Origin of the sequence: Bacillus sp. G16 (genome assembly GCF_021282335.1) — a bacterium.
GTDB lineage: Bacteria > Bacillota > Bacilli > Bacillales > Bacillaceae > Bacillus > Bacillus inaquosorum.
This window is the reverse complement of sequence record NZ_JAJSOZ010000011.1, coordinates 1-57,671: the sequence shown is the minus strand read 5'-3', so window position 1 is coordinate 57,671 and position 57,671 is coordinate 1. Positions and strand designations below refer to the sequence as shown.

58 protein-coding genes, 4 pseudogenes and 3 other annotated features are annotated in these 57,671 nt (G+C 45.5%); of the genes and pseudogenes, 50 read left to right on the top strand and 12 right to left on the bottom strand.

What is annotated here, in order from left to right; translation table 11 throughout:
* Positions 1–448: 448 nt before the first annotated feature.
* Both LWH95_RS14930 and sacT read left to right on the top strand, forming a co-directional pair.
* Positions 449–751: a hypothetical protein gene (locus LWH95_RS14930; protein WP_232919891.1), complete on the top strand. Its 303-nt coding sequence runs from the start codon at positions 449–451 to the stop codon at positions 749–751.
* A 39-nt stretch (positions 752–790) separates the two neighbouring features.
* Entirely contained in the window at positions 791–1,621 is an 831-nt protein-coding gene (gene sacT / locus LWH95_RS14925; protein WP_003236015.1) for a sac operon transcriptional antiterminator SacT, read from the top strand.
* A gap of 39 nt (positions 1,622–1,660) precedes the next feature.
* On the opposite strand, the gene LWH95_RS14920 is transcribed toward sacT, so the two are convergent.
* Positions 1,661–2,431: a formate/nitrite transporter family protein gene (locus LWH95_RS14920; protein WP_060399771.1), complete on the bottom strand. Its 771-nt coding sequence runs from the start codon at positions 2,429–2,431 to the stop codon at positions 1,661–1,663.
* A gap of 298 nt (positions 2,432–2,729) precedes the next feature.
* Between LWH95_RS14920 and scrA the strand changes: the two genes are divergently transcribed.
* The 3 genes from scrA to LWH95_RS14905 all read left to right on the top strand — a co-directional run bounded on the left by scrA (position 2,730) and on the right by LWH95_RS14905 (position 5,893).
* Positions 2,730–4,115 carry a PTS system sucrose transporter subunit IIBC gene (gene scrA / locus LWH95_RS14915; RefSeq protein WP_232919890.1) on the top strand — a complete coding sequence of 462 codons (1,386 nt, stop codon included), beginning with the start codon at positions 2,730–2,732 and terminating at the stop codon, positions 4,113–4,115.
* Positions 4,112–5,551, top strand: a complete 1,440-nt coding sequence (gene sacA, locus LWH95_RS14910) for a sucrose-6-phosphate hydrolase (RefSeq protein ID WP_232919889.1) — start codon at positions 4,112–4,114, stop codon at positions 5,549–5,551. The genes scrA and sacA overlap by 4 nt, the downstream gene beginning before the upstream one ends.
* A 93-nt stretch (positions 5,552–5,644) precedes the next feature.
* The gene (locus tag LWH95_RS14905) at positions 5,645–5,893 is read left to right on the top strand and encodes a hypothetical protein (protein WP_003236006.1); all 249 of its coding nucleotides are present in this window, start codon (positions 5,645–5,647) and stop codon (positions 5,891–5,893) included.
* Between the two features lie 90 nt (positions 5,894–5,983).
* Here LWH95_RS14905 and LWH95_RS14900 read toward each other — a convergent pair whose 3' ends face one another.
* Complete coding sequence (locus LWH95_RS14900) at positions 5,984–6,799, bottom strand: bifunctional hydroxymethylpyrimidine kinase/phosphomethylpyrimidine kinase (protein ID WP_003222141.1); 816 nt, start codon at positions 6,797–6,799, stop codon at positions 5,984–5,986.
* Between the two features lie 191 nt (positions 6,800–6,990).
* Between LWH95_RS14900 and LWH95_RS14895 the strand changes: the two genes are divergently transcribed.
* Together LWH95_RS14895 and LWH95_RS14890 are read left to right on the top strand one after the other, a co-directional pair.
* On the top strand, positions 6,991–7,797 hold the full coding sequence (locus tag LWH95_RS14895; RefSeq protein ID WP_148982380.1) for a glycosyltransferase family 2 protein: 807 nt from the start codon (positions 6,991–6,993) through the stop codon (positions 7,795–7,797).
* Between the two features lie 14 nt (positions 7,798–7,811).
* Positions 7,812–8,489: a uracil-DNA glycosylase gene (locus tag LWH95_RS14890; RefSeq protein ID WP_003235999.1), complete on the top strand. Its 678-nt coding sequence runs from the start codon at positions 7,812–7,814 to the stop codon at positions 8,487–8,489.
* 23 nt (positions 8,490–8,512) lie between these two features.
* Here LWH95_RS14890 and LWH95_RS14885 read toward each other — a convergent pair whose 3' ends face one another.
* Positions 8,513–9,883, bottom strand: a complete 1,371-nt coding sequence (locus LWH95_RS14885) for an aldehyde dehydrogenase (RefSeq protein ID WP_232919888.1) — start codon at positions 9,881–9,883, stop codon at positions 8,513–8,515.
* 166 nt (positions 9,884–10,049) lie between these two features.
* Between LWH95_RS14885 and LWH95_RS14880 the strand changes: the two genes are divergently transcribed.
* From LWH95_RS14880 to LWH95_RS14870, 3 genes are all read left to right on the top strand, one after another.
* Positions 10,050–10,367, top strand: a complete 318-nt coding sequence (locus tag LWH95_RS14880) for a YwdI family protein (protein WP_029316930.1) — start codon at positions 10,050–10,052, stop codon at positions 10,365–10,367.
* Between the two features lie 19 nt (positions 10,368–10,386).
* Positions 10,387–11,709: a purine/pyrimidine permease gene (locus LWH95_RS14875; protein WP_232919887.1), complete on the top strand. Its 1,323-nt coding sequence runs from the start codon at positions 10,387–10,389 to the stop codon at positions 11,707–11,709.
* 61 nt (positions 11,710–11,770) lie between these two features.
* Complete coding sequence (locus LWH95_RS14870) at positions 11,771–12,142, top strand: DUF423 domain-containing protein (RefSeq protein WP_003227446.1); 372 nt, start codon at positions 11,771–11,773, stop codon at positions 12,140–12,142.
* A 43-nt stretch (positions 12,143–12,185) separates the two neighbouring features.
* On the opposite strand, the gene gerQ is transcribed toward LWH95_RS14870, so the two are convergent.
* Positions 12,186–12,713, bottom strand: coding sequence for a spore coat protein GerQ (gene gerQ, locus LWH95_RS14865; RefSeq protein WP_003235990.1), 528 nt, complete (start codon positions 12,711–12,713; stop codon positions 12,186–12,188).
* Between the two features lie 318 nt (positions 12,714–13,031).
* On the opposite strand from gerQ, the gene spsA reads away from it, so the two are divergent.
* From spsA to bacF, 23 genes and pseudogenes are all read left to right on the top strand, one after another.
* The gene (gene spsA / locus LWH95_RS14860) at positions 13,032–13,802 is read left to right on the top strand and encodes a spore coat dTDP-glycosyltransferase SpsA (protein ID WP_232919886.1); all 771 of its coding nucleotides are present in this window, start codon (positions 13,032–13,034) and stop codon (positions 13,800–13,802) included.
* Positions 13,803–13,806: 4 nt separating this feature from the next.
* Entirely contained in the window at positions 13,807–15,231 is a 1,425-nt protein-coding gene (locus LWH95_RS14855) for a CDP-glycerol glycerophosphotransferase family protein (RefSeq protein WP_225514300.1), read from the top strand.
* A 1-nt stretch (position 15,232) separates the two neighbouring features.
* Positions 15,233–15,343: pseudogene (locus tag LWH95_RS21635) on the top strand (DegT/DnrJ/EryC1/StrS family aminotransferase); the annotation flags it as partial.
* Positions 15,344–15,346: 3 nt separating this feature from the next.
* Positions 15,347–15,604: pseudogene (locus LWH95_RS14845) on the top strand (DegT/DnrJ/EryC1/StrS family aminotransferase); the annotation flags it as partial.
* Positions 15,592–16,461 (top strand): GNAT family N-acetyltransferase, encoded by an 870-nt coding sequence (locus tag LWH95_RS14840; protein WP_232919885.1) that lies wholly within the window; start codon positions 15,592–15,594, stop codon positions 16,459–16,461. The pseudogene LWH95_RS14845 and the gene LWH95_RS14840, both read left to right, overlap by 13 nt.
* Positions 16,461–16,560 (top strand): annotated as a pseudogene (locus LWH95_RS21830) (hypothetical protein); the annotation flags it as partial. The gene LWH95_RS14840 and the pseudogene LWH95_RS21830, both read left to right, overlap by 1 nt.
* Positions 16,550–16,750 (top strand): annotated as a pseudogene (locus LWH95_RS14835) (PseG/SpsG family protein); the annotation flags it as partial. The pseudogenes LWH95_RS21830 and LWH95_RS14835, both read left to right, overlap by 11 nt.
* Positions 16,751–16,894: 144 nt before the next feature.
* Complete coding sequence (locus LWH95_RS14830) at positions 16,895–17,635, top strand: sugar phosphate nucleotidyltransferase (RefSeq protein ID WP_003235973.1); 741 nt, start codon at positions 16,895–16,897, stop codon at positions 17,633–17,635.
* Positions 17,635–18,582 carry a dTDP-glucose 4,6-dehydratase gene (gene rfbB, locus LWH95_RS14825; protein WP_232919884.1) on the top strand — a complete coding sequence of 316 codons (948 nt, stop codon included), beginning with the start codon at positions 17,635–17,637 and terminating at the stop codon, positions 18,580–18,582. Before LWH95_RS14830 ends, rfbB begins: the two co-directional genes overlap by 1 nt.
* A gap of 13 nt (positions 18,583–18,595) precedes the next feature.
* Positions 18,596–19,447 carry a dTDP-4-dehydrorhamnose reductase gene (rfbD, locus tag LWH95_RS14820; protein WP_133486284.1) on the top strand — a complete coding sequence of 284 codons (852 nt, stop codon included), beginning with the start codon at positions 18,596–18,598 and terminating at the stop codon, positions 19,445–19,447.
* Positions 19,440–19,895, top strand: coding sequence for a dTDP-4-dehydrorhamnose 3,5-epimerase family protein (locus LWH95_RS14815; protein WP_119914434.1), 456 nt, complete (start codon positions 19,440–19,442; stop codon positions 19,893–19,895). The genes rfbD and LWH95_RS14815 overlap by 8 nt, the downstream gene beginning before the upstream one ends.
* 323 nt (positions 19,896–20,218) lie before the next feature.
* Positions 20,219–20,683 carry a biofilm surface layer hydrophobin BslB gene (gene bslB, locus LWH95_RS14810; protein ID WP_133485579.1) on the top strand — a complete coding sequence of 155 codons (465 nt, stop codon included), beginning with the start codon at positions 20,219–20,221 and terminating at the stop codon, positions 20,681–20,683.
* A 176-nt stretch (positions 20,684–20,859) separates the two neighbouring features.
* Entirely contained in the window at positions 20,860–22,134 is a 1,275-nt protein-coding gene (gene rocG / locus LWH95_RS14805) for a glutamate dehydrogenase (RefSeq protein WP_084993949.1), read from the top strand.
* A gap of 239 nt (positions 22,135–22,373) precedes the next feature.
* Complete coding sequence (gene pruA, locus LWH95_RS14800) at positions 22,374–23,921, top strand: L-glutamate gamma-semialdehyde dehydrogenase (protein WP_232919883.1); 1,548 nt, start codon at positions 22,374–22,376, stop codon at positions 23,919–23,921.
* Positions 23,922–23,994: 73 nt separating this feature from the next.
* Entirely contained in the window at positions 23,995–25,695 is a 1,701-nt protein-coding gene (locus LWH95_RS14795; RefSeq protein ID WP_232919882.1) for a M20 family metallopeptidase, read from the top strand.
* Entirely contained in the window at positions 25,695–27,107 is a 1,413-nt protein-coding gene (locus LWH95_RS14790) for an amino acid permease (RefSeq protein WP_232919918.1), read from the top strand. Before LWH95_RS14795 ends, LWH95_RS14790 begins: the two co-directional genes overlap by 1 nt.
* A 206-nt stretch (positions 27,108–27,313) precedes the next feature.
* Positions 27,314–28,552, top strand: a complete 1,239-nt coding sequence (locus LWH95_RS14785; protein ID WP_133485588.1) for an MFS transporter — start codon at positions 27,314–27,316, stop codon at positions 28,550–28,552.
* Between the two features lie 151 nt (positions 28,553–28,703).
* The gene (gene bacA, locus LWH95_RS14780) at positions 28,704–29,318 is read left to right on the top strand and encodes a prephenate decarboxylase (protein ID WP_060399752.1); all 615 of its coding nucleotides are present in this window, start codon (positions 28,704–28,706) and stop codon (positions 29,316–29,318) included.
* Positions 29,308–30,015, top strand: coding sequence for a 3-((4R)-4-hydroxycyclohexa-1,5-dien-1-yl)-2-oxopropanoate isomerase (gene bacB / locus LWH95_RS14775; protein ID WP_060399751.1), 708 nt, complete (start codon positions 29,308–29,310; stop codon positions 30,013–30,015). The genes bacA and bacB overlap by 11 nt, the downstream gene beginning before the upstream one ends.
* A gap of 2 nt (positions 30,016–30,017) precedes the next feature.
* Entirely contained in the window at positions 30,018–30,779 is a 762-nt protein-coding gene (gene bacC / locus LWH95_RS14770; protein WP_232919881.1) for a dihydroanticapsin 7-dehydrogenase, read from the top strand.
* 18 nt (positions 30,780–30,797) lie between these two features.
* A complete protein-coding gene (gene bacD, locus LWH95_RS14765; RefSeq protein ID WP_232919880.1) occupies positions 30,798–32,216 on the top strand; it encodes an alanine--anticapsin ligase in 1,419 nt (472 codons plus the stop codon).
* Positions 32,213–33,397 carry a bacilysin exporter BacE gene (gene bacE, locus LWH95_RS14760; RefSeq protein ID WP_084993934.1) on the top strand — a complete coding sequence of 395 codons (1,185 nt, stop codon included), beginning with the start codon at positions 32,213–32,215 and terminating at the stop codon, positions 33,395–33,397. Before bacD ends, bacE begins: the two co-directional genes overlap by 4 nt.
* On the top strand, positions 33,398–34,597 hold the full coding sequence (gene bacF, locus LWH95_RS14755) for a transaminase BacF (RefSeq protein ID WP_232919879.1): 1,200 nt from the start codon (positions 33,398–33,400) through the stop codon (positions 34,595–34,597).
* A gap of 14 nt (positions 34,598–34,611) precedes the next feature.
* Here the strand turns inward: bacF and bacG are convergent, their stop codons facing one another.
* Both bacG and hemQ read right to left on the bottom strand, forming a co-directional pair.
* On the bottom strand, positions 34,612–35,391 hold the full coding sequence (gene bacG / locus LWH95_RS14750) for an NADPH-dependent reductase BacG (RefSeq protein WP_119914425.1): 780 nt from the start codon (positions 35,389–35,391) through the stop codon (positions 34,612–34,614).
* A 131-nt stretch (positions 35,392–35,522) separates the two neighbouring features.
* On the bottom strand, positions 35,523–36,287 hold the full coding sequence (gene hemQ, locus LWH95_RS14745; protein WP_003235942.1) for a hydrogen peroxide-dependent heme synthase: 765 nt from the start codon (positions 36,285–36,287) through the stop codon (positions 35,523–35,525).
* Between the two features lie 272 nt (positions 36,288–36,559).
* Here hemQ and pta point away from each other — a divergent pair, with 272 nt between their 5' ends.
* The 4 genes from pta to LWH95_RS14725 all read left to right on the top strand — a co-directional run bounded on the left by pta (position 36,560) and on the right by LWH95_RS14725 (position 40,528).
* Entirely contained in the window at positions 36,560–37,531 is a 972-nt protein-coding gene (gene pta / locus LWH95_RS14740) for a phosphate acetyltransferase (RefSeq protein ID WP_003235941.1), read from the top strand.
* A gap of 144 nt (positions 37,532–37,675) precedes the next feature.
* On the top strand, positions 37,676–38,575 hold the full coding sequence (cysL, locus tag LWH95_RS14735; RefSeq protein WP_232919878.1) for a cysJI operon transcriptional regulator CysL: 900 nt from the start codon (positions 37,676–37,678) through the stop codon (positions 38,573–38,575).
* Positions 38,576–38,622: 47 nt separating this feature from the next.
* Complete coding sequence (ywfL, locus tag LWH95_RS14730; RefSeq protein WP_003235940.1) at positions 38,623–39,468, top strand: octanoyl-[GcvH]:protein N-octanoyltransferase; 846 nt, start codon at positions 38,623–38,625, stop codon at positions 39,466–39,468.
* 169 nt (positions 39,469–39,637) lie between these two features.
* Positions 39,638–40,528 carry a carboxylate/amino acid/amine transporter gene (locus LWH95_RS14725; RefSeq protein ID WP_232919877.1) on the top strand — a complete coding sequence of 297 codons (891 nt, stop codon included), beginning with the start codon at positions 39,638–39,640 and terminating at the stop codon, positions 40,526–40,528.
* Between the two features lie 142 nt (positions 40,529–40,670).
* Here LWH95_RS14725 and rsfA read toward each other — a convergent pair whose 3' ends face one another.
* Positions 40,671–41,450 carry a prespore-specific transcription regulator RsfA gene (rsfA, locus tag LWH95_RS14720; RefSeq protein WP_003235937.1) on the bottom strand — a complete coding sequence of 260 codons (780 nt, stop codon included), beginning with the start codon at positions 41,448–41,450 and terminating at the stop codon, positions 40,671–40,673.
* A 213-nt stretch (positions 41,451–41,663) separates the two neighbouring features.
* On the opposite strand from rsfA, the gene LWH95_RS14715 reads away from it, so the two are divergent.
* The 7 genes from LWH95_RS14715 (at position 41,664) to LWH95_RS14680 (ending at position 49,167) form a co-directional block, all read left to right on the top strand.
* A complete protein-coding gene (locus LWH95_RS14715) occupies positions 41,664–41,888 on the top strand; it encodes a DUF1450 domain-containing protein (protein WP_003222050.1) in 225 nt (74 codons plus the stop codon).
* A 160-nt stretch (positions 41,889–42,048) separates the two neighbouring features.
* Positions 42,049–43,350, top strand: coding sequence for an HD domain-containing protein (locus tag LWH95_RS14710; protein ID WP_003235936.1), 1,302 nt, complete (start codon positions 42,049–42,051; stop codon positions 43,348–43,350).
* A 35-nt stretch (positions 43,351–43,385) separates the two neighbouring features.
* Positions 43,386–43,886, top strand: a complete 501-nt coding sequence (locus tag LWH95_RS14705; RefSeq protein ID WP_003222046.1) for a YwgA family protein — start codon at positions 43,386–43,388, stop codon at positions 43,884–43,886.
* 111 nt (positions 43,887–43,997) lie between these two features.
* The gene (locus tag LWH95_RS14700) at positions 43,998–44,471 is read left to right on the top strand and encodes an Rrf2 family transcriptional regulator (protein WP_032731692.1); all 474 of its coding nucleotides are present in this window, start codon (positions 43,998–44,000) and stop codon (positions 44,469–44,471) included.
* On the top strand, positions 44,468–45,874 hold the full coding sequence (locus LWH95_RS14695) for an MFS transporter (RefSeq protein WP_232919876.1): 1,407 nt from the start codon (positions 44,468–44,470) through the stop codon (positions 45,872–45,874). The genes LWH95_RS14700 and LWH95_RS14695 overlap by 4 nt, the downstream gene beginning before the upstream one ends.
* 46 nt (positions 45,875–45,920) lie before the next feature.
* Positions 45,921–46,149, top strand: a binding site (T-box leader).
* 33 nt (positions 46,150–46,182) lie between these two features.
* Positions 46,183–46,405: a binding site (T-box leader), on the top strand.
* Between the two features lie 31 nt (positions 46,406–46,436).
* Positions 46,437–46,659, top strand: a binding site (T-box leader).
* A gap of 52 nt (positions 46,660–46,711) precedes the next feature.
* A complete protein-coding gene (gene thrS / locus LWH95_RS14685) occupies positions 46,712–48,628 on the top strand; it encodes a threonine--tRNA ligase (RefSeq protein WP_232919875.1) in 1,917 nt (638 codons plus the stop codon).
* A 119-nt stretch (positions 48,629–48,747) separates the two neighbouring features.
* Entirely contained in the window at positions 48,748–49,167 is a 420-nt protein-coding gene (locus tag LWH95_RS14680) for a MarR family transcriptional regulator (protein ID WP_060399745.1), read from the top strand.
* 42 nt (positions 49,168–49,209) lie between these two features.
* Here the strand turns inward: LWH95_RS14680 and LWH95_RS14675 are convergent, their stop codons facing one another.
* Complete coding sequence (locus tag LWH95_RS14675; protein WP_040081512.1) at positions 49,210–49,398, bottom strand: 2-hydroxymuconate tautomerase; 189 nt, start codon at positions 49,396–49,398, stop codon at positions 49,210–49,212.
* A gap of 108 nt (positions 49,399–49,506) precedes the next feature.
* Between LWH95_RS14675 and LWH95_RS14670 the strand changes: the two genes are divergently transcribed.
* The 3 genes from LWH95_RS14670 (at position 49,507) to LWH95_RS14660 (ending at position 51,271) form a co-directional block, all read left to right on the top strand.
* Positions 49,507–50,166, top strand: coding sequence for a site-2 protease family protein (locus LWH95_RS14670; protein WP_003235922.1), 660 nt, complete (start codon positions 49,507–49,509; stop codon positions 50,164–50,166).
* A 12-nt stretch (positions 50,167–50,178) separates the two neighbouring features.
* A complete protein-coding gene (locus tag LWH95_RS14665) occupies positions 50,179–50,697 on the top strand; it encodes a YwhD family protein (RefSeq protein WP_232919874.1) in 519 nt (172 codons plus the stop codon).
* A gap of 136 nt (positions 50,698–50,833) precedes the next feature.
* Entirely contained in the window at positions 50,834–51,271 is a 438-nt protein-coding gene (locus tag LWH95_RS14660) for a hypothetical protein (protein WP_232919873.1), read from the top strand.
* A gap of 27 nt (positions 51,272–51,298) precedes the next feature.
* On the opposite strand, the gene LWH95_RS14655 is transcribed toward LWH95_RS14660, so the two are convergent.
* Positions 51,299–53,377, bottom strand: a complete 2,079-nt coding sequence (locus tag LWH95_RS14655) for a transglycosylase domain-containing protein (RefSeq protein WP_232919872.1) — start codon at positions 53,375–53,377, stop codon at positions 51,299–51,301.
* A gap of 201 nt (positions 53,378–53,578) precedes the next feature.
* Here LWH95_RS14655 and speE point away from each other — a divergent pair, with 201 nt between their 5' ends.
* The 3 genes from speE to LWH95_RS14640 all read left to right on the top strand — a co-directional run bounded on the left by speE (position 53,579) and on the right by LWH95_RS14640 (position 55,731).
* Positions 53,579–54,409: a spermidine synthase gene (gene speE / locus LWH95_RS14650; protein WP_003235914.1), complete on the top strand. Its 831-nt coding sequence runs from the start codon at positions 53,579–53,581 to the stop codon at positions 54,407–54,409.
* 60 nt (positions 54,410–54,469) lie between these two features.
* A complete protein-coding gene (gene speB, locus LWH95_RS14645) occupies positions 54,470–55,342 on the top strand; it encodes an agmatinase (protein ID WP_003235913.1) in 873 nt (290 codons plus the stop codon).
* A gap of 170 nt (positions 55,343–55,512) precedes the next feature.
* Complete coding sequence (locus tag LWH95_RS14640) at positions 55,513–55,731, top strand: helix-turn-helix transcriptional regulator (protein ID WP_232919871.1); 219 nt, start codon at positions 55,513–55,515, stop codon at positions 55,729–55,731.
* 735 nt (positions 55,732–56,466) lie between these two features.
* Here the strand turns inward: LWH95_RS14640 and LWH95_RS14635 are convergent.
* The 3 genes from LWH95_RS14635 to LWH95_RS14625 all read right to left on the bottom strand — a co-directional run.
* Positions 56,467–56,979 (bottom strand): stage II sporulation protein M, encoded by a 513-nt coding sequence (locus LWH95_RS14635; RefSeq protein ID WP_232919870.1) that lies wholly within the window; start codon positions 56,977–56,979, stop codon positions 56,467–56,469.
* Positions 56,980–57,022: 43 nt separating this feature from the next.
* Positions 57,023–57,304, bottom strand: coding sequence for a hypothetical protein (locus LWH95_RS14630; protein ID WP_039075164.1), 282 nt, complete (start codon positions 57,302–57,304; stop codon positions 57,023–57,025).
* A 187-nt stretch (positions 57,305–57,491) separates the two neighbouring features.
* Positions 57,492–57,671, bottom strand: a 180-nt coding sequence (locus LWH95_RS14625; RefSeq protein WP_232919869.1) for a DUF4177 domain-containing protein, incomplete at its 5' end; no start/stop codon positions are given.

Genomic DNA, 57,671 nt, shown 5'->3' with positions numbered 1-57,671 from the left:
TTGGACCATTTATTGGATTTCGTTTGTGTATAAGGAAGGAGTTATACACAGAACCCTGTGTATAAGTGAATAAATCTGTGTATATATATAGTTAGGAATATATGTTCTTATACAAAATATTGATAGGGTTTGTGGACATGTGGATATCTCTTGTGATTAAGTTGTTCTTATCTTTGGGATAACTTGTGTATAAAGTTTTTAATGCGGTTCCCCAAATTTCATTTCATTTCTTTCAGCTTTCAACAAAACTTCTAAAAACTAGTTGGTTTTTTCACTCATATTGTGACAAAGAATTCTTTTTCCACGGTCTATTATAGAGTCATGAGTTTTGCTAGAGCCGCTAGTTTGCGAGAAAAGAAATCGGCCGTCTTTTCACGCGGGCTGCGGCTGAGAAAACGGGCTGCTAAAAAAGGCTGCCTGCCAAAAAGAAGCGGAGGGATGTTTTTCTATGAAACGTTTGCTTGTATCTTTACGGGTGTGGATGGTCTTTTTGATGAACTGGGTGACGCCGGACAGAAAAACTGCGGCTGCCGCGGTCTATTCGGCTCAGCGTACATACCAAAGAAAAACGGCGGTGAAGGCCGCAGGACTTGTTTCGTTTTATGAATGGCGGATGGCTGTGAATGAGGAAGAAAAGCAGAAAGCGAAAGCCGCTGCGCTTTATAAAAGAAGATGTCTGCAAGCCTTCAAGGAATCGCCAAAGCAGGAGAGAGCTGGCCCGCATCTTTACATGGCGGTCAAAAGGAGGTAAAATCCCAGTCAAAAGCAAATTGGCGGGAGAGATAGCCTCTTGAAAATCTATAAAGTATTAAACAACAATGCGGCTTTAATAAAAGAGGACGATCAGGAAAAAATTGTGATGGGACCGGGAATCGCTTTTCAAAAAAAGAAAAATGATCTCATCCCTATGAATAAAGTGGAAAAGATCTTTGTCGTGCACGACGAGAATGAAAAATTTAAACAAATCCTGCAAACGCTGCCGGAGGAGCATATAGAAATAGCTGAGGATATCATCAGTTATGCGGAAGGAGAGCTCGCGTCGCCGCTGAGCGACCACATTCATATCGCGCTTTCTGACCATTTGTCCTTTGCGATCGAAAGGATTCAAAATGGGCTGCTTGTGCAGAATAAATTGCTGCATGAGATAAAAGCGCTCTATAAAAAAGAATATGAGATCGGCCTGTGGGCGATCGGACACGTAAAAGAGACATTGGGCGTGTCTCTGCCTGAAGATGAAGCGGGTTATATTGCCCTTCACATTCATACGGCGAAGATGGATGCGGAGAGCATGTATTCAGCGCTGAAGCATACAACCATGATCAAAGAAATGATAGAGAAAATAGAAAACTACTTTAATCGAAAGGTGGATGAAAACAGCATTTCCTATCAACGCCTTGTCACGCATTTGCGATACGCGGTCAGCCGGTTGGAATCAAATGAAGCGCTCCATCGTATGGACGAGGAGATGCTTTATTTCATCCAAAAAAAGTATTCATTTGCCTATCAATGTGCGCTGGAGCTGGCGGAGTTTTTGAAAAATGAATATCAATTACATTTGCCGGAGTCCGAGGCCGGCTATATCACGCTGCATGTCCAGCGTCTTCAAGATCTCTCGGAATAACCGCTTTGACTTGCAGGGAGTGATCTCTGGAAGTTTTTTTTATTTATCGGGATTGAGCGTATAGTACATCCAGCCCATCATTACAATTCCTGCGGCCAGATTGCCGAGCGTAACAGGAATTAAGTTTCTGACTGCTCCCATCAGTGTCACCGTATCAGGGTGCTCGATCAAAAGTGAGATGGCGAATGTGCACATATTGGCAATGCTGTGCTCAAAACCGGAAATAAAGAAGCAGAAAACGAAAAGCATCATGGCAAACAGCTTGGCTCCTTCTCCTTTGAGAGACATCGGAATGAAAAAGGCGAGGCACACAAGCCAATTGCACAGCATTCCTCTGAAAAACAGTTCGGAAGCGGGCGGTTCCATTTTGTGCTCTGCCAGATGAATCAAAAAGGAATGAACAGAAGCCTCCTCAAAAAGTCCTGTCGCGCTGATCAGGATGGCAAATAAAATGGCGCCAATCAAATTGCCAGCATAGCTTGACATCCACAGGTACAGAGTGTCGCGCCAGCGGATTTTTTTTCGGAGTGCGGTATAGGTGAAATAAAAGGTATTGCCGGTAAATAAATCCCCGCCGCCGTAAGCAATCAGCAGAATAGCGGCCCCGAAAGTGACAGCGGCTGCCGGAAATGCAAATGGAGAGTCAGCCATATAGAAATAGCTGCCTGTTTTGCTTGCGGCTGTAATACCGAAACCGATAAACATGCTGGCCAAAATGGATCGGAGCAAATATCGGATTTTGCTTGAAACAAATATATTTTGTTTTCTCAAAGCGTACTGTTCAACCTTTTGCAATGCTTGAGTTTCCATTGTCTTTTCCTGCTTTCTTTGATTTGAGCATAGTATAGCATGATATTGTGAAATGTTTCACAATTAATTTTTACGAATTTTTGTCTAAATGTTTTATGAAACTTTTTAACTAAAAAACAGTTGACGAAAACGCTGTCATCAATTATGATGAAAGCGTATTCTCAATCTGAATAAGCGGGATTGTGACTGGTAAAGCAGGCAAGACCTAAAATTTGCGTAAATGAAAAAGGATCGCTGTGTCCTTTCTTCGTTGGCGAATTTTAGGTCTTTTTTGTTTAAATAAAAGGGGGAGAAAAAGATGGATTACAAAGAGACTGCAAAACGCCTCATTGAGCTTCTCGGGGGGAAAGAAAACATGATCAGCGCGGCTCATTGTGCAACAAGACTGCGTTTAGTGATTAAAGATGAATCAAAGATAGATCAAGCACAAGTAGAAGAGCTTGATGGCGTCAAAGGCGCTTTCAGCAGCTCTGGCCAGTACCAGATCATTTTTGGAACAGGCCTTGTCAATAAGGTATACGATGCTTTTTCAAAGGAAGCCGATATTGAGCGTGAAGAACACGTAAATCACCAGGATGCGGCAAAAGAAAAAATGAATCCCGCTGCGAGATTTGCGAAAACGCTTTCTAATATTTTTGTTCCAATCATCCCGGCTATTGTGGCCAGCGGCCTATTAATGGGATTACTGGGTATGGTCAATGCGTTTCATTGGATGAGCAAGGATTCTGCGCTGCTGCAGCTGCTTGATATGTTTTCAAGTGCCGCATTTATTTTCTTGCCGATTCTAATCGGGGTAAGCGCTTCAAAAGAATTTGGCAGCAATCCGTACTTGGGAGCGGTTATCGGTGGAATCATGATTCATCCGACTCTTTTGAATCCATGGGGATTGGCGGAAGCGACACCTGATTATATGAATCTTTTCGGATTCGATATCGCGCTTCTCGGCTACCAGGGAACTGTTATCCCTGTCCTGCTAGCGGTTTATGTGATGAGCAAGGTAGAGAAATGGACGAGAAAAGTGGTCCCTCATGCGGTAGATTTGCTTGTTACACCTTTTGTCACAGTGATTGTCACCGGGTTTGTCGCTTTTATCGCGATTGGTCCTCTGGGCAGAGCGCTTGGCTCCGGCATTACGGTTGCTTTAACTTATGTATATGACCATGCAGGTTTTGTTGCGGGTCTGATTTTCGGTGGCACGTATTCACTTATCGTGCTGACAGGCGTTCATCACAGCTTCCATGCGATTGAGGCAGGGCTTATTGCAGATATCGGCAAAAACTACTTGCTGCCAATCTGGTCAATGGCGAATGTCGCACAGGGCGGCGCCGGGCTTGCCGTCTTCTTTATGGCGAAAAAGGCAAAGACAAAAGAAATCGCGCTTCCGGCTGCATTTTCCGCTTTTCTTGGCATTACTGAGCCCGTCATCTTCGGAGTCAACCTTCGCTACCGAAAACCGTTTATCGCCGCGATGATTGGAGGCGCATTGGGCGGTGCATATGTCGTCTTTACACATGTTGCTGCAAACGCTTACGGGTTAACGGGTATTCCGATGATCGCCATTGCTGCGCCGTTTGGCATGGGCAACTTGATCAACTATCTGATTGGGATGGCCATTGCGGGAGTATCAGCGTTCATTGCAGCGTTTATCATGAAGATTAATGAGGATGAGGAGAGGAAAAAATGACAGTACATGATCAGGAGCTTCGTCGCCGGGCTTATGAAGAAGTGGAGAAAAAAGAGCCTATCGCGAACAGCGATCCGCACCGCCAGCATTTTCACATTATGCCGCCGGTTGGGCTGCTGAATGACCCGAATGGCGTGATTTATTGGAAGGGCAGCTATCATGTGTTTTTTCAGTGGCAGCCATTTCAAACGGGGCACGGCGCTAAATTTTGGGGGCATTATACGACACAGGATGTTGTGAATTGGAAGCGGGAAGAGATTGCGCTGGCGCCGAGTGATTGGTTTGATAAAAACGGCTGCTACTCGGGCAGCGCTGTCACGAAAGACGATCGGCTCTATCTATTTTACACAGGAAATGTCAGGGATCAGGATGGGAATCGGGAAACGTATCAATGCCTTGCTGTATCTGACGACGGACTGTCCTTTGAGAAAAAGGGTGTCGTCGCCCGCCTCCCTGAAGGATACACGCCGCATTTTCGCGATCCGAAGGTATGGGAGCATGAAGGAACATGGTATATGGTGGTCGGTGCGCAAACGGAGAATATGCAAGGACACGCTGTTTTGTTTGCTTCTGATAACCTGACAGAGTGGAGATTTCTCGGCCCGATAACTGGCGCGGGCCTCAACGGGCTTGACGCTTTTGGGTACATGTGGGAGTGCCCTGACTTGTTTTCCCTTCAGGGGTCCGACGTGCTGATTGTCTCGCCACAAGGGCTTGAGACTGACGGTTTTCGTTATCAGAACGTGTATCAATCGGGTTATTTTGTCGGGCGTCTCGATTATAACAAGCCTGAATTGAAGCATGGCGATTTTACGGAGCTTGATCAAGGTTTTGATTTTTACGCTCCGCAAACACTTGAAGACGATCAGGGAAGGCGAATTTTGTTTGCATGGATGGCTGTGCCTGATCAGGATGAAGGGGCTCATCCGACGATTGACTATCACTGGATTCACTGTATGACGCTGCCGAGACAGCTGACGCTATCTGGGCAGAAGCTGATTCAGCAGCCGCTGCCTGAGCTGAAAGCCATGCGCAGGAATGAGAAAAAAGTGCAAATCAACATGCATGGATCATCTGGTACGCTTCCAGTTGAAAACCCTGAAAGAGCTGAGATCTTGATTGAAGACATTGATACGGAGTCTGGCTTTTCAATCAGTATCCGCGGTACGGCTGTGTTTTCCTTTCATAAGGACGAGGGGATTGTTACGCTGGAGCGGACGAGCTTCGACGGAAAAAGAACAGAAGCGAGACATTGCTGCATCAAGGAGTTGCATACCGTGCACATGTTTATCGACGCTTCATCTGTGGAAATCTTTGTAAATAACGGAGAAGAGGTCTTCAGTGCGAGATATTTTCCTTTCCCGGGAAATCATGAAGTGACAGCCAGTTCGACAGGAAAATCTGAAATGAATGTCGGGATTTGGATCCTTATGTAGAAAATCCTTCTATTTTCTTATGTGAAATCTGTGCCATCTGTGCTATTCTTCAACGATAACCTACTATTTTTTTCTGTAAAAGGAGTTGTTTTCTTGAATATACATGAACAGAAGATAACACCGGAATGTTTGGAAAAGGCTGCGGACCAAGTTGAAGATAAGCGGGAAGAATATAAGGATGTGCTGCTTCAGCTGAAAAAAATGCTTGGCGGGACAACGCCGCACAGTGAAACGGCGGAAATTCTTTCGCGAGCATATGAGCAAATGAAGGAATATGCACTTTTTGTTCAGTCGATAGAAACATTTTTGAGGAAATCTGCGAACCATTTAAAAATCAAATAAACAGGCTGCCGATGGGATCGGCAGTTTTTTCTGTGAAAAGTCTTCGGTCATATAAAAAAAGCTGCCTCTCTGTAAGGCAGCCTTTTTTGTTTATGATTGTTTATTCAGGCGCAGCGCAGAATGCTTCGTTGGCCCGACATATTGGTTGAGCGGGAAGGATTCTTTAATGGCAGCGGTAATAAATTCTTTCGCTGCGTAAATGGCTTCTTTGACTTCCGCACCTTTGGCGAGCTCCGCTGTCACGGCTGCTGAGAACGTACAGCCTGCGCCATGTGTATAAGGCGTATCGATCATTTCGCTTTCAAGGACTTCCGCTGTTTCTCCGTCATAGAGAACATCAACCGCTTTTTCGTGTTTGAGTTTGCCTCCGCCTGTAATGACGACATATTGAGCGCCGAGCGCATGAATTTTTTTCGCAGCTTCGATCATATCGTCAACTGTCTTTAATTCATCCATGCCGCTGAGCTGGCTGGCTTCAAACAGATTCGGCGTAATGACAGTGGCTAGCGGTGCTAATTGTTCACGCAGGGCTTGGGCGTGCTCCGGATACAGGACTTCATTTGCTCCTTTGCAAACCATGACTGGGTCAATTACCACATTTTTTAATTGTTTTTCTTTGATCGTTTTTGCTGCAAGCTCGATAATGTCAACGGTTGGCAGCATTCCTGTTTTCATGGCGTCCACTCCGATGCCGTCCGTAATCGTTGCAAGCTGGGCGCGGATTGTATCAGTATCGATCGGGAAGACTTGGTGGTCCCAGCTGTTGTTCGGGTCCATCGCAACGATCACCGTTAAGGCGGTCATCCCGTATACGTTTTTTTCTTGAAATGTTTTTAAATCAGCTTGAATCCCAGCACCGCCGCTGGAATCTGAGCCGGCAATGGTGAGTGCTTTATGCATAGACATGTCTTGAACCTCCATCGTGTTTTGTCTTTCATTATAGTTAGATTTTCTCTGTATCACAATATAGAAGGTTTAGCAATTCATCTAGTATTCTCATCGTCACCTTTCCTGTTTCAGTAGGATATTCCCACTGATCTCCCGTCCAATATATGTTTTAATAGTACATGACTAAGAAAAATGAGAAGGAGAGCATCATGAAGATTTCTATCGTAATTGTGACCTATAATCGGATTCCGGCTTTGTGTGAGCTTCTGGAGTCGATTTCGCAACAGACCATGAAGCCGTATGAAATCATTATTGTGAATGATGCCGGGGAATCGGTCGTGCCGGTCAAAGCACTGTATCCGGAGCTGCCGATTGCTGTCATCAATTTAGAAAAGAACTCGGGGCATGTGGCTGCGAGAAATGCCGGTGTAAAAGAGGCGTCTGGCGATTGCATTATGCTTTGTGATGACGATGATTTCTTTACGCCGGGACATGTGGAGAGAATGGCGAAGGAAATCGAGACGGCAGATTTCGTTCATTCTGATGCGGAAATTGTTTCGTTTGAAGAGAAAAACGGAACAAGATATCCAGTTTCGCGAAAGCTGTTTGCTTATACCGCTGACTATGAGGATATGAGAGTGTTCTCTACATACGTGCCGTCGGGCAGCATGTACAGACGTTTTCTGCATGATGAAATCGGGTATTTCGATGCTGATGTGCACAATTATTGGGACTGGGATTTTTATTTGCGCGCGGCGAAGGAGTACCGGGTGAAGCGTGTCCCTTGCGCCAGTGTGATTTATGCCTTCAGTGACGCGGGAGACAATCAGTCCGCGGACCTTGGCGCCAAGCGGAAACAATATTTGGACCGTTTAAGTGAAAAGCACGGACTCGGGGAACTGCCGACGAAAAACTTTGCCGTCCTGCTTGAAGAGCCTGATATGAAAAGACGGGAAGCACAAAGTGAAATCGTTTGGGATGGCAAGCCTGTCTATTCCAGGCTTCATCGTTCGTAAGGGAGGCCTGAATCTTGAAACAGCTTTTACAGGACAGCTGGTGGAACCAGCTGAAGGAAGAGTTTGAGAAACCGTATTATCAAGAGCTCAGAGAAATGCTGAAGCGGGAATACGCGGAGCAAACGATATATCCGGACAGCCGGGATATTTTTAATGCGCTGCATTATACCTCATACGATGATGTCAAGGTGGTGATACTCGGCCAAGATCCGTATCACGGGCCTGGACAGGCTCAAGGTTTGAGCTTCTCCGTAAAGCCGGGTGTGAAGCAGCCGCCTTCATTAAAAAATATCTTTCTTGAGCTGCAGCAGGACATCGGGTGCAGCATCCCAAATCACGGGTCGCTTGTCAGCTGGGCGGAGCAAGGAGTTCTTTTGCTGAATACTGTGCTGACAGTAAGGCGCGGACAGGCGAATTCTCATAAAGGAAAAGGCTGGGAGCGTCTGACGGACCGAATGATTGACGTGCTGAATGAAAGGGAGCGGCCGGTGATCTTTATTTTGTGGGGCCGGCATGCCCAAATGAAAAAAGAACGGATCGACACGTCCAAGCATTTTATCATTGAATCGACGCACCCCAGCCCGTTTTCGGCAAGGAACGGATTTTTCGGAAGCAGACCGTTTTCCCGGGCGAATGCGTTCTTGGAGAAAATGGGAGAGGCACCGATTGATTGGTGTATAAAGGATTTGTAAAAGCGCAGATACTCTGCGCTTTTTTATTTAAGTATCTTCCGAATCATTCGCAGGCCGTTTTTGGAGGAAGGGTACCGGAAAGCGAAGTCGAAGCGGTTCGTTTGTTTGACGACGCTTTTTTTGTGCGTAAATGTGTTAAAGCTGTCAAATCCGTGATAGCTGCCGATGCCGCTTTCTCCGACGCCTCCGAATGGCAAATACGGTGTCGCGACGTGCATTAACGTATCATTGACACAGCCGCCGCCAAATGACAGATTCTTTAAAACAGCCCGCTCGATTTCTGGGTTTGTAGTGAAGACATACAAGGCGAGCGGCTTTGGGCGCGACTGGATTTTCTCGATGACTTCGCCGATATCGCTGTATGTAAACAGCGGAAGAATCGGCCCGAAAATCTCCTCCTGCATCACAGGAGAGTCATCTTTCACTTGATCAAGAATTGTCGGCGCTATTTTGTGGTGATCAGGATCAGATTGTCCGCCTGTGAGCGGGACGCCATCATTCAGAAAGCTGAGCAGCCGCTGATAGTGGCGCTCACTGACGATTTTGCCGTATTGCGGATTCTGTTCGGGCTGAGGGCCGTAAAATTCACTGATCGCACGCTTCATTTCTTTTGTGAGCTTCGTTTTGATGTCTTCGTGGACAAATAAATAATCCGGTGCGATGCAGGTTTGTCCCGCATTTGTGAATTTCCCGAAGACAATGCGTTTGGCAGCAAGTTGTATGTCTGCATCCTTATGGACAATGCAGGGGCTTTTGCCGCCGAGCTCCAAGGTGACGGGAACTAATTGTTTGGCGGCGGCCTCCATAACGATTTTTCCGACGGCAACGCTGCCGGTGAAGAAAATATAGTCAAAGGGCTGCTGTAATAATGCTGTGCTGATGTCGGGCCCGCCTTCCGCCATAGCGACATAATCACTCGGAAAAACGCTGCTGATGAGTTTGGAAAGAACAGCGGAAACAGCCGGCGTATATTCAGACGGCTTGAGAACGACAGTGTTCCCGGCCGCAATGGCACCAATCATTGGAGATAGCGCCAGCTGCAAGGGATAATTCCAAGGCGCAATCACCAAAACGGTTCCATAAGGCTCAGGGATGATGATGCTTTTGGAGCCTAGATGGGTCAACGGTGTTTTGACCCGTTTCGGCTTGGCCCATTTTCTCAGCCGTTTCATCACAAAGTTGATTTCCTCCAGCACGATTCCGATTTCTGTTGTGTATGCCTCCTGTTCGGATTTGTGGAGATCCTGATAGAGAGCGGCTGTTAAATCGGCTTCATGCATTTTGATGGCTTGTTTCAGCTTCTGCAACATGTCCAGCCTCGATTCGAGCGGTCTCGTATGCCCCGCCGCAAAATAGGCTTTGTGCTTGCTGACGATAGAGGGGATGCTGTTCATTCCGTTTCTCCTTTTTTGTAAGGTATGGTGATTTATTATGTGAAAAATCTCTTCTGCTTGTCAAATGCACAAGGTTTGTCAGAAAAAATAACAAACTCATATCTGCGTTTACGGCAGGAATTTGATAAAATGCAGGAAGACGAATTTATTTTTTGGAGGGTTCTTGATGAACATTCACATATCTGCTTTGATTCAAAAGATGGAAGAGGAGCTGAAAAAAGCAAAGACGGCTGAACGTGATGAGGAGCTGAAGCGTTACGTAGCGGTTGTCCGTTCTTTGTGTGACGTCGTGCTGGATCAGCCGGAGACCGCGAGCGCGCCCCCCATACAGCCGAGCATCACGCCGAGTCCTGCCGCGCCGCCATCGACAGACCAGCTGATGATGGAAAAAATGATGGGAAGCGCGGGATTAAACAAATATCGAAAGCAGGAAAAAGAGAAGAAGGAAGAGGATGGAAACGGAGAGTCTTTATTTGATTTTTAATAAGAAAGGTTGAGCTCACGTGAAATTGGTTCTTGGCGCTCTGCAATGGACAGCGTTTATCATTGCTGCGGCGATTGTTGTTCCGGTGGCGGTTGCCCAGTCGTTTCATCTGGATCACTCCGATTCTGCGAGATTGATCCAAAGCACCTTTTTTGTACTGGGAATTGCCGCCGTCATTCAGTGTTTGAAAGGCCACAGACTGCCGATCAACGAGAGCCCCGCCGGTTTGTGGTGGGGAGTGTACACGATCTACGGCGGGCTGACGGGAACTGTATTTGCGACATATGGGGATACATTGCGCGGTTTGCAGGGAGCTCTTCTTGTAAGCGCTGTATGTTTCTTTTTGTTAAGTGTCTTCAAGGTCATTGACCGGCTTGCCGCCTTGTTTACCCCGGTTGTGACCGGCGTCTATTTATTGCTGCTTGTGATGCAGCTGAGTCAGCCGATTATAAAAGGAATTCTTGGAATCGGCTATCGAAAAGACAGTGTGGACGGTCTTGTATTTGTCCTGGCGCTTGTTGTTGTCGCCGCCGCCTTTATGATGACAAATTCGAACATCATGTTTTTGAAGCAATATTCTATTTTATTGGCCCTGTTCGGCGGGTGGGTGCTGTTTGCGGCTGCCGGAGCGGCAAAGCCGATTGAAATGCCGGATCGGCTGTTTCAGCTGCCTTCCCTGTTTCCTTTTGGGACCCCGTTATTTAACAGCGGCCTGATCATCACCTCAATTTTTATTACCATCTTGCTGATTGTGAATATGCTGGCGAGCATGAAGGTTGTGGACATCGCTGTGAAAAAATTCGGCAAAAAGCCTGATGAACAGCATCACGAACGCCAAGCCGGTTTTGCCGCCTCATTCAGCCATCTGCTGAGCGGTTTGACGGGAGCCGTTGCACCGGTTCCGATTTCGGGAGCTGCGGGTTTTATTGAGACGACCAAAATGCCTTCTAAAAAACCGTTTATGATCGGCAGTATTCTGGTTGTCGCGATCAGTGTGATCCCGTTTTTTATGAATGCGTTTGCGAGCCTGCCGTCACCTGTTGGGTTTGCGGTGAACTTTGTTGTGTTCTCCGCAATGGGCGGCTTGGCCTTTGCAGAATTTGATTCATATGAGAAAGCAGAACTGAAAAGGGTGCGGTCTGTGATCGGCATCTCGCTGCTGACAGGGGTCGGTATCATGTTTGTTCCTGAAACTGCATTAAAGGGTTTGCATCCGGTATTTATTTCTCTATTAAGCAACGGGCTTGTATTAGGAACGCTTGCTGCAATAGCGGCAGACCAGTTTCAGCTTTGGCGCAGGAGAAAATCCGACAATCTCGTGTCATCGGAGAACAAACATTGAATTTTGGTACAGGTGCGTTAAGATAAATGATATGAGTTTAACGAAAAGGCGGGAGAGATAGATGAAAGTTTTTATCATATTAGGGGCCATTAACGCCCTGCTTGCCGTGGGACTCGGGGCATTTGGCGCTCACGGATTAGAAGGGAAAATTCCTGATAAATATCTTCAGGTTTGGCACACAGGTGTGCAGTATCATATGTATCACGCTCTTGGACTTTTCGTTGTCGCGTTTCTGGCCGATAAATTATCCGGCATCGGCAGTGTCACGACAGCGGGCTGGCTGATGTTTGCGGGAATTGTACTGTTTTCCGGAAGCTTATATATTCTCAGTGTAACGCAAATCTCCATCCTCGGGGCCATTACCCCGCTCGGCGGTGTGGCATTTATTATTTCTTGGATTATGATCGTTGTCGCAGCCGTCAAATATCTATAAACAAAAAAGCCAATCCTCATCAAATGAGCGATTGGCTTTTTCTTTATCTTGGCGAATAGGACGCCATGGAATATGGATACGTATACGCAATCTCTTCATCAAATGTAATGTAATCGAGGTAGATTGTCAGGAGCAGGTAGCGTGTTCCTGATTTCGGATCGCTGAGGATAATGTGATCCCGGCCCGCAGCCTCGATGACGCCGCGAAAGATCTTCGAGCCCCATTCCTTGCTGTTTTCAAAAGTCATATAGATGGTCGCCGTTTTTCCTCTGTTCAGGCGCAAAATGTTCTCAATGTATGATTCCTCAACAGGCAGCATACCGGGAACGCTTTGGCCCGGCGCTGACGGTGTCGGCCCCGATGGAATTTGAAACCCGCCGCCCTGCTGCTGGCCGGGGAATCCGAAGCCTTGCTGTCCCTGCTGCATCGGCATCGTTTGCTGCATCCCCATCGTCTGCATTTGTGGGCCTTGACCTTGCTGCGGGTACGGATTGGCGCCGTACTGAGGCTGATAAACCTGCATATTATCATATGCCTGCATTTGCTGATATTGATTTTTTTTCGGTTTCATATCGTTCCTCCTTTTTATGAAAACCCTTCAGGACATGTTCCGGATGTATAGATGAACGCTCCGCGATGACTCACCTCCGATGGAAACGATCTTAGTCGCTGGTGCAATTTTTATCTCTTTCACCTTATGAGGCTGATGCTTGGAATATGCGGAAAAAGAACAGTGGACAGCACAGATTTTGACCCGGGCAGCCGCTGTTTTTTATAGACATACACAAACTTTTCGCATATTGGTTTGTATTCCTAGCGCAACTTGCGAATAAGCAACATAAGATAACGTTAGTTTCAGGTGTGAAGTTTCAAGAAGGAGGTGTAGGATTTGCCGAAAGTGTCAGTCATTATGACAAGCTATAATAAAAGCGATTATGTGGCAAAGTCCATTTCTAGCATACTCTCACAAACCTTTTCAGATTTTGAATTGTTTATTATGGATGACAACTCCAATGAAGAGACGCTGAATGTAATCCGTCCTTTTTTGAATGATAACCGAGTGCGTTTTTATCAAAGCGATGTATCTGGAGTGAAGGAAAGAACGGAAAAAACGAGATACGCGGCGCTGATCAATCAGGCGCTTGAGATGGCGGAGGGTGAATATATCACTTATGCGACGGATGATAACATCTATATGCCGGACCGCCTCCTGAAAATGGTGGGGGAGCTCGATGCTCATCCTGAAAAGGCTGTGATTTACTCAGCCTCCAAAACCTATCATTTAAACGAGCATCGCGACATTGTAAAAGAAACTGTCAGGCCTGCTGCTCAAGTGACGTGGAACGCGCCGTGCGCCATCGATCATTGCTCGGTGATGCACAGATATTCGGTGCTTGAGAAGGTGAAGGAGAGGTTTGGCTCCTATTGGGATGAAAGCCCGGCATTTTATCGGATCGGTGATGCCCGCTTCTTTTGGAGAGTCAATCATTTTTATCCATTTTACCCGCTGGCCGAGGAGCTGGATCTGAATTATATTACCGACCAATCGATTCACTTTCAGCTGTTTGAATCAGAAAAAAATGAATTCGTCCGGAACCTTCCTCCGCAGCGCAATTGCCGCGAACTGCGTGAATCATTAAAAAAGCTTGGAATGGGGTGAGAGCTTGTCGGCCTATTTAAGCAATTATTGGGTGCTGTACAGGAAGTATGTGGAGCTTTTTGACGGACTTCGCTACAAGGGGATTCCTCTTGGGCTTATCAGTAATTTTTATCAATACATCAGCCCTGAGCTGCGAGTGATGATGGAAGAAGAACCGGAGTTATTCGGATCGGTGGATCAGTATGTCGATGAAGGACAAATTCAGCCGTTTTTTAAAGAAAAAATACAAAGTATGGTCAAAACAAATGACGAACCTGTTAAGGGGAAAGTCATTTTGCATTTTGATTACCTGCGTTTTTCAAACGAAAATTACTATCAATTTGATCCTGAAAAAACAGCTGTTTTGGCCAGATGGAGTTTGCCGGATTATTGTGATCTGCCTGTCATTAGCAAGCGTGAACTTGCGGAATCATGCCAAAAAGGCGATCCGAAGCCGTATCTCGAAACAGCCGTTTCGATTCTTGCCGCTTTTGATGACCACCCGGCATTCGGTGATCAAGCATTTCGCGACAGGCTTTTCAAAGATATTCCTTTATTTATGGAGGCCATTGATGCGGTTGATGCGCTGTTTGAACAGGAGAAGATTTCGGCCGTTGTCGTCGGAACGGCAGAAGACATTTACAGCAGGGTGCTCGCGCTCATGTGTGAAAGGAGAGGGGCCGTTAGCATTTGTCTTCAGCATGGCGCGTTGATGGGAGATGAAGCCTTCATTCCTGTTTTTACAACCTATCAAGCCGTTTTTGGTGCGTATGAAGCGGAGTGGTATATACGAAAAGGCTGTAAACCCGAGCAGATTCTCATAACGGGACATCCCCGCTTCGATCAGATTTTTAACAGAACCCCTATGGACATGTCCACATTCTATCGAAAACTCGCTTTTCATCCGTCTAAAAAAATCGTGCTCATTGCGACCCAGCCCTTTTCAGATGATTTTTATTCCGGTGTGCTAGAAGGGCTTTCTGATCAGAAACAGTTGCAAATTATCATCAAACCCCATCCTTGGGAAATCGGAAAAAACAAGCTTGATCTGTATTACGCCGCGGCGAAAAAACATAAAGCATGCAGAGTCATCAAAAAGGAGCTTGATCTGTATGATTTGCTTCCGTATACTAACGCGGCAGTGACGCAAACCTCAACAGTCGGACTTGAAGCCATGCTGTTTCAAAAGCCTGTGCTGATCGGGAAATCATCCGGAAACCGCACGTATCCGTACTATGAATCTCTTGGCGATTTTATGTTTGATCAGCCGGATGACCTGGCGCGCACCTTGATTGAGGTTCTTCGAAGTCCCGCCGTGCACGAAAAAGCAGAAGAGGCGCGTCTGGCGTTCACAGCAGCCAATTATCCGGTGGCAGAATCAACAAACGCTCTATTTGCGGAACTGAAAGCCAAAACAGGGATTGATTACAGGCGGGAGGATATTGAATAAAGTGATAGGAGCGCAAAACATCAGTAAGGAAGAAATTCAGGAGGTCACAGAAACGCTGGAATCGGGATGGCTCTTTAAAGCCTCGAAGGTTCAGCAATTTGAAAAAAAGTTTGCCGCCTGGCATTTATATGTTTTGCAAGCTGATGAAAAACAGGCCGGTATCACGCGCAGCGTTCATTTTATCCCAGTACACATTCATCCGTATTATCAAAAGCGATTCGGGTTTAAGGAAGCGGACCTCCCGCTCGCCATGAATGACTATAAACGAACCCTGTCACTCCCGCTCTATCCATCAATGTCGGACGAAGATGTACAGGATGTCATTGAAGCTGTGCGGGATATCGAAAAGGGGCTGGTTAAATGTATACGGTAAAAGAAAATGTCTCCAAAGAGGCGATTGAGGAATTTATCCAAAGAAGGCAGCTTACACTGAACGTTCCGTATCAATTTTCCCTCGGCCTTTTTGAAAACAGCAGGCTCCAAGGCATCTTGCTTTACGAAGATTCTCTGTGGGAAAGCCGGATGCTTCAGAAAAAAGTCATGAACGTCAAATTTCTTGCGGCAAATAGCGCCGGGCAGTTGAAGAAGCTGTTTCAAGCCTTTTATTCTGTACGGCAAATGGATGAAACTGATTTTATCTCTGTCCGTGTTTCGGCTGAAGATATCGGTGCCGCGCATGTGATACAGCAGCAGCCATCCTCTTACTTTGTCGGCAGTTTGCTTAAGCTGGCAAAGCCCCCGTCTTTTTATGACAAAACACCGCCATTTTTTGAACTGGGCCCGCCTGAGCCCGGAGACACAGAAGCGATATGTGAGCTGGCCCGAGACTCGTTTACAAAAAGCAGATATTTTCAAGATCCTCATCTCAGCCGCGAAGCAGCAAACAAGATCTTTCAGGAGTGGACACGAAACAATCTCAATGGAAGGGCGGCTGTCAATATTGTCGCTAAGCACAATGGCGAGGTCATCGGCTATCTTCAAGGCCTATCCAGAGGCGATGAATCCATTCTCGATTTGATGGCTGTGAAGCCGGGATTTGAAGGAAAACGTATCGCGTTTCATTTATTGGCGAATTTCATAGAACAACCTGAGACCCAGGAGCATAAAACGGTAACAGCGGAGACGCAGCTTCACAATGTAAGGGCGATCCGCCTTTATGAAAGAATGGGATTCACCGCTGAACAATCGTATTACGATTATCATATTTGGCCGGGCAAGGAAGCGAAATAATGGCAGAGTTTCAGATTGAAACTACGGGAAAAAACGCTCCTGTATTTATAATTGCCGAGGCTGGAATGCCAGGCTTTTGCGCTGATTGATGCAGCGGCACGAATTTATTCTCCGGGAAATAAAAAGCAAGAAACTTGATCTGATTTGTTTGATATACTCGGCGCGCCCGTGATCTGTAAAGGAAAATAAAGGCGGAAACAGATGCCAAAATTGTACTCTTTGAATAACTGATTCATCAACGGAATTTACGGCAATATCAGAAGCAGGAAACACCCGCATCTATGAAGGATAGGATTATCTTATTCTTCACCCGCCTTCCGGGCTGCAAGAAATTTTTAAAATCTGGCGCAGCCGATCAAGTCCGGGTATCAGCTATTCTTCAAGATTTGTATGGATCAAAAGGTATAAAAAATGCATGTAAGGAAGTGTTAATGTGAAAGGTGTTATTTTAGCCGGAGGAAACGGCTCACGCCTTATGCCCTTAACCAAAGCCGTTAACAAGCATTTGCTTCCTGTAGGCCCGTATCCGATGATTTACTGGTCGATTATGAAGCTGGAGGAAGCCGGAATAAAAGACATTTTACTCATCAGCCAAAAAGAGCATATGCCGCAATTTTATAAACTGCTTGGGAACGGGGAAGAGCTTGGCGTGACAATCACTTATCAGGTTCAGCCAGCCGCATCGGGCATTTCGGATGGGCTGTCTTATGCAAAACGCTTTACGAAAAAAGAGCCTTTTATTTTATTATTAGGTGATAATATATTCGAAGATTCATTAAAGCCTTTTACGGAGCGCTTTGAACAGCAGAGAAAAGGAGCAAAGGTGCTGCTGAAAGAAGTTGATGATCCGGAACGCTTCGGGATTGCTGAGATTGATGAGAAAAACAAGCGGATTCGTTCCATTATCGAGAAGCCCGCACACCCGCCGACCAACCTTTGTGTGACCGGCATTTATATGTATGATGCGGAGGTTTTTTCGTATATTGAACAAATATCACCGTCAAAGCGCGGCGAGCTGGAAATCACCGATGTGAATAATCTATACATCGAAAACAGCCAGCTTACGTATGATGTGTTATCAGGCTGGTGGGTCGATGCCGGAACTCACGAATCGCTACATCTCGCCTCCCAGCTTGTACACAAGGCTTTACAGAAAGGACAGGACGAAAAGTGATGGCAAAATCATATTTAATTACGGGCGGGGCCGGCTTCATCGGGCTCACGTTTACAAAGCTCATGCTGAAGGAAACGGAGGCGCGCATTACCGTTTTAGATAAACTGACGTACGCCAGCCACCCGGACGAAATGGAAACATTAAAGGAAAACAGCCGATTTCGTTTTATAAAAGGGGATATCAGCGTTCAGGAGGATATCGACCGGGCATTTGATGAGACCTATGACGGCGTGATTCACTTCGCTGCGGAATCGCATGTGGACAGAAGCATTTCCCAAGCAGAACCGTTTATCACCACTAATGTCATGGGGACATATCGTTTGGCGGAAGCGGTCTTGCGGGGAAAAGCCAAGAAGCTGATTCATATTTCAACAGATGAGGTGTATGGGGATTTAGAAGCAGATGATCCCGCGTTTACTGAAACGACGCCGCTTTCTCCTAATAACCCTTATTCAGCCAGCAAGGCAAGCTCTGATTTGCTCGTGTTATCGTATGTGAAAACCCACAAGCTTCCGGCCATTATTACACGATGCAGCAACAATTACGGCCCTTATCAGCACAGCGAAAAAATGATACCGACGATTATCCGCCACGCGAAGCAAGGGCTTCCGGTTCCGCTGTATGGCGATGGGCTTCAGATCCGAGACTGGCTGTTTACGGAGGATCATTGCCGTGCCATCAAGCTGATCTTAGAAAAAGGAACTGACGGCGAGGTATATAACATCGGCGGCGGAAATGAACGCACGAATAAAGAGCTGGCGAGCATCATCATGAAGCAACTGGGCTGTGAGGAATTGTTCGCACACGTGGAAGACCGAAAAGGGCATGACCGGCGCTATGCGATCAATGCATCAAAGCTGAAAAACGAACTGGGCTGGCGGCAGGAAGTGCCGTTCGAAGAAGGCATTGCACGTACGATTCGCTGGTATACAGACAATGACCGATGAGAAGGTGATCCGATTGACAAAGGTATTGGTGACTGGCGCGGGAGGACAGCTTGGCCTGGAACTGTGCCGCCAGCTGAAGCAAGCGGGATATGAGGTCATTGCGTTAACAAAGAAGATGATGAACATTGCCGACCAGCGCTCAGTACGGCATTCGTTTGGCCATTATCAGCCGGATATCGTGGTCAATGCAGCCGCGTTTACGTCGGTTGATAAATGCGAGACAGAACTTGATAAAGCGTATTTAATTAACGGAATCGGCGCTTATTATACAGCGCTTGAGGCAACCCGCATCGGTGCTCAATACGTTCATATCAGCACGGACTATGTTTTTGACGGGAAAGGAACCCAGCCTTACAGGGAAGACGACCCCCTCGATCCGAACACCATCTACGGCAAAAGCAAAAAGCTCGGAGAAGAACTGATTCGATTAGCGACAAAAGACAGCACGATCATCAGAACGTCGTGGGTTTACGGACATGGCGGCAGCAATTTCGTTCATACCATGCTGAAGCTTGCTGAAACGAAACAAGAGCTGCGGGTTGTAAGCGATCAAATTGGTTCGCCGACCTATACGAAGGATTTAGCAGAAGCGGTCATCAAGCTGTTCAGCCATCCGCCGGGCATCTATCATGTCAGCAATTCAGGAATATGCAGCTGGTATGAATTCGCGAAGGCCATTATGGAAGAAAGCGGACTGGCCACAGTCATTTTGCCTGTCACGACAGAAGAATATGGGAACAAAACGCCCCGTCCGGCTTACTCTGTGCTGAGCCATCAGGCCATTGAAGAAGCCGGCATTCGCCCTCGCCATTGGCGGGAAGCGTTACGGGAGTATTTACAGGAAAGGAGCAGTGCGCGTGATTGATGGAGTCAAGGTGAAAAAATTGACGAAGCATAGTGATGACAGAGGCTTTTTTGCCGAGCTGGTTCGGGATGATGAGAACCTTCTTGAGCATTTTGGTCAGGCCTCTTGGTCGAAAAGCTATCCGGGTGTGATTAAAGCATTTCATTATCACGAGAAACAGGATGATCTCTGGTTCTTCCCAACCGGCCACGCTCAGGTTGTCCTTTACGATCTTCGAGATGATTCAAAGACAAAAGGAGAAACTGACGTCTATTATATGGGTGAAGACAACCCGATGCTGTTATTGATCCCAAAAGGGGTGGCCCACGGGTACAGAGTGCTGGGAGAGACGCCACTGACGATTATCTACTTCACCACCATGTCGTATAACCCGGATCAGCCTGATGAAAAAAGAATTCCATGGAATGATGAAACGATCGGTTTTAACTGGAATACCGAAAATAGATAAAAATAGGAACGTGATCAATCGGAGAGCGGAGGCATCTTCGACTTTTTTTGTCCTTTTTTCAAAATAGGCTAAAGGATAGAAATCAACAGGATAATGTTACTAGAAAAAGAGAGAAAATCATCCATTTGAACCTTGTGTAAACAGGATGATATTCTCAAATGATTCCAAGTGTTAATATTCCTAAAAAAGCATTTACTTCCATGTAAAATGATGATAGATTAACTTTTAAGAAAAAGAATTGGTAATTCGCGAATTACGAAAAAACGCTTTTTCTGCAGAGGACGCTCTGGCCAATCCCAACAGTGATTTGAGGAGGAAATGTCATGTTAAAAAGAACTTCATTCGTATCTTCATTATTGATCAGTTCAGCTGTCTTACTATCAATCTTGCTTCCTTCAGGCCAAGCTCATGCACAGTCTGCATCAATCGAGGCAAAAACGATTAACAGCACAAAAGAGTGGACCACTTCTGATATTGAAGTGACATATAAACCAAATGCGGTGCTTTCTCTTGGCGCGGTAGAATTTCAATTTCCTGACGGGTTCCATGCTACAACAAGAGATTCAGTGAATGGAAGAACGCTGAAAGAAACACAGATTTTAAACGATGGAAAAACTGTCAGACTCCCGCTTACGCTTGATTTGTTAGGGGCATCCGAATTTGATCTTGTCATGGTGCGCAAAACCCTTCCGCGCGCAGGCACTTACACGATTAAAGGCGATGTTGTAAACGGTTTGGGAATCGGCAGTTTTTATGCCGAAACGCAGCTGGTGATTGACCCTCGTTAATGAATAGATTTAATCAGAGACTGAGATGTTTTCAGTCTCTTTTTTTGTTGATTAAAAAAACTGGTACGGATCTTGCATGATCATAAGGGTGAATCCACTGAAGAAGGGAATTGGCCGGCTGATTGTTTAAAGCGCTTACATTTTCAAGCGGCCAAAAAAACAATGAGGTGAAAAAGATGTCAGCAAAGCAAGTCGCGAAAGATGAGGAAAAAGAAGCTCTAAATTTATTTTTGTCTACCCAAACGATCATTAAGGAAGCCCTTCGAAAGCTGGGCTATCCGGGCGATATGTATGAACTCATGAAAGAGCCGCAGAGAATGCTCACCGTCCGCATTCCGGTCAAAATGGATAACGGCAGCGTCAAGGTGTTCACAGGGTACCGGTCGCAGCACAATGATGCGGTTGGTCCGACAAAGGGAGGCGTGCGCTTCCATCCTGAAGTCAATGAAGAGGAAGTAAAGGCATTATCCATTTGGATGACGCTCAAGTGCGGGATTGCCAATCTTCCTTACGGCGGCGGAAAGGGCGGTATTATTTGTGATCCGCGGACAATGTCATTCGGAGAACTGGAAAGGCTGAGCAGGGGATATGTCCGTGCCATCAGCCAGATCGTCGGTCCGACAAAGGATATTCCGGCTCCCGATGTGTACACCAACTCGCAAATTATGGCATGGATGATGGATGAGTACAGCCGGCTGCGGGAATTTGATTCTCCGGGCTTTATCACAGGGAAACCGCTCGTTTTAGGCGGATCGCAAGGCCGGGAAACCGCAACGGCACAGGGCGTCACGATTTGTATTGAAGAGGCGGTTAAGAAAAAAGGGATCAAGCTGCAAAACGCGCGCATCATCATACAGGGCTTTGGAAACGCTGGCAGCTTTCTGGCCAAATTCATGCATGATGCCGGCGCGAAGGTGATCGGGATCTCGGATGCCCATGGCGGGCTCTACAACCCGGACGGCCTTGATATCCCTTATTTGCTCGATAAGCGGGACAGCTTCGGCATGGTCACCAATTTATTTACAGACGTCATCACAAATGAGGAGCTGCTTGAAAAAGATTGCGATATTTTAGTGCCGGCGGCGATCGCCAATCAAATCACAGCCAAAAACGCACACAACATTCAGGCGTCAATCGTCGTCGAGGCGGCGAATGGCCCGACAACCATTGATGCCACTAAGATCCTGAATGAAAGAGGCGTGCTCCTCGTGCCTGATATTCTGGCGAGTGCCGGCGGCGTCACGGTTTCTTATTTTGAATGGGTGCAAAACAACCAAGGATATTATTGGTCAGAAGAAGAGGTTGCAGAAAAACTGAGAAACGTCATGGTCAATTCGTTCGAAACGATTTATCAGACAGCGGCAACACATAAAGTGGATATGCGCTTGGCTGCTTACATGACGGGCATCAGAAAATCGGCAGAGGCATCGCGATTCCGCGGGTGGGTATAAATTCGGAAGGGGAGATATCCCCTTCTATCGCAAAAAATTTTGCATTTATTCTTTGCGGGAAAAGCGAAAATAGCAAAAAAATTTTGCGTTTCAGGATTGGAAATAGAGAAAGGTGTTCTCCTGTTAGACAAATTTCTGTACAATTCAACAAGTTTTTTTAGGAAGAGACAAAATATTGGCATGATTCTTGCATTTTTATTCATGCGCAGACATATTTCATGACATGAGGGGGACTACATATGACAGTATCATACGCGCACGAACCATTTACTGATTTTACGGAAGCAAAGAATAAAACAGCATTTCAAGAGTCATTGGCATTTGTAAACACTCAGCTCGGCAAGCATTATCCGCTTGTGATAAATGGAGAAAAAATTGAAACGGACCGCAAAATGGTTTCCATTAACCCGGCAAATAAAGAAGAGGTGATTGGGTACGCATCAACAGCGGATCAAGAGCTTGCTGAAAAAGCGATGCAAGCCGCACTGCAGGCATTTGAATCATGGAAAAAACAAAGACCGGAGCACCGCGCGAATATCCTCTTTAAAGCAGCGGCTATCTTGCGCAGAAGAAAGCATGAATTTTCAAGCTATCTTGTGAAGGAAGCGGGAAAACCGTGGAAGGAAGCCGATGCGGACACGGCCGAAGCGATAGACTTTTTGGAGTTCTATGCGCGCCAAATGTTAAACCTCAAGGAAGGGGCTCCGGTGAAGAGCCGGGCAGGCGAGTTCAATCAATACCATTACGAAGCGCTTGGCGTCGGCATTGTCATTTCTCCATTTAATTTCCCGCTTGCGATTATGGCAGGAACAGCGGCGGCAGCAATTGTGACAGGAAATACGATTCTCTTAAAACCGGCTGACGCAGCGCCCGTAGTAGCTGCAAAATTTGTCGAGGTCATGGAGGAAGCGGGCTTGCCAAACGGCGTTCTGAATTACATTCCGGGAGATGGAGCGGAAATTGGTGATTTCTTAGTGGAGCATCCGAAAACACGGTTTGTCTCATTTACAGGTTCCCGTGCAGTCGGCTGCCGGATTTATGAGCGTGCTGCCAAAGTGCAGCCGGGCCAAAAATGGCTGAAACGGGTCATTGCTGAAATGGGCGGAAAAGACACAGTGCTTGTCGACAAAGACGCTGATCTTGACCTCGCTGCATCCTCTATCGTGTATTCAGCGTTTGGATATTCAGGACAGAAGTGTTCAGCAGGCTCCCGCGCGGTCATCCATCAGGATATCTATGATGAAGTGGTGGAAAAAGCTGTGGCGCTGACCAAAACGCTGGCTCTCGGCAATCCGGAAGATCCTGATACGTATATGGGGCCCGTGATCCATGAAGCGTCCTACAACAAAGTCATGAAATACATTGAAATCGGCAAATCTGAAGGCAAGCTGTTGGCCGGAGGCGAAGGCGATGATTCAAAAGGCTACTTTATTCAGCCGACGATCTTTGCAGATGTTGATGAAAACGCGCGCCTGATGCAGGAAGAAATTTTCGGCCCGGTTGTTGCGATCTGCAAAGCGCGTGATTTCGATCATATGCTGGAGATTGCAAATAACACGGAATACGGATTAACAGGCGCTCTGCTGACGAAAAATCGTGCGCACATTGAACGGGCGCGTGAGGATTTCCATGTCGGAAACCTATATTTCAACAGAGGCTGTACCGGAGCGATTGTCGGCTATCAGCCGTTCGGCGGTTTTAATATGTCCGGAACAGACTCAAAAGCAGGCGGCCCGGATTATTTAATTCTTCATATGCAAGCCAAAACAACGTCCGAAGCTTTTTGATTTGAGAGAAATAAAATCGTGCGATTCTTTAGCGGATCGCACGATTTCAACTTTTTGATCAGGAGGATAATTTATGCTGTATACAAAAATCAGTCACATGAAGCCGGCTGAAAGAGTGGAGGCACTGACAACATCTCTGGTCAGTCTCAGCAGTGTGAACGGCACTGTCGGAGAAGGGACAAAAGCAGATTTCATCAAAGAAGTAATCATGAGCTATCCTTATTTTCAGGAAAACCCTAGTCATGTGTGGGAACAGGCCATTCCGAACGACCCATACAATCGCAAAAATATTTTTGCGTTTATTGAAGGACATGGAGAAAGCCGAAATACTGTCATTTACCATGCCCATCTGGATACAGTCGGAATTGAAGATTTCGGCCCTTTAAAGGATATCGCTTTTGATTGTGAAAAATTGGCCGCGTACTTCAGCCGTTATGAGTTCGACCAAGACGTTCAGCGGGATGCCAAATCGGGCGAGTGGATGTTCGGAAGAGGATCTGTCGATATGCAAAGCGGCATCGCCGTTCATTTAGCCAATCTCCTGCATTTTTCAGAGAACCTCGATACATTGCCGGGAAATCTATTGTTTATGGCAAATCCGGATGAGGAGAGTCAGCATTCCGGCGTTCTCGCCAGCATTTCAGAGCTGAACCGGCTCAAAAAAGAAAAACAGCTTCACTATCTGGCTGCTATTAATACAGATTTTATTACGCCGCTTTACGATGGTGATAAGACAAGATATATCTACACCGGAGCCGCGGGAAAACTGCTGCCTTGCTTTTACATCTACGGGCGGGAAGTCCATGTTGGCGATACGCTGGCAGGGATTGATCCAAATTTGATTTCATCTGAAATCACAAGCCGTCTTCACAATAACATTCATCTGGCAGAAAAGATCGAAGGCGAGCTGGTTCTGCCCCCATCCTGTTTGTATCAGCGTGATAACAAAGAAGCCTATAATGTGCAAACGGCTGTCAGCAGCTGCTTGTATTTCAATTATTTTATTTATGAAAGAACAGCAAAGGAAATTATGGACCTGCTTATTGAAGTCGCTGAGGAAGCGTGCCGGGACACAGAACAAAAATTATCAGATTATTACGAAGAATATGTAAAAAGAACCGATCTTCCGAAGAAACATTTATCATGGGACATTCAAGTGTACAGTCTGGAGCAATACTTAGAAAAGCTGAGAAGCCGCGGCGTAGATCCTGAGCAGTGTATCGAGCAAACATTCAAAGCCAATGAGCACCTTGAACTTCGTATAAGATGCTTTAAGGCAATCGAAGAGCTTCAAAAGCTTGACCCCGATCAAGGCGCAAAAGTCATTCTATTTTACGCACCTCCCTACCTGCCGCATAACTATTTAAAAGAAGATAGCGCAAGAGATCAGCTTTTGCAGCATGTGATTAAAGAAGCGGCTGACAAAACCGCTGAATCGACAGGCGAAACATTTGTCTTCAAAAAGTTTTTCCCCTACTTGGCAGACGGCAGTTTCTTATCGCTGCACGAAACCGATGGTGAAATTCATTCCTTTATCAGAAACTTCCCTGGGTGGAATATGATTGGAACCATTCCGTTCAAGGATATACGCAAGCTGAATATTCCATCCATCAACATGGGCGTATACGGAAAAGATGGTCATAAATGGACAGAACGAGTCTATAAGCCGTACACATTTCACGTTTTGCCCCACCTCATACAGCAGACCACTGTTCACCTTTTGCAAAGCTACCGGATGACCATCACGACACAAGAACTGAAGGGAGAAGGATGATGCAGAATCATAAAAATGAATTGCAGCGCAGCATGAAAAGCAGGCATTTGTTTATGATTGCCTTGGGAGGGGTGATTGGAACCGGGCTGTTTTTAGGCTCCGGTTTTACCATCAGCCAGGCAGGACCGCTCGGCGCCATTGCCGCGTATATCATCGGCGGATTTTTAATGTATCTTGTCATGCTTTGTTTAGGAGAACTGGCTGTTGCCATGCCGGTGGCCGGATCGTTTCAGGCCTACGCCACTAAATTTCTGGGACCGTCGACAGGCTTTATGATCGGCTGGCTGTATTGGTTCAGCTGGGCGAATACAGTAGGCTTGGAGCTGACGTCAGCGGGCATTTTGATGCAAAGGTGGCTGCCCTCCGTTCCGATCTGGATATGGTGTCTCGTGTTTGGTATCGTCATCTTTTTGATTAATGCGCTGTCTGTCAGAAGCTTTGCCGAAATGGAATTTTGGTTTTCAAGCATCAAAGTGGCAGCGATCGTATTATTTATCGTGATCGGCGGCGCTGCTGTGTTTGGCTTGATTGACTTTAAAGGCGGACAGGAAACGCCATTTTTGTCTAACTTTATGACTGATAGGGGCCTTTTCCCTAATGGGGTGCTGGCCGTTATGTTTACACTGGTTATGGTGAATTTCTCCTTTCAAGGGACGGAGCTTGTCGGCATTGCGGCAGGGGAAAGTGAAAATCCGGAAAAAACACTGCCAAAGTCCATTCGAAATGTCATTTGGCGCACACTGTTTTTCTTTGTGCTTGCTATGTTCGTCTTGGTTGCCATTCTTCCGTACAAAACGGCGGGGGTCATTGAAAGCCCGTTTGTAGCGGTGCTCGATCAAATCGGCATCCCATTTGCGGCTGATATCATGAACTTTGTCATCTTAACGGCGATTTTATCTGTTGCCAATTCGGGTTTGTATGCGGCGTCGCGCATGATGTGGTCCCTTTCATCAAATCAAATGGGCCCGTCCTTCCTCACCAGACTGACAAAAAAAGGCGTGCCGATGAATGCCTTGCTGATTACACTCGGCATTTCCGGCTGTTCGCTGCTGACAAGTGTCATGGCTGCAGAAACGGTGTATTTATGGTGTATCTCAATCTCGGGCATGGTGACAGTTGTCGCGTGGATGTCCATTTGTGCGTCGCAATTTTTCTTTCGCAGACGTTTCCTCGCTGAAGGCGGAAACGTGAATGACCTGGAGTTCAGAACGCCTTTATATCCGCTAGTCCCGATTCTCGGATTTGGTTTATACGCATGCGTATTGATCAGCCTTATTTTCATTCCGGATCAAAGAATCGGCCTGTACTGCGGCGTGCCGATCATTATTTTCTGCTATGCGTACTATCATCTAAGCCTCAAAAAACGTATAAATCATGAAGCGACAGAAAAAGAGCAGGCAGAGGCGCAATAGAAAAAGCTCTCCGGAAACCGGAGAGCTTTTTTGCGCGTTAAAATCCTCTTTGTTTTTAAAATGAAATATAGAAATATATATTGAGATTTAAATGAAAATAATAAAAATTGTAAAGGTTTCGTTCGAATTGTAAATTGTGAAAAAACAATGCTAAACTTAATTCAACTTTATGATAAGAAGATTATGGAAGAGGTGTTTGAGGGAGAATGAACAGCAAACAAAACAATGACATCGAAACAAAACATCATTTTCCGCTATTTTTAGCACTGGCTTTAACGATGGGGGTATTTGCGGCCGGGTCTGAAGAGCTTGTGATCTCACCGCTGCTGCCGGATTTAGCAAAAGCCTTCAACTCAGATGTCAGTGTCCTTGCATTATCTATCAGTATTTACGGCGTAATGATATTTATCGGTGCGCCGCTCCTGGTTCCTTTAGGCGATAAATATTCCAGAGAACTTAGTTTACTGGCCGGACTTATGATCTTTATTATAGGAACAGTGATATGCGCTTTAGCTCAAAATATCTTTTTCTTCTTTTTAGGCCGGGCACTTTCGGGATTGGCTGCTGGAGCGTTTGTGCCGACCGCTTACGCAGTTGTCGGGGATCGTGTTCCTTATACATACAGGGGCAAGGTGATGGGACTGATCGTTTCAAGCTGGTCGCTGGCATTGATTTTCGGTGTGCCGCTCGGATCATTTATCGGCGGCGTCCTGCATTGGAGATGGACATTTTGGATTTTCGCTTTGATGGGCGTTTTAGTTGTTTTGCTGATCTTGCTTGAAATGCGCCGCCACGCCGAACATAAAAACAACGGCAAGGAAGAAAAAGAAGAACCGGCTGGAACATTCCGGGATGCGCTGAAAGTCCCGCGTGTACCCGTTTATATCACGATAACCTTCTGTAATATGATTGGTTTTTATGGTATGTATTCATTTTTAGGCTCCTATCTTCAGGACGTTTTTACCGGAGGAAACACAGCAGCGGGCTTATTTATCATGATTTACGGCATCGGGTTTTCCATGAGTGTCATTACAGGCAAGGTGGCCGACCGCATCGGAAAAATGCGCTCCCTATTGATTGCACTAGGGGTCATCAGCGTGCTGCTGGCATGTTTAGCATATGCGCCGGCTTCAATGATTCTGTTAATCGTCAGCCTATTTATTTGGGGATTAATGCAAAGCTTGACGGTGACGCTGCTCAGCACCATTTTAAGTGACTGCTCAGAGCGTCATCGCGGGAAAATTATGGCGTTTTACAGCCTCGCCTCGAATCTGGCTGTGACATTAGGCTCTGCTTTGATGGGGCCTGTATATGTGGGATACGGGTATGCAGCTGTCGGATTTATTTGCGCCGCCATCACAGTGCTCGGATTTGTGCTCAGTGTATTCGCATATAAAAAGTACGGCAAGCATGAGCAGAAAGCCGATCATTCTTTATCCCAATAAACAAAGTTTCTAAATTCCTATAACAAAAAACCCTTTATTAAGGGTTTTTTTGTTTGTATGGGGATAATTATCAATATTTTCAAAAAATGTTGACAGTTCATTTGTCGCTGGATAAAATTTACTTAAAATTTTAAAAGATTGGTTGGTGCTCATGATTATATTGGATAATAGCATTCAGACAAAAAACAGAACTGATTCAATATCCAAACTGATTACAGTCAACACGCTCGGCCCTGAGGGGACAAGCAGTGAGTACGCAGCAAAGCATTTTATCTCCAATTTTACTCTTCAACAGGGGCTGAACAGTAAATTGTCCTTGCATGATACATTTGAATCATGCATCGAAAGGACCCTTCAAAGCCCGCTGGAATATACCATCGTCCCACACGCTTACGACGGCATTAAGCATTTCTACATGAGGCCGGATTTGCAGCTTTTGCAGATCTTCAGGTGTGATACACCAATGTACGGCCTGGCTGTTCGTCCTGATTTTGAATTCAGCGACGATATGCTTGATACATCTGTTATTGTTTCACATCCATCACCTATAAATTTAATCAAATATTTTACCCGCAAAGAAGTACGTTTCAAACTGGTCAATTCGACCAGTCAAGCTGCAAGAAAAGTAAAAGAAGGCCTGTATGACATTGCCTTAACCAATGAGCTTGCACGGCAAAAGTACGGGCTTGCATTTGTGAAAACATTTAAAAGCATTCCTATGAGCTGGTCATTATTCGGAAAAGGAGACGTTGATTATGAAAACTAAAGAAGATATGCAGGAGCTTTATTTCCCGACACCGAAATTAATAGAATGGGAAAATGGAGTGAGACAGTATTCAACCGTGCGCGGCGACACCGAGGTGTTAATGTCTTACGTTCCGCCGCATACCAACGTTGAACCCCATCAGCATAAGGAAGTCCAGATTGGCATGGTTGTTTCTGGTGAGCTGATGATGACTGTCGGAGATGTGACAAGAAAAATGACGGCCTTGGAATCTGCCTACATTGCGCCGCCGCATGTGCCTCATGGGGCAAGAAACGACACAGACCAAGAAGTCATTGCCATTGATATCAAACGGCTGAAAGCTGATGAAACATATACAAGTCCTGAAGACTATTTTTTGAATATTTTCAAAACGAGAGACCTATTGCCTGGCATGGAAGTCACGTTCTTTGTTGAGGATTGGGTGGAAATCATGCTGGCCAAAATCCCTGGAAATGGCGGAGAAATGCCTTTCCATAAACATCGAAATGAGCAAATCGGAATCTGCATCGGCGGCGGTTATGACATGACGGTCGAAGGCTGCACAGTCGAGATGGAATTCGGCACAGCCTATTTCTGTGAGCCTCGGGAAGATCACGGCGCCATCAACCGTTCAGAAAAAGAATCAAAATCGATTAATATCTTCTTCCCGCCGCGCTACAACAGAGCAAAAGCAAAAAAAATAAAGGCGGATGAGTAATCATGAACCTCGCTGATAAAACCGTCCTCATAACAGGAGGCGCATCAGGAATTGGTTATGCGGCGGTTCGGGCTTTTTTGAGCCAGCAGGCAAATGTGGTTGTGGCGGATATTGACGAGGCTCAGGGAGAAGCAATGGTCCGGAAAGAAAATAGTGACAGGCTGCACTTTGTGCAAACAGATATCACAGACGAATCTGCCTGTCAGCACGCTGTTCAATCGGCGGTCGATACATTTGGAAGGCTGGATGTATTGATTAATAATGCGGGCATCGAAATCGTGGCTCCCATTCACGAGATGGAGCTCAGCGATTGGAACAAGGTGCTCCAAGTCAATTTGACCGGCATGTTTTTAATGAGCAAGCACGCACTCAAGCATATGCTCGCTGCCGGCAAGGGCAACATCATTAATACGTGCTCAGTCGGCGGGCTCGTGGCATGGCCTGATATTCCTGCCTATAACGCCAGCAAAGGAGGCGTTTTGCAGCTGACGAGGTCGATGGCCGTTGATTATGCGAAACATCAAATTCGTGTCAACTGCGTATGCCCGGGGATTATTGACACACCGCTAAATGAAAAATCATTCCTTGAAAATAATGAAGGCACACTTGAAGAGATCAAAAAAGAAAAGGCAAAGGTAAATCCGCTGCTGAGGCTTGGGAAACCCGAAGAAATCGCAAACGTGATGCTGTTTTTAGCATCGGATTTATCAAGCTATATGACCGGAAGCGCCATCACCGCAGACGGAGGATACACCGCACAATAGAGAAGGAGTGTTTTACATATGGAGAGAAAAACAGTATTGGTCATCGCTGATCTTGGAGGCTGCCCGCCGCACATGTTTTATAAAAGCGCTGCTGAAAAATATAACCTGGTCAGCTTTATTCCAAGACCTTTTGCAATTACAGCCTCTCATGCAGCACTGATTGAAAAATACTCGGTCGCGGTCATAAAGGATAAAGACTATTTTCAGAGCTTAGCTGATTTTGAGCATCCCGATTCCATTTATTGGGCGCATGAGGATCATGACAAGCCTGAAGAAGAGGTCGTCGAGCAGATCGTTAAGGTTGCCGAAATGTTTGGGGCGGATGCCATCACAACAAACAATGAATTATTCATTGCCCCGATGGCAAAAGCCTGCGAACGTCTGGGCCTGAGGGGCGCCGGAGTGCAGGCCGCCGAAAATGCCAGAGATAAAAATAAAATGAGAGACGCTTTTAATAAGGCCGGAGTCAAATCAATTAAAAACAAACGAGTCACAACGCTAGAGGATTTTCGTGCTGCACTTGAAGAGATCGGCACACCTCTTATCCTAAAGCCTACATACTTAGCGAGTTCAATCGGCGTAACGCTGATTACGGACACTGAGACGGCAGAAGATGAATTTAACAGAGTCAATGACTACCTGAAATCAATTAACGTGCCAAAGGCGGTCACGTTTGAAGCACCGTTTATTGCTGAAGAATTTTTACAGGGTGAGTATGGAGACTGGTATCAAACAGAAGGGTACTCCGACTATATCAGCATAGAAGGCATCATGGCAGACGGTGAGTATTTCCCAATCGCCATTCATGACAAAACGCCGCAAATCGGATTTACAGAAACATCACACATTACGCCGTCCATTCTGGATGAAGAGGCGAAAAAGAAAATTGTCGAAGCCGCCAAAAAGGCAAATGAAGGGCTTGGACTGGAAAATTGCGCAACACATACAGAGATCAAGCTAATGAAAAACAGAGAACCGGGTTTAATAGAGTCGGCAGCGAGATTCGCAGGCTGGAATATGATTCCTAATATTAAAAAGGTCTTCGGCGTTGATATGGCGCAATTATTATTAGATGTTCTCTGCTTCGGAAAAGACGCCAATCTGCCGGACGGATTATTAGATCAAGAGCCTTACTATGTCGCCGACTGCCATTTGTACCCTCAGCATTTTAAACAAAATGGCCAGATTCCGGAAACTGTTGAGGATTTGGTGATCGAAGCGATCGATATTCCGGACGGGCTTTTGAAGGGTGATACAGAAATCGTTTCTTTTTCGGCAGCAGCACCAGGGACATCAGTTGATTTGACACTGTTTGAAGCCTTCAATTCCATTGCTGCATTTGAACTGAAAGGCAGCAATTCACAGGATGTGGCTGAATCCATCAGACAAATTCAGCAGCATGCGAAATTGACGGCAAAGTATGTGCTGCCTGTATGAAACAGTTAAAGCCCAATTCTAAATACTTACTTTACGGGCAGGCGCTATCATTTATGGGAGACTATTGTGTTCTCCCTGCCCTGCTCATTTTGTCTACATATTATCATGATTATTGGGTGACATCGGGGGTCATCGTAGTCAGAAGCATTCCGATGGTATTTCAGCCATTTTTGGGGGTTCTGGTCGATCGGTTAGATAGAGTTAAAATCATGCTGTGGACGGATATCATCAGGGGCCTCATCTTTTTGGGGCTCACATTTCTTCCAAAAGGCGAGTACCCGCTGATTTTTCTCGCCCTGCTGTTTATCTCTTATGGAAGTGGTGTGTTTTTTAATCCTGCCCGTCTTGCGGTCATGTCCTCATTGGAATCAGATATTAAAAACATCAACACGTTATTCGCAAAAGCGACGACCATCTCGATTATCGTCGGTGCGGCTGCCGGAGGGCTTTTTCTGTTAGGTGGATCTGTAGAGCTGGCTGTTGCTTTTAACGGTGTGACATACTTGATTTCGGCCGTTTTTATCAGCCGCATTAAGCTGCAATTTGTGCCGATTCAATCTGAAAACATAAAAGAGGCCTTTCAGTCTTTTAAAGAAGGACTCAAGGAAATCAAAACCAATGCTTTCGTATTAAATGCCATGTTTACGATGATTACGATGGCGATGCTGTGGGGAATTGTGTACAGCTATTTTCCAATCGTCAGCCGCTTTCTGGGTGACGGGGAAATCGGTAACTTTATACTCACGTTCTGCATCGGCTTCGGCGGCTTCATCGGAGCGGCGCTTGTCAGCAAATGGGGCTTTAACAACAATAGAGGCCTGACGTATTTTACCGTTTTATCGATTGTCTCGCTGGCACTGTTTTTATTCACGCCGATTTTCGCTGTCTCGGTCATCGCCGCTATCCTCTTTTTCATCGCGATGGAATACGGGGAAGTGCTTGCAAAGGTGAAGGTTCAGGAGAACGCGGCAAACCAGATTCAAGGGCGCATTTTTTCGGTGGCGGAAGCGTCAATCGGATTATGCATTTCTGTTGGTTCGATGTTAATCAACGTTTTAAACGCTCCGGTCATTATGGGGCTGATTGTTGTGATGGTAAGCGGATTGTTTCTGCATACGAAGCTCGTCAACAAATCGTTTTTGGAACGGGATAACAAAACGGAGCAAAAAGGAGTCTTTTAGATGGAAATAACACCGTCCGACGTCATCAAGACACTTCCAAGGCAAGAGTTTTCTCTCGTTTTTCAAAAGGTGAAGGAATTGGAAAAAACGGGGGCGCATATCATTAATCTCGGACAGGGAAACCCTGACCTTCCCACTCCGCCGCATATTGTGGAGGCCTTGCGGGAGGCGTCTCTGAATCCATCGTTTCACGGATACGGCCCATTCAGAGGCTATCCTTTTTTGAAGGAAGCAATCGCTGATTTCTATAAAAGAGAATACGGGGTGTCAATCAATCCTGAAACGGAAGTTGCACTCTTCGGCGGCGGGAAAGCCGGCTTGTATGTGCTGACACAATGCCTGCTCAATCCGGGAGACATCGCTTTGGTCCCGAATCCGGGCTACCCTGAATATTTGTCAGGAATTACGATGGCGCGAGCTGAGCTGCACGAAATGCCGCTGTATGAAGAAAATGGCTATCTGCCGGATTTTGAAAAGATTGATCCTGCCGTGCTGGATAAAGCGAAGCTTATGTTTTTAAATTATCCGAATAACCCGACGGGAGCTGTGGCCGATGCGGCTTTTTATGCAAAAGCGGCTGCTTTTGCGAAAAAGCACAACATCCACTTGATCCATGATTTTGCGTACGGCGCGTTTGAATTCGATAAAAAACCGGCCAGCTTTCTTGAGGCAGAGGATGCCAAAGCTGTCGGGGCAGAGCTTTATTCATTTTCAAAAACATTTAATATGGCAGGCTGGAGAATGGCGTTTGCGGTCGGGAATGAAAAGATCATTCAGGCCGTCAATGAGTTTCAGGATCATGTATTTGTCGGCATGTTCGGCGGACTGCAGCACGCGGCGAGTGCGGCGCTTTCAGGAGATCCGGAGCAAACGGAATCCTTGAAACGAATCTACGAGGAACGAATTGATTTTTTTACGGAGCTGTGTGAAAAGGAATTGGGCTGGCAGATGGAAAAGCCAAAAGGAACGTTTTACGTATGGGCCGAAATTCCGAAAACGTTTGAAACATCTCACCAATTCTCCGATTATTTGCTGGAGCATGCCCACGTCGTTGTCACACCGGGTGAAATATTCGGAAGCAACGGAAAAAGGCATGTCAGAATATCGATGGTGTCAAAGCAGGAGGATCTGCGGGAATTTGTCATGCGGATTCAAAAGCTGAACCTGCCGTTTGCATCATTACAAGAAGTATCCCGCTAAAAAGCGGGATTTTTTTATATGCTTTTCATGCTGCCGCCATCAGCGGAAATTTGCTGTCCCGTGATATAGGAGGCTTCCTCGGAGGCGAGAAACGCGGCGAGTGCTGCGGTTTCTTCGGCTGATCCGACCCGTTTCATCGGAATCCCGGAAGCAATCTGTTCCTCTGCTTCCCGTTTGGATATGCTGTTCTTTTTCATCACATTTTCCACAAATTGATGGTAACGGTCTGTAGCGATAAAACCAGGATTCAGGCAGTTGACAGTAATATTGTGAGGAGCAAGCTGGATGGAAATATTTTTACTGGCGTTAATTAAAGCGGCATTCATCATACTGTTTGTAAACATATTGGCCCCGGGTTCTTTCCACAGATTTCCAACAATGTTGATGATTCTGCCAAACTCGTTTTGTTTCATCAGTGAGGCAGCACGCTTGATAGCGTCAATGTAGGCAACCGTCTTTTGTGTGAACGTGGCCGTCATATCCTCTATATTGCAGTTATCAAATGTGTCAGGCGCGCCGCCCGGAATATTATTAATCAGAACATCAAGGCGTCCGCATTGAGATTCGATTTCTTGAAAAATGCCGGCTCTCGTATGTTGGTCAGACATATCACCCGCAAGGACAATGACGCTCGCTTCAGGATGCTTGGCCAAAATGTCTTTTTTGACAGGCTCAATATTGTCCAAGTTTCGTGAATTAATGACGAGAGAAAAATGCTGGTCTGCTAATTTCAGAGCGATTGCTTTTCCGATCCCTTGGCTGGCTCCCATAATAAATGCGGTTCGTTTTGACAAATAACTGCACCCCTTTGCAAAAATTGGATTATTATCTACATCGTAAGAAAAAACGAAGAAAATAGCAAATTTTATTTAAATTCTGATAAAGGAGAATCGAAAAACTCCCGCCGGCAGGGCGGGAGGAGATATTATACATATAGGAATTGAGGAAGTGTATCAAGCGAAAGGCGGTTGCCGACAAAGAATGAACCGAATTCGCCGTAGCGAGCGCTGACTTCGTCAAAACGCATTTCATACACAAGCTTTTTGAATTGAAGCACATCATCACTGAATAATGTAACGCCCCACTCGTAATCGTCAAAGCCGACGGAGCCGGTGATGATCTGTTTGACTTTGCCCGCATAGCTGCGGCCGATTAAGCCGTGGCTTCTCATCAAGTTTCTGCGTTCTTCCATTGAAAGCATGTACCAGTTGTCGTTGCCGGATCTTCTTTTATCCATTGGATAGAAGCATACATATTTAGATTCCGGCAGTTCAGGGTAAAGGCGCGCACGTACATGCGGGTTTTCGTAAGGGTCGCCGTCGCCGCTTGCCAAGTAGTTGCTCAGTTCAACCACTGATACGTAGGAGTAAGCCGGAATGGTGAACTCAGCAAGTCTTGATTTGTTGAATTCGAGCTCAATTTCATTTAATTCTTCCATTGTAGGACGAAGAATCATTAGCATAAAATCAGCTTTTTGGCCGACGATGCTGTAAAGAGTCTGTGATCCTTTTCCTTCTTTTTGGGCCACGCCCCATTTTTCAAGCAATCCTGTGAATTCATGTATGATAGATTGGCGCTCATCGCTGGACAGCAGTTTCCAGGAAGTCCAGTCCATTGTGCGGAAATCATGTAACGCATACCAGCCGTCAAGCGTTTTCGCCGCTTCATTCGTCATTTGCTGTTCACTCATTTATCTTCACTCCTATTATCTTTTCATGATTGCCTTCACTATACCATAGTTTATCCGATTCTACTGTAGAGAAACCTTGAACATCCCTTTCGTATAACTCCATAAAAATAAGAGAAGCTATAAGGAAAAGAATGAGTCACATTAAATTAGTTAGAAAAATAAGATTTTTTTATGAAAGCGCTATAATGAAAGTTGGCTGTTTGAATTTGATTGGAAGAAGAGTATGCTAGTAAAAGAAAGCGTTTTTGTAACTTTTTGAGGAGGTTTTAGTTGTGGCAGATTTATTTTCAACAGTGCAAGAAAAAGTAGCTGGAAAAGACGTTAAAATTGTATTTCCTGAAGGCTTAGACGAGCGTATTTTAGAAGCGGTCAGTAAGCTTGCAGGAAACAAAGTGCTGAATCCGATTGTGATCGGCAATGAAAATGAGATCCAAGCAAAAGCAAAAGAATTGAACCTTACGCTGGATGGCGTTAAGATTTATGATCCTCATACATATGAAGGCATGGAAGACCTTGTACAAGCATTCGTAGAACGCCGTAAAGGCAAAGCGACAGAAGAACAAGCTCGTAAAGCATTATTAGACGAGAACTACTTCGGTACAATGCTGGTGTACAAAGGCCTTGCAGACGGACTTGTAAGCGGAGCGGCTCATTCAACAGCCGACACTGTCCGCCCGGCTCTTCAAATCATCAAAACAAAAGAAGGCGTGAAAAAGACTTCCGGCGTATTCATCATGGCTCGCGGAGAAGAGCAATACGTGTTCGCAGATTGCGCGATCAACATTGCGCCTGACAGCCAAGATCTTGCCGAGATCGCAATCGAAAGTGCCAATACGGCAAAAATGTTCGACATTGAGCCTCGTGTGGCAATGCTCAGCTTCTCTACAAAAGGCTCAGCAAAATCTGACGAAACAGAAAAAGTAGCGGATGCTGTGAAAATCGCGAAAGAAAAAGCGCCTGAACTGACACTTGACGGCGAATTCCAATTCGATGCTGCATTTGTTCCATCTGTAGCTGAGAAAAAAGCGCCGGATTCCGAGATCAAAGGGGACGCTAACGTATTCGTATTCCCAAGCCTTGAAGCAGGAAACATCGGCTATAAAATCGCTCAGCGTTTGGGCAACTTTGAAGCAGTAGGACCAATCCTGCAAGGTTTAAATATGCCTGTAAACGACCTTTCAAGAGGATGTAACGCTGAAGATGTTTACAATCTCGCATTAATTACAGCGGCGCAAGCACTGTAATAAAAATGAAGACGATGGCAGCTCTCTTCCTGAGGGCTGCCTTTTTTACGCCCGTATAGCCTTCTTTACCAAGACAGATGATATGAGTACAATAAAGAAAACTGATTATAATTATATATTTTATTAATGACAGGGGTGGGGTTTTTGTATTATGACGTGCTGAAAACGTTTATAGCGGTGGTAGAAGAAAAAAACTTCACAAAAGCAGCGGAAAAGCTGATGATCTCCCAGCCCAGCGTCAGTCTGCATATCAAAAATCTTGAGAAAGAATTTCAAACGGCTCTCCTGAATCGGTCGCCAAAACACTTTACGACAACGCCGACAGGAGACATTTTGTATCAAAGAGCAAAGCAAATGGTATTTCTCTATGAGCAAGCCAAGGCTGAAATCTATGCGCACCATCACTATGTGAAAGGCGAATTGAAAATAGCTGCCAGCTTTACGATCGGAGAGTATATTCTTCCGCCGCTTCTAGCCCAGCTGCAAAAGCTGTATCCAGAGCTGAACCTCGATGTCATGATCGGCAATACAGAGGAGGTCAGCGAGCGTGTGCGGATGCTTCAGGCTGATATCGGGCTGATTGAAGGACATACAAACGAGAATGAACTGGAAATTGAACCGTTCATGGAGGATGAAATGTGTATCGCCGCGCCGAATCAGCACCCGCTGGCCGGGCGGAGAGATATTTCGATCAGCGATTTGCAAAACGAAGCGTGGGTGACAAGAGAGAAAGGCTCCGGGACGAGAGAATATCTCGATCATGTGCTCAGCTCAAACGGATTGCGGCCGAAGTCGATGTTCACCATCAGCAGCAATCAAGGTGTAAAAGAAGCGGTGATCTGCGGCATGGGGCTATCTGTTCTATCCAGAAGCGTGCTGCATAAGGATTTGATCCACCGTGAAATTTCAATTCTTCATATTAAGGATTTCTCATTAAAGCGCAAGCTGTCTTACATTCATTCTCCTCTCATGGAGAATACGAAAAATAAAGAAATTTTTATTACGATGCTGAAAAGCAATTATCAATCACAGCGGCTGAAATGATATAATAGTTTTCGTTCATAAGCCTAACATGAAAGGGTTTTACATAGATGGCAAACCAACCGATTGATTTACTGATGCAGCCGACATGGAGAGTCATTGACCAATCCAGTCTCGGCCCTTTATTTGATGCGAAGCAATCCTTCGCAATGGACGATACGCTGTGCATGTCCGTCGGAAAAGGCGTGTCGCCGGCGACAGCGCGCTCATGGGTGCACCACAATACGATTGTCCTTGGGATTCAGGATACGCGCCTCCCGTTTTTGCAGGACGGCATCTCCTTGTTGGAGAACGAAGGATACCGCGTGATTGTACGCAATTCCGGCGGTCTGGCCGTCGTTTTGGATGAAGGCGTTTTGAATATCTCTCTCATATTCGAGGACGAAAAGAAAGGCATCGATATAGACAAAGGATATGAAGCGATGGTTGAGCTGATGAGACGGATGCTCAAGCCGTACAACGCAAAGATCGAAGCCTATGAAATTGAAGGGTCATATTGTCCCGGCAGCTATGACCTCAGCATAAATGGGAAAAAATTCGCCGGCATCTCTCAAAGACGCGTTCGCGGCGGAGTCGCTGTTCAAATCTATCTCTGCGCGGATAAAAGCGGCAGTGAAAGGGCCGACTTGATCAGACGATTCTACCAAGCGGCGCTGAAGGACAAACGAAACGATAAAAAAGGCGTCTATCCCGAGATACGTCCGGAAACAATGGCGTCCTTAAGCGAGCTTCTGCAAACAGACATCTCCGTACAAGACTTAATGTTCGCTTTACTGACGGAATTAAAAGCGTTAAGCACCCATCTTTACTCAGCAGGACTGTCCATGGATGAGGAAATGGAATTTGAGAAAAACCTCGTCCGGATGGCTGAGCGGAATGCTAAGGTATTTGGGTGAACGTTCTTCGCATGCAAGCCATATCCGGCTGGCATGCGTTTTTTATTTTAAGCGGCATTTATCCCCAACAATCTTATTTTCAGATAAATCCTTCTTACATGCAGATAACTATGGCAAAAAGAAAAACGATAAAATGACATCAGCATCCATTTACAAAGGGGAGAGGCAGATGAAAGGGAATTTTTACAGCCTGTTTGTGCTGATCGCGGCTTTTTTCTGGGGAACTACGGGAACTGTTCAGGCGATGGCTCCAGAAAGCTCCACACCGCTGGCATTCGGAGCGTTCAGATTATTAATAGGAGGAAGCGCCATGCTGCTTGCGGTTTGGATCAGCAGGGAGCTTCATGTGAAAAATTGGTCATGGCCGCTCGTGTTATCAGCAGCAGTTTGTATGGCGTGTTACCAGCCGCTGTTTTTCACAGCCGTTAAAGAAACCGGAATCGCTGTGGGGACTGTGATTGCGATCGGCAGTGCACCTATCATTGCCGGGAGCATGGAGTGGGCCGTATTGAAAAAACGCCCGCGAAACTCTTGGTGGGTCGCGACTGTACTGGCTTTAGCGGGTTGCTGGCTCCTGTTTTCCGACAGTTCCAATGTTCGGGTTGATGCTGCTGGTGTTCTAATGGCGCTTGGAGCGGGTGCTTCTTTTGCGGGCTATACGCTAATCAGTAAATCGATGATGAAAACCCAGCCTCCGCGAGCGACTTCCGCCGTTGTCTTTATGATCAGCGCCATCTTGCTGACGCCGCTTTTATGGCAGTCAGATATCTCGTGGATATTGACCCCGAGAGGACTGGGAACGAGCCTTTACATCGGGTTAATTGCAACATGTGCCGCTTACTTTTTGTTTGTGAAAGGGCTTACCGGGGTTCCGGCCTCGGCGGCGGTCACGCTGTCTTTAGCTGAACCGCTGACGGCCTCATTGCTGGGCGTGTTTTTCATAGGGGAAATGCTTTCACTTTCCTCGTGGCTCGGCATTGCACTTATGCTGCTGGGGCTTCTGGTCATTTCCGCTGCGCCTCGTAATCAAAAAACGGCTGAGACAGCTCACATGTCTTAATAGATTCACTAAGCTTGGCCTCATTTTACAAGAATAGCGGGGCCCGCAGCAAAATGATAAAATCCTCTTTTCTTAATGGAAAAGGGGATTTTGCACATGGTGAAAATCCCAAAACAGCAGCTCGTTTTGGGATTTTTCTAAGTTATTCTGCTAATTTTTCTAAATTGCCGTTCCGATCCATTTTGAAGGACGGAGAGGCATGTTCATCTTCTTCAAATAAAACTAGCTTTCTGGCTCTATTCATAATTTTTACCAAGGTTTCATAATCTTCTTGGATTGTTTTTTGGTCTTTTTCAAGCTTTTGAACTTCTGCCTCAAGCTGTTCCGTTTTGCTTTGCAATTCCTGATTTTCTTTCTTTAAACGTTCATTTTCCATTTTTAATGCCGATGATTGCTCGTTATTGCCTTCGTAATTCTGCAGGAAGCGGATCACATCATTCATTGTCATCTCAGGCGCAGCAGCAGGCGTTTGAGGAGACAATAAGTGTGATAGACTAGCTAACTCTTCCTTAAAGCTTTCATCCACAAAAGGCATGTGTTCGCCTGACATTAAAGGCTGCTGCTCATTTTCGGCTGATGGTGCGTCCGTTTTGGCCGGCTCCTCTGCAGCGGTTTCTTGAATGATTCCAGGATCAACCGCAGGAGGCTGATATAATAGTCTTTTTTTCGCTGGCTGCCCGTTTCCGAGCGCTCTCATCCGCTGTTTTCGCTGTTTTTTCGCAAGCTGTAGCGCTTTTTCATATTGATGGCGGACTACCGCGTTCCATCTGAATCCGCAGGCTGCGGATGTCCGGTTCAATTTATCACCGACTTCTTCAAAGGCGTTCAGCTGGGTGCTGCCCTCCCTCACATGCCGAAGCACTGTTTCGGCTAAAAGCAGATCATTTTCTTCTGACCAAGCGTCTTGTCGCTGTTTTGTCATTTATCTCAACTCCCATTTTTCTTTTCATGGTATTAGAATGTCCAGTTTGGAAAACATTTATACAAGTTGGCTGAAAGAATAGGAGATACGAAGGATGGAGCGGCTTGCAGGAACAGTCGAATCCTTGTAAAATGAAGAGTGATGTGATTTTTTTGAAAAGCGATTTTAGGTTATTCACATAGATGAACATAGAAATGAAGGGAAGCGTACGTCATGGCTAATGAATTTCGAGTGTGTGATGATTGCCAAGCCACTAATATCAAAACATTGCTGCCGCGTTTAAAAGAAGTGGACCCGGACGCAAAGGTTGAGGTAGGATGCCAATCTTATTGCGGGCCCGGACGGAAAAAATCATTTGCTTTTGTGAACAATCGTCCTCTGTCAGCTCCGACAGAGGATGAGCTGATTGACAAAGTAAAAAAGAAAATAAAAAAGTAAAAACATATTTTCAATAGCCTCGGCCCTCAGGTCAGGCTTTTTTGCTTCACATCATGTGTTTTTCGTAAAGATGGAACAAATCGCCGGGCAAATTCAAGGATGTTTTCAAAGAATAGAGTCGATATAATAGAAACACGGCTAAAAAAAAGAGGGAATGACGATGGCGTATCCAAATGGAAAATTATCAGAAGAAAAAGTGTTTAAAGATCCGGTGCATCGCTATGTTCATGTACGGGACAAGCTGATATGGGATTTGATCGGAACCCGCGAATTTCAGCGTCTCCGCAGAATTAAGCAGCTCGGCACGACGTATTTGACGTTCCATGGCGCTGAGCACAGCCGGTTCAACCATTCTCTCGGTGTCTATGAAATTGTCAGGAGAATGGTTGATGACGTCTTTAAAGGCCGCCATGAATGGGATGACAGTGAGCGCGAACTCTGTTTGGCCGCGGCGCTGCTTCATGATCTCGGGCACGGGCCGTTCTCGCATTCATTTGAAAAAGTCTTTCACCTTGACCACGAAGATTTTACAAGAGATATCATTTTGGGGGACACAGAGGTCAATCAGGTGCTCAGAAAGGTGAGCCCGCGTTTCCCGCAGGATGTTGCTGAAGTCATTGCCAAAACATATAAAAACAAGCAAGTGGTCAGCCTGATTTCGAGTCAGATTGACGCAGACCGCATGGATTACCTGCAGCGCGACGCTTATTATACGGGCGTCAGCTACGGCCATTTTGATATGGAGCGGATCCTTCGGGTGATGCGCCCGCGCGAGGATCAGATCGTCATTAAAGAAAGCGGGATGCATGCTGTCGAAGACTACATCATGAGCCGCTACCAAATGTACTGGCAGGTATATTTCCATCCTGTGACAAGAAGCGCAGAGGTTATTTTAACGAAGATTCTTCACAGGGCGAAGCAGCTGCACGATGAAGGCTATGTGTTCACTCACGCTCCGGTTCATTTCTATTCTATTTTTGAAGGGAAATTGACGCTGGAGGATTATTTGAAGCTGGATGAATCTATTATTTTGTATTACTTCCAGGCCTGGGAGGATGAAGAAGATGCGATTTTATCCGATTTGTGCCGCAGATTCATTAACCGCCAGCTGTTCCAATACGTTGAATTCAATCCGAACGAAGAAATGTCGGCATATTTTGAGCTGACTTCATTGTTCAAAGAGGCGGGAATCGATCCGAGCTATTATTTGGTCGTCGATTCTTCTTCAGATCTGCCATACGATTTTTACCGTCCGGGAGAGGAAGAGGAGCGTCTGCCGATCCATCTCTTGACGCAAAACGGCCAAATTAAAGAGCTGTCCAGACAGTCGGCTATTGTGGAATCCATTTCCGGAAAACGGCGGACGGACCACAAGTTGTACTATCCGAAGGACCTGATTTGTGACGGCTCTGAACATCCGGAAGCGAAAATGAAAATCCGGCAGCTGCTGGGACTGACATAGAAATTGGAAAGAAGGAAAAAGGAGATGTCGGGAATTTGTTGAAAGAACATGCAAAACTGATGAAGGTGTTCTCGGATTCTGGAGAAATCATCGGGCGGAAGAAGCTGCAGAAAATGATTTATATCGCTAAAAAAATGCAGTTTCCTTTCTATGAGAAATATGATTTTCACTTTTACGGACCGTATTCAGAGGAACTGACGCTCCAGATTGAAGAGCTGTGCAACCTTGGATTTCTGCATGAGGTGAAGGAAAAAAAGGGCGGCTACTTTCAATACCGTTATTCACTGACTGAGACAGGCTCCGCGTTTTTAGACCATGCTGATCTGGATATGCCGGATATCAAAGGTTATATCGACAGTGTAAACAGCCGTTCATCGCGGTTTTTAGAGCTGGTTTCCACGATCCTTTACTTTGACGGGCTTGAGGCTGAGGAAAAGAAAGAAAAAGTCTTTACAATCAAAAGCAAGCAAAAATATACAAATGAAGAATATGACGAAGCGCTTCAATACATAGAAGAACTGAAGCAGATTTGTTAACCATACCAAGCAAAAGAAATGATCCGTTTCTTTTGCTTTTTTTGTTGACAAAAGTTGCTAAGGGATCTATTGTGGATATTAGTTATCCATAATAGATCAGGAGTGAATATGATGAAAATGAAATCAGGGATGGAGCAGGCGGTATCTGTCCTGCTGTTATTGTCACGGCTGCCCGTACAGTCTTCTTTAACGTCAGAGGCAATCAGCCAGCGTTTGCGCGTCTCTCCGTCTTATTTGAAGAAGCTGATGAGAACATTGGTTCAGGCCGGTTTGGCAGAATCCATACCGGGGACGAAGGGCGGTTTTACCCTTACGAAGCCTTTGACGGACATTACGCTCTATGATGTTTATCAAGCGGTTGAAGGCAGAGGTTCGATGTATCAGGGGAAAGGCCTGCTGCAATCCGTATTCGAGGGTGAAAGTAACTGTGTGCTGGAGACAGTCATGGGGGAAATCGAGGATAAATGGGCCAATCTCATGAGAGAAGAATCCTTGCAGCATGTCATGGACAGAGTCGGGGAATTGTATGATCTTGAAAAAATAGATGATTGGGTAAACCAGCAATTGAAAGGGCAATTGCAATGAAAAATAGCGGGCCGTTACAAAAATCAGAATCATCAGGAATATCCGTGCTGATCGTGCTCGCTCTCGGTTTTCTCATGGCTACTCTTGATGTAACCGTTGTGAATGTGGCAATGGCAGATATGAAAAACGCTCTTTCGATGTCACTTTCAGGTGTGACATGGGTTGTGGACGGGTACATCCTTACGTTTGCTTCGCTTCTGCTGGCAGGCGGAGCCTTGGCTGACCGTTTCGGCTCGAAGGCGATATATATACTGGGCTTGGCCGTTTTTGTCCTGGCCTCCTGCCTTTGTGCGGTATCGATTAATGGCCAGATGCTGATTGCCGGACGTCTCATACAGGGAATTGGCGCGGCTTTGTTTATGCCGAGCTCACTCAGCCTTTTGGCGGCCTCTTACCCTGATGAGCGGGTGCGGGCGAAAATGTTTGGGCTGTGGGCTGCCCTTGTGTCCGCCGCTTCTGGCCTTGGGCCCTTTATCGGCGGTGTGCTGGTACAAGCAGCAGGCTGGCAGAGTATTTTTCTGATCAACGTGCCTTTAGGGGCGGTTGCGCTCATTTCAGCTTACCGAATACTCGACCGCGTGTCGGGAAAAAGCAGGCACGTGAATATCACAGGGCACCTGCTTGGAGTGGCGGCTCTCGGGTTTCTTTCTTTTGCATTGATACAGGGGCCTTCAGCAGGCTGGCGCTCGCCCGTAATTCTCGGTGTATTCGCGGCGGCGCTTTTGGCATTTGTGTTGTTTTTGCTGCGGGAAATCTCTGCGAAAACATCGATTCTGCCGGTGTCCTTATATAAAAACGGCCGTTTTTCAGCTGCTCAGTTTGTCGGTTTTCTGCTGAATTTTGCCCTTTTCGGCGGCATGTTTATGCTGAGTCTTTTTTTGCAGGAAGCAAGAGGCGCAAGCTCCTTTATGGCTGGAGTTGAGCTGCTGCCGATGATGGCGGTCTTCGTGATCGGCAATCTGCTGTTTGCCCGTCTGGCGGATCGGTTCGAAGCAGGGCAGCTTATGTTTGTGTCAATGGCGGTCAGCTGTATCATTGCATTGCTGTTATTTGTGCTGGTTTCACCGAACTTTCCTTATTGGCAGCTGGCTGTTTTGATGTCTGTCATGAACCTTGGCACCGGCATTACAGTTCCTGCCATGACAACTGTAATCATGCAGGCTGCCGGGCAAAAGCATGCGAATATCGCCGGCGCAGCCTTGAATGCCAACCGGCAAATCGGAGCATTGGTCGGCGTAGCGGTATCCGGGGTGATTATTCATCTGTCTGCCACTTGGTATGCCGGTGCCGGGTTTACGTTTTTGATGATGGGAGCGGCGTACAGCCTTGCCGCATTGCTTGTATGGCTGTTTCTGGCTGCCCATAACGGGACTGCCGCGTCAGAAAAAAATGTAAATCACTGATTGCGCTTTGTGGGAATATATAGTAAGATATAAAAAATTATTGAAACAACAGGCACTGATAAGGACACGAGATGCTTTTTACGGTTTCCAGAGAGGGAAGGACAGCTGAGATCTTCCTAACGCAGGGAAAGCAGCTTACCGCCTTTGAGCCGTATCGGGGAAATCAAGTATCTGATACCGTCATGCTGCGTTACAGCACCTTAAAGCCGATACACCATGTGTGTTGATCGGGAATTTGGGTGGAACCACGGATAATAAACACATTCGTCCCTTTTAGAGGGATGGGTGTGTTTTTTTATATGAACTAAATACATGCGAAGAAAAGGACATGAATGATATTTACGGTTTTCAGAGAGGGAAGAAAAGGTGAGAGCTTCCCAGCTTAGGAATGTCGTTTACCGCCTTGGAGCAGCATTGGGGAACTGAAGTATCCAATGCCGTCTATGCTGCGTTACAGCACCGAGCCGATAAACATAGCGTTTGTCGGGAATTTGGGTGGAACCACGGGTTAATCACACACTCGTCCCTTTTAGAGGGATGGGTGTGTTTTTTTATGAATTGAATACATGCGAAGAAAAGGACATGAATGATATTTACGGTTTTCAGAGAGGGAAGGAAAGGTGAGAGCTTCCCAGCTTAGGAATATCATTTACCGCCTTGGAGCAGCATTGGGGAACTGAAGTATCCAATGCCGTCTATGCTGCGTTACAGCACCGAGCCGATAAACATAGTGTTTGTCGGGAACTTGGGTGGAACCACGGGTAAATCACACACTCGTCCCTTTCAGCGGGACGGGTGTGTTTTTTTATATACAACAATTGATAAGGAGTGTTTAAAATGAGTAAACATGTACACATTCAGCTTCCGGACGGACAGATCAAGGAATATCCGAAAGGCGTCACTATTAAAGAAGCGGCTGGTTCTATCAGTTCCAGTCTGCAAAAGAAGGCGGCTGCGGGCCAGGTCAACGGCAAGCTTGTTGATCTCAGCTTCAAGCTGGAGGAGGATGCTGAGCTTTCGATTGTCACACTTGATTCCCAAGAAGGCTTGCAGGTGCTTCGCCACACATCAGCGCACGTGCTGGCTCAAGCGGTGAAACGGCTGTACGGCGACGTGTCATTGGGGATAGGTCCAGTGATTGAAGACGGCTTCTACTATGACATGAAGCTGGAGCAAAGCTTAACATCAGGAGACTTAAAGGCCATCGAAAAAGAAATGAAGAACATTATAAATGAGAACCTTGAAATCAAACGAAATGAGGTTTCTTACGAAGAGGCTGAAGAACTGTTTGCCAAAAAAGGCGAGCCGTTTAAGCTGGAGATTTTGAAGGATATTCCGCGGGGGGAGGACATTACGCTGTATCAGCAGGGAGAATTCGTTGACCTGTGCCGCGGGCCTCATCTTCCTTCTACAGGAATGATCAAGGCGTTCAAATTGACAAGAGTATCGGGCGCTTATTGGCGCGGAGACAGCGAAAATGAAGTTCTTCAACGGGTGTACGGGGTTGCGTTTCAAAAGAAAAAAGATCTCGATGCGCATCTGCATATGCTGGAAGAAGCGGCAAAACGAGACCACCGCAAGCTTGGCAAACAATTAGAGCTGTTTATGTTTTCTGAAGAAGCGCCGGGGATGCCATTTTATTTGCCAAAAGGGCAGATTGTCCGCAATGAGCTGGAACGCTTCTCGCGTGAGCTGCAAACCAATGCCGGCTATGATGAGGTGCGTACGCCGTTTATGATGAATCAGCGGTTATGGGAGCAGTCAGGCCACTGGGATCATTATCGGGACAATATGTATTTTTCAGAAGTCGATGATACAAGATTCGCAATGAAGCCGATGAATTGCCCGGGCCACATGCTCATCTTTAAAAACAGCTTGTATTCTTATCGGGATCTGCCGATTCGCATGGCGGAATTCGGCCAGGTGCATCGCCACGAATACAGCGGTGCTTTAAACGGAATGCTTCGCGTCCGGACGTTCTGTCAGGATGACGCCCATATCTTTGTTCGGGAGGATCAGATTGAGAGTGAGATCAAAGAAGCGATTGGGCTAATTGATGAGGTATATCGTACATTTGGCTTCGAATATTCGGTCGAACTCTCGACTCGCCCGGAGGATTCATTAGGCGATGACAGCTTTTGGGAAGCGTCGGAACGTGCCTTAGCACACGTCCTTGAAGAGCTCGGCCTGCCTTATGAGGTTAATGAAGGCGATGGGGCGTTTTACGGGCCGAAGATTGATTTTCACATAAAAGATGCCCTGAAACGGAGCCACCAATGCGCGACAATTCAGCTTGATTTTCAAATGCCGGAAAAATTTGATTTAACATATATCAATGAACACAATGAAAAGGTTCGTCCTGTTGTCATACACAGAGCGGTATTCGGCTCGATCGACCGTTTCTTCGGCATTTTGATCGAGCATTTCGGCGGGGCATTCCCAGTCTGGCTTGCACCGATCCAGGTTCAAATCCTACCGGTTTCGCACGTTCACTTGGACTATTGCAGAAAGGTGCAGGAAGAGCTGAAGCAGCTGGGGATAAGAGCAGGCATTGATGAGCGCAATGAGAAGCTGGGCTACAAAATCAGAGAGTCGCAGGTGCAGAAAGTCCCGTACGTGCTGGTGCTTGGAGATCATGAAGAGCAGGAAGGTGCGGTAAACGTCCGCCAATTCGGACATCAGCAGAATGAACACGTTCCTTTTCAGACGTTTAAAGAAAAACTTGTCAAACAGGTGAAAAATCGAAGTATCTAGGAGAAAAGCTGTAAATTCTCATTTTGCTTTTTTGACTTTCCCTATCCGGAATCAGTAAAATAATAAGTAAATCATATCGTTCGTATGTTATGAATGCATCTCGAAATGGGGAAATCTACATGGACCATGACAAACTGGAAGCAAATTTGCTGGATCACGCACTTACAAAATATTTGAAAAGCACGAAGCAATTAGATGAAGCCACCGTTCCGAAACACGTAAATAATGTAAGAGGATTTATTCTGCGGATCATATACAGGCATGGGAGCTGCACCATAAAGGATATTCTGAAGGAGGTCACACTGTCTCCCTCTGCTACGACCACTGCTCTTAATCATTTAGAGCAGGAGGGATTCATTGAGAGATCCAGAAATAATAATGACCGCCGCACTGTATGGATTACGCTTTCTGAATCGGGCAGGGCAGCGGCTGAGCAAATGATCGAAAACCGCCAGGGACTGATTGACGGCATGTTTGAACGTTTGACAGCCGAAGAGAAAAAGGCGTTATTAGCGATTATTGCGAAGCTGACCCAATAAGGATGGAAAAAGCCGGTGCGCGAAGCGCCGGCTTTATAGAGATTATTCCATATCGCTCAGGCGTTTGCCTGCGACGGCATAATGGTCTTTTTTCATTTCTTCTATAAATACAACAATTTTTTCTTCAGAAGCACCGGTTGTTTCCTTTACGGCTTCTGTTACTTTCTCGACAAGATTGCGTTTTTGCTCGTCTGTACGGCCTTCGAGCATTTTGACGGTTACGTATGGCATGGGTGCTGAATCCTCCTTTATTTCGTTTCCTCTCTTTAGAAAAAGAGGTTTCTTATAGTATACTGAATAAAGTAAATTCTTGCATTTTTAGAAAGAGGGATATCTCACTTGGACCGTTTTTTATATTATCCGTTATCGTTAATGCCATACCTCGTCATCACGTTAATTGTGTCGTTTACCATACACGAGCTTGCCCATGCCTATGTCGCGTACAAATTCGGTGACGATACAGCGAAAAGAGAAGGAAGGCTGACGCTGAATCCCATTAAACACCTTGATCCGTTCGGAACCATTTTGATTCTGGTGGCCGGATTCGGATGGGCGCGCCCTATTCCTGTCAATCGCCGCTTCTTTAAGAAACCTCGGCTTGCCGGCGTGCTCGTATCCATCGCCGGGCCCGTCAGTAACCTGATTCTTGCGTTTGTCGGTTTCTTTTTGTTAGTGTTGATGCATGCATACGGAATGGAGATGCTTGCGGCGTTCAGCACGGGGCTGGATCAGTTTTTTTCCATTTGGATACAGCTGAATCTTGTCTTGTTTTTATTTAATCTGCTGCCGCTTCCTCCGCTCGATGGCTATCGTATTATTGAAGATCTCGTTCCGCCAGGGGTGCGTGCCAAGATGACGCAGGCGGAGAGCTACGGCTTTATCGTCTTTTTGGTTCTGTTTGTGACACCGCTCGGATCTTACGTGCTTTGGCCGCTGCTAAATGCCGGAAGAGATCGGATTTTACAGCTGTTTTCAGCGATATTTCAACCGCTTTTGTAGGAGGTAGAACTCATGGAAGAAAAAAAGAAAAAATCAATCGGGTTTAATATTATCAAAAGTGATCCGACAGATGGACACGGCGGTTTCGGTGTAGGGGCGCTAAGCCTCGATAACATTTCTCCCGTATTCGTCGATGTAGAGGAAAAAGAAGCGTTCGTTGACATCGGCGCCATGCACGCCCGCAGCACCGTTGAAAAAGGAATTAAATTTCTGCCGAATAAAGAAGAAGTTCCAAACGGAAAACCGTACTGGCTTGTGTGGGTAACGATTGACAGAAAAGAAGAGGGGCCATATTACGCTGGTGTGACGGCCTGTGAAATGACGGTCGACAGAAGCATCAGAAGAGGCTACAAGTCGCTGCCTGAGCATGTGAATCTGATGGATAAATCCATGAAGCGGAAAATTATCATCGATAAAATGGACGACAGCTCGAAGCGTGTACTAGGCGAGTTTCTGAAAAAACATGATCACGGCCTATGGGACCGATCCTCAGATGAATTAAAAACAGGCCTGCTTCCCGAAGACAATTAATTTGTGAACTTTCTGTGAACTTTTAGAATATTTGAACTATTTTTCGTAAACATTGAGTAAACTGGTGATACAGAAATAGGACATGGAAAATCCCGAGCCGAAACAAGACTCGGGGTTTTTCATTTTTTAGGGAGATATGATCTACGAAACCATTCGAGTCGGTGACTGGGTGATTAAAGCTGACGTGGAAGAAACGAGAAAGCAGTATGAGAAAGAAATAGAGGATATGTGTGAATGCGGTAACTGTCTGAACTACTATGAGGCAGTGAATGAACTGCCGGTTGAAAAATCTCATGTCTTAGAAGGTTTAGGTCTCATTCCGTCCAAATGTACAGATATTAATTATCATGGGATTAAAGATAATCTGCACTTGTATATAGCCAGTTATTTTATAGTAGGCCGTATTGTAGAAGGAAAACAAGAATTGAACCCGGAAAGGATTGATTTGTCGTGGCATATTTCATTTTCAGAGCCTCGGCACCAAATTTACATTCCTAAGGGTTTCCCAAAACCAATTATTCAGCTCGATTGTGTTACGCTTCTTCCGTGGGTAATTGACGAACCATACGAATAACCCGGCCTCCAAGGAGCCGGGTTATTTTTAATGATTCCGCCCCAGCCATTTGTCCCACCACTTTTTTGGGGAAGCGGGCTTCTCTTTGACTGGATAACGGTCTTTTGTTTGTTTTGCGGGTTCTTCTGCCCCGTAGCATACGTTTGATGGCTCAGTGCCTTTCACAAAATATGTGTAATGCTTGGCTGCGCATCCGGGGCCGGATGTGTAGCCTGTTTCTGGATCAATGTACACGCCGGTTACGCCTTTTGGCGGTTTGAACGCAGTTTCCGGTTCTCCTTTGAGCGCATCCTCCATGAAGTCAGCCCAAATCGTTTTTGCATAGCTTTTTTCTTCGACCGAGTCGATGGTGCTGTTTTTGTCATAGCCTGTCCAAACCCCTGCGGCCAGCTTCGGATTGAAGCCGATCATCCAGCTGTCTGCGCTTGTGGTTCCTGATTTTCCCGCATATGTTCTTGTCAGGCGGTTGGCGATCGTCCGTCCGGTTACCGACGTATAGCCGTTTAAATCCGTATCAAACATGCCTGTCATCATACTCGCCGTGACAAAAGCGGCTTTTTCATCGAGCACCTGTTTATGCTTGCTCGGGTTTTCGTACAGCACATGTCCCGTCGCGTCCGTAACTCTTGAAATAAAAGTCGGTTCGATTTTCTTCCCGCCATTTGCGAGCATGGCGTAGGCGTTGACCATCTCAATCGGACGTACGGGTTCGGTGCCGAGCGCAAGGGAAGGCAGTGCTTGAAGACGCGCAGTGATGCCGAATTCCTTTGCCGATTGTACAAGCTTATTCATTCCGAGAAAGAGATGTGTTTTCACAGCGTAAATGTTGTCGGAAAGCGCCAGCGCCTGCAGAAGCGTAATCGGCTTGTTGGCGTAGTATCCGTTATAGTTGCTTGGAGAATAGGTTTCTCCCCTTGCATCAATTTGAAACTCGGTTTCTTCGCTTTTCATCAAGGTGACTGGCGTAAATCCGCTCTGGATCGCTTTATAGTACAGTAACGGTTTGATCGTCGAAGCAGGCTGGCGCTTCGCCTGTGTCGTCCGGTCAAACGGGCTTTTTTGATAATCCCTGCCGCCGACAAGGGCGAGAACGTTTCCTGTGCGGGGATCAATGGCTGAAAACCCGACTTGAATGTCAGAGCCGGCGTTAACGGTTTCGGTAATGGTCTCCTCAGCGATGCGCTGCATCCGTTTATCTACCGTTGTATAGACGTTTAACCCGCTCGTTTCAATTTGCTCCCGCGTCATGCCGAGCTTTTTCTCCAGCTCTCTCATCGCATTGTCATAGAAATATGGGGCCTTTCTCTTGGAAACTTGTTTATTCAAAGGCTGATAGGAAAGCGGTTCTTTGATCAGTTCATTCGCTTTCTTATGGCCGATCATCTGCTGCTTTTCCATCATCCGCACAATCGTTTTCTGGCGCTCCTTTGCCTTTGTTTCATTGACATATGGCGAGTAGCCGGAAGGGCCTTTCGGGATTCCCGCCAATAACGCAGCCTCCGCATCCGTCAGGTTTTTTGCATGCTTCCCGAAATACAGGCGGGAAGCAGCTTCAATGCCGTATGCGCCGTGTCCGTAATAAATTGTATTTAAATAGCCTTCTAATATCTCGTCCTTAGAATAGTTTTGTTCCAGGCGGATCGTGTAGAACGCCTCATTCCATTTTCGTTTCCACGTTTTGTCGTGTTCAAGGTATAAGTTTCTCGCATATTGCTGGGTGATGGTGCTTGCGCCCTGAACCTTGGCAAATGCTTTCAGATCTGCAAGCGCCGCGCCGGCCATGCGTTTATAATCAAAGCCGTGGTGATCGTAGAAATTTTGGTCTTCAATCGCCACTGTCGCTTTTACAATTGTCGGATTCATGTCCTTTAAGGGGACCCAATAGCGCTTTTCGCCGTAGTTCGTTTCCCCGAGCTTTGAGCCGTCACTGGCATACAAAATCGTGGATTGCGGCACTTGCACCGAGGGAGCGCCCTGGTATTTGGCTATCAAAATGACAGTCATAAACACAGCAGCTGCCGCCAACGCCGCAAAAGCCCCTAAAAAGATGAAGGCGCGAACGGTTTTCAGCGTCAGTCTCAGCCGTTTATTTGTCATTGCATCCACAACGGGTTCCCCCTTTTTTTATGTTTCTACTATTATGAGAAAAAAAGATCGTTTTTAAACATCTCAGAACAGGACGCATCTTTACTTTTTCCCCGCCATCCTCTATACTTTTTCCTTAGGTGAAAATGAGATTTCAACCGAGAATAAAAGCTGATAAGACGCTTACAATAAATGAATACAGCCTTGAAAGGGAGATGACAATTGAGCGAACTTTGGTACACAGAGAAGCAGACGAAAAACTTTGGCATTACAATGAAGGTTAATAAAACGTTACATACAGAACAAACGGAGTTTCAGCATTTAGAAATGGTGGAAACAGAAGAGTTCGGCAATATGCTATTTTTGGACGGCATGGTCATGACATCTGAAAAAGACGAATTCGTTTATCACGAAATGGTGGCGCATGTCCCATTGTTTACACACCCAAATCCGGAGCACGTTCTTGTTGTCGGCGGCGGTGACGGCGGCGTCATCAGAGAAATCCTGAAGCATCCAAGCGTGAAAAAAGCGACACTTGTTGATATTGACGGCAAGGTCATCGAATACTCTAAAAAGTTTCTTCCTTCTATCGCAGGCAAACTGGATGATCCGCGCGTTGACGTTCAGGTGGATGACGGATTTATGCACATTGCGAAATCTGAAAATCAATACGACGTAATTATGGTAGATTCAACTGAACCTGTCGGACCAGCTGTAAACCTGTTTACAAAAGGATTCTACGCAGGAATCGCGAAGGCGCTGAAAGAAGACGGCATTTTCGTCGCTCAAACGGACAACCCATGGTTTACGCCTGAATTAATCACAAATGTACAGCGCGACGTGAAGGAAATCTTCCCGATTACGAAGCTGTATACGGCGAACATTCCGACATACCCAAGCGGTTTGTGGACATTTACAATCGGCTCGAAAAAATATGATCCGCTTGCAGTGGAAGACAGCCGTTTCTTCGATATTGATACGAAATATTACACAAAAGATATTCATAAAGCGGCGTTTGTTCTGCCGAAATTTGTGAGTGACCTGATTAAATAATGATTGTATGGCGCAGGAGCGAATCTTGCGCTTTTTTACAGGAAAGCGAGGGTATTATAGATGAGATTTGATGAAGCTTATTCAGGAAAAGTATTTATCGCGAGCCGTCCCGAGTGGGAAGGGGCGGACGCCATCCTTTACGGCATGCCGATGGACTGGACGGTCAGCTATCGTCCGGGCTCACGCTTTGGCCCGAGCAGAATCCGCGAGGTGTCAATCGGCCTTGAAGAATACAGCCCGTATTTAGACCGTGATCTGGCCGACCTGAACTTCTTTGACGCCGGCGACATTCCGCTGCCGTTCGGAAATCCGCAGAGAAGCCTTGATATGATTGAGGAGTATGTGGACAGCATTTTAGAAAAAGGGAAGTTCCCGATGGGAATGGGCGGAGAGCATCTTGTGACATGGCCTGTCATTAAAGCGATGCACAAGAAATATCCCGACCTTGCGATTATCCATTTTGACGCGCATACAGATCTTCGCGTTGATTATGAGGGAGAACCGCTTTCTCACTCCACACCGATCCGCAAAGCGGCAGAATTGATCGGACCGCAAAATGTATATTCATTCGGAATCCGTTCCGGCATGAAAGAAGAGTTTGATTGGGCGAAGGAAAACGGCATGCACATCTCCAAATTTGAAGTGCTTGAACCGCTGAAAGAAGTGCTTCCGAAGCTGGCGGGACGTCCGGTATATGTCACTATCGACATTGACGTATTAGACCCTGCACACGCACCAGGAACAGGAACGGTTGACGCCGGCGGCATCACGTCTAAAGAACTGCTTGCATCCGTCCATGAAATCGCGCGTTCAGAGGTAAACGTGAAGGGCGCTGATTTAGTGGAAGTCGCACCGGTATATGACCACTCAGAACAAACGGCAAACACAGCCAGCAAAATCATCCGTGAAATGCTGCTTGGGTTTGTGAAATAGATAGAAGATTCCCCGCTTGAAACATGGCGGGGTATTTTTATATTGTATATAAAATACTTAGAAGCTAGTAAAAGCAACACGTTTATTTTATCATTAATAATCGATATTATTGATAAAATTTATATAATAGGGTATTATTTAGTAAATACTTCTTTAGAAAGGAAGATAGAATGAAAACAGCAGTTATAGAAAATGAATTGGAATTAAAAAAGATTGAAATTTCAGTAATCGAAATGATAATTGCTGAAAAACCTAATAAAGAGATTGCTAAGACACTAAACTACTCGCAGCGTAATGTTGAATACATAATAGCTGATATTTGTAAAAAGTGGAATGTAAGTACTAGAGTCGGTATTGTTTCGGAAGCATATAAAAGAAATTGTATATAGTGAAATTATAGAAAAACCCCTTTTTAAAAAAGTCATCTGTAGAAAAAGGGGTTTTTGTTCTGTTTTAGTTGAATATTGGTTGCTCTTCTTAAGAATCAGCACCATATATTGATGAGTTAGTCATTATAAAAAACGACTGTCGACAAAGTCGACAGCCTGAAACCCCTATTGAGGGGGTTTATTTATATATGCTAAAAAAACATTCTATACAGGAATGCCGTAAAAATAAAAACTGAGATTGTTAGGTAGTTCATATTTGTTCGCCATTTTAGAAGTATAAATAAAAGAATTAAATATGTAATGTTGAACAAATCAAGTATAGAAAAAATCAAATGATTACTTGTGAAAAATAAACTAGTATTTGGATGTTCTGCGAACATATTTTTGAATGATATAAGAAAAAACTTAATTGCGACTGGGATGTTAGAAAACATAAATAGGGAATAAAAGGTTTTGATCTTAATTTGAGCACCAAGAAAATTTATAATGAGAAATAATACAAACCCTTCAAAAATCACCCCGAACATTAAAAGAAACAGAGCGGCTATTGCAATGATATAATCTAAATGTTTTATCTGATCAACAACTTGTATAGATATATTTTTGGGAATTAAACTTTTCATAAAAGGTAATAGAGAACTTAAATAAAAAGCTAACCCAATAATATAAAATAAAAATGAGGGTAAAAACTTAATGTTTCGTTCCTTAAATGAAGATAATTCAATTTGCATAATCCTAAGAGGCTCCTTTTATAAAGATAGGTGTAATAAATGTTTCTAACATAGCTGCTATAATTAAACCGAGAAATATAATGGCAATGTATTTAAAAGTAAATTTCAAATTTATTTTGAGGAGTAATAAATCCAAAGTTAATTTCATTCCTACAGAGGCTGCCAGAAGCAATACCGGTACTTCAATTATTCCATGGGGTATAACAAGCAGTAAAAGGTTTAAATTGTCTTTAATATTCCCTATGGCATTTCCTAAAATTAACCCATTAATAATTAAAACAGCAATTGTGCCAAGTGACAGCGTCAGCGGTCCTAAAAAAACAAGCAGAGTAGCTACTTTAATGTTATTAAGGAAAATCCCAATAAAATTCGGACGGATATTTCGATTTAGGTTATTTACATTTGAAACGGGATCTGTATAAAAATATGCTGTGAACAAAGCAATTAAAAATAAGATCAGACATAGCATATACAATTTGACTAAAATGTTCTTTTTAAACAAAGTATTTTCACCCATTCGTTCGAAGGACTGCCAGGGATATTGAATTTAATGTTTTATATTAGGCCGCTGCGGTACTTGCTCCAGCCAATTGTTCTAAAACGGCTAATGGCAAACCTGCTCCAAGAGATCCTAAAACAGTTATGATTGCCAGAACTGAACCAGTTGCGGTGATAGCACTGACAATCCAACTAGGAGCTATTATTCCAGCTCTGTTTAAAATATCGATAACATCCATACTTAAATTATTATGTTTCATACTGAAAAGAGCGAGAACAATTATTCCTGATGCTACTAATGTAAAAATTGCTTTACTATTTTGTGTTTTTAAAAGTAGATTCATTTTTTCCTCCAATTTTTTCAATATCCCCAGCAAGTTAAATAATAAAATATATTGGAATCTATTTGAATTGCGGATTTCCGAAAAATAATATTTAGGAGGTGAAATCTGCTAAGATATTTACCTGGCTTATCTCAGTACAGTTAAAGCCGGGTCATATATATGACCCGGCTTTAACTGTACTGAAACATTATACTTTTTTTTCAAGAATAATATCAAAATAATCGGCTGCTCCGTAACCTGAAATAGCAGGAGCAAAAATTTGGACTAGTTTCCACCCTTGCTGCGAATATTTTTCAATAATATCTTTATAGTCTTCTTTAGGCTTTCCTTTCCATCGGTTTACTTCTACTTTTATGAACTTATATTC

Bases quoted from the DNA above. Each gene is read 5' to 3' on its own strand.
- LWH95_RS14930 (WP_232919891.1), top strand. From the start codon at position 449: ATGAAACGTTTGCTTGTATCTTTACGGGTGTGGATGGTCTTTTTGATG.
- LWH95_RS14920 (WP_060399771.1), bottom strand. From the start codon at position 2,431: ATGGAAACTCAAGCATTGCAAAAGGTTGAACAGTACGCTTTGAGAAAA.
- scrA (WP_232919890.1), top strand. From the start codon at position 2,730: ATGGATTACAAAGAGACTGCAAAACGCCTCATTGAGCTTCTCGGGGGG.
- sacA (WP_232919889.1), top strand. From the start codon at position 4,112: ATGACAGTACATGATCAGGAGCTTCGTCGCCGGGCTTATGAAGAAGTG.
- LWH95_RS14900 (WP_003222141.1), bottom strand. From the start codon at position 6,799: ATGTCTATGCATAAAGCACTCACCATTGCCGGCTCAGATTCCAGCGGC.
- LWH95_RS14895 (WP_148982380.1), top strand. From the start codon at position 6,991: ATGAAGATTTCTATCGTAATTGTGACCTATAATCGGATTCCGGCTTTG.
- LWH95_RS14885 (WP_232919888.1), bottom strand. From the start codon at position 9,883: ATGAACAGCATCCCCTCTATCGTCAGCAAGCACAAAGCCTATTTTGCG.
- LWH95_RS14880 (WP_029316930.1), top strand. From the start codon at position 10,050: ATGAACATTCACATATCTGCTTTGATTCAAAAGATGGAAGAGGAGCTG.
- LWH95_RS14870 (WP_003227446.1), top strand. From the start codon at position 11,771: ATGAAAGTTTTTATCATATTAGGGGCCATTAACGCCCTGCTTGCCGTG.
- gerQ (WP_003235990.1), bottom strand. From the start codon at position 12,713: ATGAAACCGAAAAAAAATCAATATCAGCAAATGCAGGCATATGATAAT.
- LWH95_RS14840 (WP_232919885.1), top strand. From the start codon at position 15,592: ATGTATACGGTAAAAGAAAATGTCTCCAAAGAGGCGATTGAGGAATTT.
- rfbB (WP_232919884.1), top strand. From the start codon at position 17,635: ATGGCAAAATCATATTTAATTACGGGCGGGGCCGGCTTCATCGGGCTC.
- bslB (WP_133485579.1), top strand. From the start codon at position 20,219: ATGTTAAAAAGAACTTCATTCGTATCTTCATTATTGATCAGTTCAGCT.
- rocG (WP_084993949.1), top strand. From the start codon at position 20,860: ATGTCAGCAAAGCAAGTCGCGAAAGATGAGGAAAAAGAAGCTCTAAAT.
- pruA (WP_232919883.1), top strand. From the start codon at position 22,374: ATGACAGTATCATACGCGCACGAACCATTTACTGATTTTACGGAAGCA.
- LWH95_RS14795 (WP_232919882.1), top strand. From the start codon at position 23,995: ATGCTGTATACAAAAATCAGTCACATGAAGCCGGCTGAAAGAGTGGAG.
- LWH95_RS14790 (WP_232919918.1), top strand. From the start codon at position 25,695: ATGCAGAATCATAAAAATGAATTGCAGCGCAGCATGAAAAGCAGGCAT.
- LWH95_RS14785 (WP_133485588.1), top strand. From the start codon at position 27,314: ATGAACAGCAAACAAAACAATGACATCGAAACAAAACATCATTTTCCG.
- bacA (WP_060399752.1), top strand. From the start codon at position 28,704: ATGATTATATTGGATAATAGCATTCAGACAAAAAACAGAACTGATTCA.
- bacB (WP_060399751.1), top strand. From the start codon at position 29,308: ATGAAAACTAAAGAAGATATGCAGGAGCTTTATTTCCCGACACCGAAA.
- bacC (WP_232919881.1), top strand. From the start codon at position 30,018: ATGAACCTCGCTGATAAAACCGTCCTCATAACAGGAGGCGCATCAGGA.
- bacD (WP_232919880.1), top strand. From the start codon at position 30,798: ATGGAGAGAAAAACAGTATTGGTCATCGCTGATCTTGGAGGCTGCCCG.
- bacE (WP_084993934.1), top strand. From the start codon at position 32,213: ATGAAACAGTTAAAGCCCAATTCTAAATACTTACTTTACGGGCAGGCG.
- bacF (WP_232919879.1), top strand. From the start codon at position 33,398: ATGGAAATAACACCGTCCGACGTCATCAAGACACTTCCAAGGCAAGAG.
- hemQ (WP_003235942.1), bottom strand. From the start codon at position 36,287: ATGAGTGAACAGCAAATGACGAATGAAGCGGCGAAAACGCTTGACGGC.
- ywfL (WP_003235940.1), top strand. From the start codon at position 38,623: ATGGCAAACCAACCGATTGATTTACTGATGCAGCCGACATGGAGAGTC.
- LWH95_RS14725 (WP_232919877.1), top strand. From the start codon at position 39,638: ATGAAAGGGAATTTTTACAGCCTGTTTGTGCTGATCGCGGCTTTTTTC.
- rsfA (WP_003235937.1), bottom strand. From the start codon at position 41,450: ATGACAAAACAGCGACAAGACGCTTGGTCAGAAGAAAATGATCTGCTT.
- LWH95_RS14715 (WP_003222050.1), top strand. From the start codon at position 41,664: ATGGCTAATGAATTTCGAGTGTGTGATGATTGCCAAGCCACTAATATC.
- LWH95_RS14710 (WP_003235936.1), top strand. From the start codon at position 42,049: ATGGCGTATCCAAATGGAAAATTATCAGAAGAAAAAGTGTTTAAAGAT.
- LWH95_RS14700 (WP_032731692.1), top strand. From the start codon at position 43,998: ATGAAAATGAAATCAGGGATGGAGCAGGCGGTATCTGTCCTGCTGTTA.
- LWH95_RS14695 (WP_232919876.1), top strand. From the start codon at position 44,468: ATGAAAAATAGCGGGCCGTTACAAAAATCAGAATCATCAGGAATATCC.
- thrS (WP_232919875.1), top strand. From the start codon at position 46,712: ATGAGTAAACATGTACACATTCAGCTTCCGGACGGACAGATCAAGGAA.
- LWH95_RS14680 (WP_060399745.1), top strand. From the start codon at position 48,748: ATGGACCATGACAAACTGGAAGCAAATTTGCTGGATCACGCACTTACA.
- LWH95_RS14675 (WP_040081512.1), bottom strand. From the start codon at position 49,398: ATGCCATACGTAACCGTCAAAATGCTCGAAGGCCGTACAGACGAGCAA.
- LWH95_RS14665 (WP_232919874.1), top strand. From the start codon at position 50,179: ATGGAAGAAAAAAAGAAAAAATCAATCGGGTTTAATATTATCAAAAGT.
- LWH95_RS14660 (WP_232919873.1), top strand. From the start codon at position 50,834: ATGATCTACGAAACCATTCGAGTCGGTGACTGGGTGATTAAAGCTGAC.
- speB (WP_003235913.1), top strand. From the start codon at position 54,470: ATGAGATTTGATGAAGCTTATTCAGGAAAAGTATTTATCGCGAGCCGT.
- LWH95_RS14640 (WP_232919871.1), top strand. From the start codon at position 55,513: ATGAAAACAGCAGTTATAGAAAATGAATTGGAATTAAAAAAGATTGAA.
- LWH95_RS14635 (WP_232919870.1), bottom strand. From the start codon at position 56,979: ATGGGTGAAAATACTTTGTTTAAAAAGAACATTTTAGTCAAATTGTAT.
- LWH95_RS14630 (WP_039075164.1), bottom strand. From the start codon at position 57,304: ATGAATCTACTTTTAAAAACACAAAATAGTAAAGCAATTTTTACATTA.